Here is a 54,914-nt window from a genome sequence, read left to right as displayed (position 1 = left end):
ATGCATTTGCGACCGCCCGGCGAACGCGGGCCGGCCGGCGCCGGCAGCGTGCGCTTGGCGGTGGTGGTGGGCGGGTTCGGCTCGACGCGGCCCTCTTCCGCGTCGAGCAGGAAGCACAGGCGGCGGCTGATGCCGGCCTTGTGGCTGCGCAGGAGGATCGCCATGTCGCGCTGGCTCACGCCAGAGCGGTGCCAGGCGAGCATTTGCCGGTCTTCTTCCGGCGTCCAGAGGCGCTTGGCGGTCATCGCCAGACGCTCCGGCGGGCCTTGGCCCAGGCGAGCGGCCAGGGATAGTTGAGGTAGCGCCACATGGCCACGGCGTGCCAGAAGCGCCCCCAGAAGGTAACGCCGAGGCGCAGCAGTTGCCGCGTCAGCCGCCAGCCGAGAACGATCGGCGAGACGAAGAAGTAAGCGGCCAGGAAGAGCGCGATCAGCAGGACGTAGAGGGCGTAGAACAGGGCGCGTTTCATGGCCTGCCCTCCTGCCGCTCTTCTTCCCAGACGATCAGCACGCCGGTGACGGGGTCGCGCGCTTCCCATTGTTCGAAGCGCACGCCGGAGAACTGCCGGTGCCCCTTGCTGTGCATTCCGTCGGCCAGCAGTTGCCGCAGGCGGCCGCTGTCGCGGGCGCCGACCTTGGCACCCTGCAGGGTGCTGCACGAGAAGGCGACGACCTCGATGCGGTGCCGGTCGAGCCAGGCCATGGTGCGTTCGAGCTTGCCGAGCAGCGTCTTGAAGTCCATCTGCAGGCCGTTGGGGCGCAGCCGCCAGACGCCCGCTGGCGGCGTTGCGACCGGCGCGGCCGGCTCGGCCGGCGCTGGCGAACTCGCCTGGGCGGCGGCTGTCGCGACGGGCGCCGGAAGGGGGAAACCGATGACGATGCCGGTCATGGCTGTGCTCCCGGCGGCGTCACGGCGGCGGTCTTGGCGGCGGCCGCGGCCTTGCTGCGCTGGGTGTTGACCAGTGCCGCGACGAGCTTGTGCAACTCCTCGTAGCTCATCATTTCGAGCCGCCTGGCGACGCCACCCGACTGTCGTTTGGCGATGCCTTCGGCGTAGCGGCGGCCGGCGCCGAGTGCCCGGCAGACGGCGAACACCTTGCGCAGCAGCGGCCGCTTCTCGGCGCTGGCTTTGTCGATGAAGGCCCAGTCATTGGCCGCCCTGGCCTTGACCTGGCTGGCGACCAGCGGCGCGAGCTGATCGATGACCTTGCCCAGCGCGGCGAAGTCCAGATCGGCGGCGCTGCGCTTGCCGGTGCGGCCCTGCAGGATGTCGCGGTACTCGTCTTCGCTCCAGCCGGCGTCGCGGCGGAGGCAGTGGATGCGCGCGAGCAACGAGCGGCGGGCGTGGCTCTCGGCGGCGCTGGGCGCGTCTTGCGCGCTGTGCCGGGCGCTCACCACTCCCCCTCTTCGTGCGCCGGGCTGCTCAGGCCATCGGCGGCGAGCGGCTCGATGGCATAGACGCCGTAGGAGCCAGCATCGTCGTGCGACAGCGCCACGTCGTGCATCAGCTGCACGGCCTCGCGCAGGGCGGCCTTGTCGATCGGGTCGGAGAATTCGTTCTTCAAGGTGTCGAGTCGGCAGGCGAAGTCGGCCAGCAGGGCGACCACCGGCCTGGGGGCGGCGCTGGCCCTCGTCCTCGCGAAGATGATGACCGGCTTGCGCTGGCCGGGGTGGCCGTAGTGGCCGGGGTTGATTTGTTCGTTGCTCATAGCTTTGCCTCCGTCAGGACTTTTAAATAGGGGAGCAAGGTCAGGGTGCCGATCATGACGGTGGATATCTCTCCTCTCAACGCATCCAGCATCGAACATGCCTCCGGTAACCCTTCTTCCGGACTCATCTCCACGCGCGCCATTAGTCGCAAGATCTTCTGTCCTGCCGACATTCCGCATCTCTGCAAGCGCCAGCAGAGGGCGTAGAGGTGGCCATCCATCGAATGATCCAGGGGGAGTCCTCTTTGACACTTCGCCGCGATGACACCCATTTGATGGATGTAGGCGTGGTTCCATAAGAAGAAAAAATTCTCCCGGCCAGTCGAGCTGAGCAAGCTGGCCATCATGTCTTTGGCGATTCGCACTTGAACCTGTATGGAGAAATCCGTTTTTATGTGCTCAGGATTAAATCGATCGATGTAAACGGCGGCTATCGAATCGAAAAGCGCCAGATATTCGTCGCGATGAGAAAGGAGTTCGACGAACGTTTCCAACCGCCAAGCCGTCAGCGCCGGGGACCGATTCATCATCTTGTGTCGCCTCAGAACATCGATCCCTTCGCTCTCGTACACATCCACTAGCAACTGGCGCAACACCCTCAGAAAATAAGCAAGGCGCTGCCCCCGCGAAGCGTGGTTGTGTCGCTCCATGTCGCCCTTGGCGAGGCCGCCAACGCGTAGTTCGCAGTCGGTCGCGAACGACTTTTGCGCGGCATAGTGGGCGAGGTAGTGCAGCGCCTCGGCGTCAGGCTTACGCGCCACCTTGAACACTGGCTCGCGGCAAACAGGGCAAACCACCTGGAAGCTCTTGCAATCGGAGTAGTCGATGCGCTCGGCCTCGAGGTACTCCCCGAGAAGGTTTGAATAGCCGGTCTTCATGCGGCCACCTCCGCTTCCCGGCCCGGCCGGTGTTCGCAGGTCTGGCAGCGGCGCCGCAGGTCGAGCGCCGCGGGGTCCCAGGTGGGCACCGGCGCGGCGTTGACCTCGATGCAGAAGGACGCCTGCACGTCGGTACCGAGGTAGGGGCAGTGGTAGCGGTCGAAGACTTCGAGGACGCGCCGCGCGATGTTGCCGGTGCCCGCCGGGTACTTGCCGTTGAGCACCAGTGACAGCGAGGCACGGCCGCAGCCCTCGCCGAGGCGGTCGGCAACGCCCTGGCGGCCGCGCGGATCGGCGGCGACGGCGGCGGTCAGGATGGCGAACCAGCGCTCGGCCATGTAGGCCTGGGAAATTGGCGCGTTCATTCGACCACCCCGCCGATCTCGACCAGGTCGGCCGCGGCGTCGGCGCCTTCGCCCCACACCAGTTGGTGGATGTTGGGGTCGTAGACGGCCTTGAGGCGGGTGATCATCGGCGCGCGCGGCTTCTGGCGGTGGGCGTGGGCGAGCCGCCAGAGAGTCGCCACGCCGCCTTTGCCGAGGCCCTTGCCGGGCTTGATCGCCTCCAGGTATCCGGCCTTGCCGAGCGCGCCGCAGTAGGCGGCGGCGGTGGTGGGTTTGACGCCGGCGAGTTCGGCGAGGAAGTGGTGGGTGAAGCTGTCGAGCGTGGCCATCGCCGACCACATCGCCTCGGTGCCGCGGCCCTGGGTGACCTCGGAGCCGTCGCGGCGCACGCGGGGCGCTTCGACGCCGTTATCCTGGGCGAGCGCGTAGACGTGTTTAACGCGGTTGCGATCCATCTTCACGCCGACATGGGCGACGTAGCCGGCGGCTTCGAGTCCCTTGAGGTAGTCGCGCACCGGCGCTTCCTCGACCTTCGACGAGCGCGAGAGCTGCTCGATGGTGAATTGGTTCGGCTCTTCGGCTTCAAAGCGCCGGATCGCCTCCCACACCCGCTGCCGCTGGCTTTTGCCGCCGGCAAGCTCGTTCACTGCGGGTTGCCGGCTCATCAGCGGACCCTCCGCTTGACGCCGGCCTGCTGCAGCGGGCGATCGCCCCAGCGAGCGAGGTCGCAGCCGTCCCAGCCTTCGGACATGCCGGTGCCGTGGATATGGTTGATGTTGTTATTCACCCGACGCACGCTGCCGCCGGCGATCTTGACCAGGTGCTCCAGCAGGTCGTCGGCAAGGGGGAAATCGGGGTACTTGTGGCGGGCGAGGATGCGCGCGTCGTCGAGGCCAACGGCTTCGGCGTAGAGGGTGTCGAGCACGCGGCCGTCGAATTTCTCCCACTTGGCGAGCTTGGCAGGCATGGCTTCTTCGCCGACCAGGATGATGCTGGCGTGGCTTTTCTCGTAGAGGCTGAAGACCGACATCACCATCGCCTTGTCGACGATGAAGTCGAATTCGTCGATGATCAGCGGCCGGCGCGCCTGCTCGAGCTGTGCGGCAATGGTTTCGATCAGCTCCCAGGTGGCGCCCTTGGGTTGGATGCTGAGCACCTTGCACAGATTGACCAGCAGGCTCTTTTTGGTGACGTAGTCGTCTAGCTGCAGGTAGTAGGCGCGGTGCCGGATGCGCGCCCAGGCGGCGGCAACGGTCTTGCCGTAGCCCGAAGGGCCGCTGACGACGATCATGCCGGGGTCGTTGGGGCCGCGGCCGGAGAGCCGGTAGATGGCCTGCTCTATCACCCCGATGTTGGCCAGCGGCGCGATCTGGCCGCCGCTGGGGGTGCTGCTGTTTTGGCTCGGTGCTGCACTTTGTGTCATGATGCGATCTCCAGTTGAGGGTGGCTTGCCACCCGGTTACACGCGGGCGCCCGTCTCTAGCGGGTGCCCGTTTCCTTTCTGGCCTTGGCCATGTTCTGTTCGGCGCGGAATTCCGGGATCGTCTGGAAGCCGACGTAAAAGCGCCGCTGCCAGGCTTCCTCCAGCACCTCCACGTCGCCGCCGTGCGCCTTGACCAGCGCGTCGTACTGCAGCCACAGCTCGTATTTCTCGCGGTTGGTCAGCCCGGCCAGCGGCGTGGCGTGTGCGTGCGCGGCCGGCAATGCGGCGACGTTGGTCGGTGCTTCGGCCATCGCCCTGGCGGCCTGCGCCGACAGTTCGGCGGCGCGGCTGGAGGGCTTGGGACCGGCCAGCGCGTCGCTCGCCTTGCCGGCTTCGGCGAGGCCGTGGCTGCTGTGGGTGCTGCTCTTGCCGCTGGCCTTGCCGAAATCGCCCAGCACCAGCTTGCCGGCCGCCGCGGCCTTGTCGGCGAGGAGGCGGTCGAGTACCTCGGCCGTCGGCGCCAGCCCCTTGGTTTCGGCTTTCAGGCGCTTTTTCTGCTCGGCCAGCCGTTCGCGCTGTATCTTTGAGGCCGCCACCGCGATCTGCTGCCGGTCGGCGCCAGTGCGCTCTGGCGCCTCGGCGATGCAGACGAAGTTCTTGCGGAAATAGACGACGATCCGCCCCAGATCCGGCGTTTCATACACGTCCACCACGCTGCCGACGTCGATCAGCGCCAGATCGGCGGCCTGGAACCACGTGCCGTCGAGCCGAATCCCCTTCTTCTGCACCGTCCGCTGCCCGCCATTGGCCGGCTTGGCCAGCAGTAGGTCGAGGCTGCGTTCACTCGTGATCCGCCGCACTTCGCCGGTCCACGAGGCGGCCTTTTCGAAGGGACTCATCGCGATGCCGGCGTGCTCGCGCTGCTCGTAAATGCCGGCCAGCCAGGTGTTGATCCGCTCCTGCATCACTTCGGCGGTCATGGCCTCGATGCCCAACTCGCCGAAGTCCACCAGTTCTCCCTTCCTGGCCAGCCGGTCTGCGAACGATCGCCGCGCCTCGATGGCTTTTCTGTCGGCGACCGAGTGCCCGGAAAAGTGGGGTAGAAGCTCCAGGATCGAGTGATTCAGCGTGCCGATCGCCCGCTCGACGTGGGGTTTTTCTTCCGGCGAGAAGGGTTGCGTCGTTACATGCGTGATCCCAAGCGCCTGCAGGACGTGCTTGAAGTGCTCCGACTGGTAGTCCTGCCCGTTGTCGGTCAGGATTTCCTTGGGCACGCCCCACAACAGCAGCGCGAGACGCAGCGCGAAGCAGTGCGTCTCCGTCCGTGGCGTGCGCGCCACCACCACCAGCATGCGCCGGCTCCAGATGTCGATGATCACGCTCACCGTGTGCCGCTTCTTCTTGCCGTCGGTATCGAGCAGCAGCCAGTCCGCCGGCGTGGCGTCCATCTCCCAGCGGTCGTTCAGGCCGTGCACATCCTCGCTGCAACTGCCATAGGCCAGCAGGCTCTGGTTCTTCCACGCGTCCGGGTTGGTCGCCTGCAGGTACAGCTCGCGGTTGTTGTCGATCCAGGTTTGCTGGTAGCGGCGCACCTGGTCGTAGCTCGGTGGGTTGAAGAGCTGCTCGCCGCTGTCGCGGTCGGTCGAGGCGGTCTTCAACAGCTCGTGCAGCTGCCCGGTGCGGATGCCGGGGCGGTCGAGCATCAGTTTTTTCGCCGCCGCCGCCAGCAACGGGGTCGCGGAAAACACGGTCTTGCCGGCAAGCGCCGTGCCGTTGCGACGGTCGGCCAGGGCGGCGAGATTGCCCTTCTGGTAGACGCCGACCCAGCGCTGAACCGAGCGCCCGGAGACATCGGGAAACGCCTCGCGAACGGCTTTCGAGACCGGGATTTCGCCGAGGTTGTAGGCGTGCGCGTAGAGTGCCCAGCTCGCCGATTTATTGATCGGCTGTTGGGCTTTGGCGAACCACACCTGCCAGCCTTCGGCGATCGCGCAATGCGCGTTCAGCGAGAGGGCTGCGTGTGGCGAGATGCCGCCGGCGAGGTCGCGCAGGATCGCTTCGCCCTTCTGCCGGCGCTCGGCTTCGACGGCCTCTTGCTTCGTCTGCAAGTCGGCCAGGTTGCTGACGATGGCAGCAAGCACCTGCTGCTCGGGCGACGGGTTGGCTAGTGCCGCCTCGTTCTTCTCTTTGAGCCGGATGAGCTTGAGGATGGGGGCAGGGGGGGCGTATTCGAAGCCGCCACCACGCCCAGCGCGCGGGCGGCTTTCCCATTCCTCACGCGCGGCCAGAGCTAGCCAGTTCTTCTTGGCTATCGGGTATCCCGCGAGATTCATAGCAGCCAACTCTCTGGCCGAGTAATGAGTTTTCATGCGGGATACCTACAAAGGGTGAGGGGCCATCGAGCGCCGTTAAAATGGCCGGGCAGGCTCGCAATCTGCAAATCCATCAAACTCGCCGGAGACCCCTCATGGAAGACGAAACCGAAACGACGCCCGAAGAACTTGCCGAAGAACTCACCGAGCTGGCGGCTTCCTGCTCGCGCTTTCAGAAGCGATACGAGGCCAGCGTGGATGTCCTTGAACTGGTCATCCGGAAGCTGTTTGACGATCCGGAGAAGGCCAAGAACCTGGCCTACGACATCGAGACACTCGCCGTTGAGCGAGAGTGGCTTGACGAGGGGAACCCCGCCATTCCCTGGCTGCGCAAAGTGCGCGACGACCTCTTGAGCTGGTTTCACCTGGCGCCCTTCGTTCAGCAGGCTATTGCACGCGGGGAGCTGCGGCCGATTCCGCTGCGCGAGCGGCTCTCCGTTGTTTCCAGCGAGCGGACAACTCCTCAAACTCATTGCGTTCCTCCGCCCGACCCGCGGCCCGAAGAGGAGCAATAGCCTCCCGCCAGCGCTTCTCCAGCGCCGCGACACGCAGCCGCTCGGCTTCGGCCTGGCGGCGATCCCGCTCGTTGAGAGCTGGGCCGATGATGGACAGCACCAGGGCTGTCCACAGCGTTTTGATCTTCATTCCGTTACCTCCAATCGTCCGTTTCGTGCTCATCCAGCACCCCCATCTGCCCCGGCCAGAAGGCCAGATCACCCGTTCTGCCTTGTTCATTTCTTGCTCCAGGTGCTGGTTAACATCGCCTCCAGCGCCCGCTTGCGGGTCGCCAAAGCTTTCTCTTCCTGATGCAGGCGAGCCCATTCGAGCAGCGCTCCGTCTTCTGTCGTGACTACCTGTCGGCCGCCTCGCTTGCGGGCGTAGAGAGCCAGCAGAACGTCACTGCCGATCGCCGCATCGAAGGCCATGGCGCGCCGCAGGCTGATTTCCCTGCCCTCTTGGGCCTGGCTGGTGTAGCTGTTGAGGGTCGCCTCGCTCAGACGCTCGCCCAGGTGGAAGCTCATCTGCTGCACGATCGACTCGCGGCTCAGGCCACGTTTCAACCGGGCCGATTCGATCTCCTGGGCGATCGTTGCCGCGATTTCGATCGCACAACCCAGCCCGCCAGGCTGGTCTGGCGCATCGCTGAATAGGTCCGGTTCGTGACAGTGGTTCATGTCAGTTTGTCTGGTCCGTTTCGACCAACGCGGGCTTGGCGGCGGTGCTAGACTGCACATTCACTAACCGGCGCCAGAGACGCCAGTTGCTGCGCAGCAGTTCGGGGTCGTAACGGCTCGGCCAGATCTCTACCGGGGTCGCGCCTAGAGCGCTGGCAATCACCCGCTCGACTTTGGGATAGGGGACGTGCAGCGCTCGCTTGATCACGTCAGGATTCAGGCCCTTTTGGATGGCAAAGGCCACCATGGAGCCGTACTCGGACCGGAGGCGGTACTTGATGTACTCGCGGGTCCAGTCCTTCTTGGGGGCTGGTTTTTTGGCCATGTCAAAAGTTCTGTTGGTTATTGACACGGCAAAGTGTAATGCTGTAACAGTCACGGCGTCAAGCGTAACAGTTAAATTTTCTGGTGGTAGCGGATGTAAATCGCTAACTGTTTGAATGTATGTGAACTATTGGACAGTAACGCCATGACAGAAACCGTTACTCAGCGTAACAGTTATTCGGTGTCCGAGTTGGCAGACATGCGCCTGCCTGGATTTCCAACGACGAGACAGAATTGGTATCCACGGGTCAAGGGTTGGGAGTTTGTCGAGAGGCGTGGGAGGGGTCCTGCAGGAGTGGTGCGCGCGTACATTCCGCCGCCCGAAGTTCTGGCGCTGATCAAGGCGCAGGAGGGCGTCGAACGGCCCGACGGGCCGATGCGGGCTACCGCTCGGCAGGCGCCGACGGCCCCCGGCCTCGCTCAGGCTGAAGAGCCTGGCACGTTATCGCGCCAGGAAGGCCCAGCGCCCGACGAAGCTCCATTCGATTCTCAAAAAGAGCTTTTAGAAGCGGTACTTAGAGTGATGGAATACAAGTTTCGCAAGGGGCAGGTGCCGCCTGAGACTGTCGATTTGGCGCTGGAAATGTGCGCCGCCTGGTTGCCGATCTCCGCCGAGTATCCAGAGCTGGAGGCCCGCATCAAGGCGATGGCGAGCGCCTACGCTTTCCTCAAGTCCGGGGGCGGCTCGTGAACGCAAGACGGGCTTGGGATCGCTCCCAAGCCCGTTAAACACTCTTCCCGCACGTAAAAAGCTTCGTCCTGGTTGCGCTCGCGCGGATAAATCGCACCTCGGTTTAACGCGCACCAGGTGCAGCAACCTGCGTCACAACCTCAAACGCCGCACCATCCAAAGCCACATCGTTTTCTGTGGGCAATTATCCATTCGCCGGGCAATCGAGCCGGAAATCCGGATATTTTGTGCCAAACGTAAAATGCCGCCGATTTTTCGCCCCCCACCCCGCAAACCCTTGTCCCGCAAGCCTTCCAGCCCGGCTACCCCAGAAAACACCGCCTTCGGTTCTGTGCCAACTGCCCCCCACCCTCACAAATGTGCTGTCGGGTGAACGCCGCACCCTCGTGCTGCCGCACAACTGCGAGCTACGCGCGGTGACCGACGACATGGCCTTGTGCCATCCGTCGCTCGGCAAGCACGATGGGCGCCTGGCTTTGATCGATGCCGAGCAGGGCTGGTTTGTGCGCGTCAATCACATCACCCACTACGGGACCGACCCCAACCTCGAGAAGATGACCATCCATCCAACCGAGCCGCTGTTGTTTCTCAACATCGATGCCCGCCCTGGCGCCACCGCACTGATTTGGGAGCACATCGAGGACGAGCCCGGCAAGCCGTGCCCGAACCCGCGCGTGGTCGTGCCGCGCAAGGCAGTGCCGGGCGTCTATCAGGGCGCCGTGAATGTGGACATCCGCAGCTTCGGCGTGCGCTGTCCACCCAACACCATCGAGAACCCGACCTATGGCATCATCGGCCTGTTCCATCTGCTGCCGCCGGCGCTGGCCTGGCTGTGGCGGCTGGTGGCGCCGCGCGGCCATGCCAATCCGAGCATCGTGGCTACCGAAGGCATGACTTCGGAGGGCGTTGGTTCCTACTGGCCGTTCGCTACCGGACGCATGGTCGACCAGGCAAATCTGCTGCTCGATCAGATCGTCGCCACGCCGCGGATGAAATACATCTTGTGTCCCAATCAGCATGTGGGCGCGTGGGAGACGGGCTTCATGCCGCAATGGATCGCCCGCGAGTATCTCGCTCGGCGCGGTGGCGCGCGTTTCTCGCGAGTGCAGGTCGCTCCATCGCGCTGCCCCTTGCTCGGCTTCGCGATGAAGAGCGTGGTGGTCGAGGGACAGACGATTCCCGGGATCCTGCTGCAAGTCGAAAAACAGGCAGAGGTCGGAAACTCCGCCTATGACCTGGGCGCCCGGCAACTGACCGATTTTTTCCACAAGGAGTTGACGCAGTTCCTGGAAGCCGACCTCAACCCCCTCGGTCGCACGATCATTGAGTGTTGCCTGGCTGGCGGTTCGGTGGACGACTACGTGGCCCTGCTCCCGATTCCCGTTCTGGAAGAGGATGACTAAAGCAGGAATCGGAATCCTTCATCCGGGAGCCGTCCCGGCCGGGATGGCGGTGCCAGGCTTGCGGCCTATGGCCCCGAGCCTGGGACCAGGCGAGTTGCCGTTCGTCTCCAGCTTCAACCTTTTCAGCAGCCTGCCGGGTTTCATGAACAGCAATGAGTAGCCGCGGCTTCCGCGGCGATCGTCGTGCGGCGAATACCGCACATCGGCAACAACAAGATAGAAAATGATCGATATCCTGAACAACATGACCGGAGAACTGGGCATTCTCATGGTGGCGGTGGCGGCGCTGGTTCTCTATCTGGTGCCCATTCCGCTGTGGATTTCCGCGTGGGCTTCCCGGGCCTACTTGGGACTATTCACGCTGATCGCCATGCGCCTGCGCCGCGTTCCGCCGGCGACGGTGGTGACGGCAAGAATCAGCGCGGTGCAGGCCGGCCTGGAAATTTCCATCAACGATCTGGAAGCCCACTTCCTTGCCGGCGGCAATGTCGTCCGCGTGGTCAAGCCATGATTTCGGCGGACATGGCCAACATTCCCCTGCCCTTCAAGCAAGCGGCAGCCATCGATCTGGCCGGACGCAATGTGCTCGAAGCGGTACAGATGTCGGTGCTGCCCAAGGTGATCCAGACCCCGAAAATAGCCGCCGTGGCCAAGGACGGCATCCAGCTGATTGCCGTTTGCCTGGTCACCGTGCGCACCAACATCAACCAGCTGGTGGGTGGCGCCGGCGAGGAGACGATCATCGCGCGCGTCGGCGAGGGCATGGTCAGCACGATCGGTTCTTCCGCGAGCCACAAGAGCGTGCTGGAGAGCCCGGATCACATTTCCACGCATGTTCTCTCCAAGGGCCTGGACGCGGGTACGGCCTACGAAATTCTGTCAATCGACGTCGCCGACGTGATGGTGGGCGAGAACATCGGCGCCAAGTTGCAGATCGACCAGGCCAATGCCGACAAGCAGATCGCCCAGGCCAAGGCCGAGGAGCGTCGCGCCATGGCCGTCGCGCTGGAGCAGGAGATGCGGGCGCGCGTCGTGGAATCCGAGGCCGAAGTGCCGCGCGCCATGGCCGAGGCTTTCCGCCAGGGCAATCTGGGCATCATGGACTACTACCGCATGAAGAACCTGCAGGCCGCTACCAGCATGCGCGAAGAGATCGCCAGCGCCGATAACGCGCCGCTTGCCACCAAGCGAAACCAGGAAGAATCTCCATGAAAGGCATCCCTGAGGAACTGCTCTATGTCCTGGTGTTTCTGGCCATCATGTTGTTCCAGTACCTGACGAGGCGATTCGGACCGAAGGCGCCGGAAGAGCCCGCCTGGGACGAGCGTCCTTCCCAAGTCCCCGAGGAACTGGAGGACATCGCGGTGGCATCCGCGGTTCCTGGCGTGGCCGACGCCATTTCCGGCCGCAGCGATGTGCCCGTGGTCGTGCCGGTGCGACAGCGTTTTTCCCGGAACTCGCTGATGGGCAGCCGGCGCGCGGTGCAGAACGGGGTGGTGGTCGCGACAATCCTTGGACCCTGCCGTGCTCTTGAACCGCACGATGTCCGGCAATGAGACTGTTTTCATCACTCTATCGCCGGACCATGGTCTGGTCCCGGCATCCGCACGCGCCCTGGTACCTGGGCGGCATGAGCTTTGCCGAATCCTCGTTCTTCCCGATCCCGCCGGACGTGATGCTGGCGCCGATGTGCCTCGCGCAACCGCGGCTGGCGTGGCGCCTCGCGCTCCTGACGACACTGGCCTCGGTGGCGGGCGGGCTCTTCGGTTATGGCATCGGCTACTTCGCCATCGACGCCGTACTGCCGTGGTTGCACGAGAGCCGCTATTGGCTGGCCTATCGGACGGCGGTCGAGTGGTTCGGGCTCTGGGGCTTCTGGGCGGTGTTCATCGCCGGCTTCTCGCCGATTCCCTACAAGGTCTTCACCATCGCCGCCGGCGCCCTGTCGATGGCCCTGTTGCCTTTCGTCGTCGCTTCGCTGATCGGGCGCGGTGCGCGTTTCTTCCTCGTCGCCGGGCTGATGGCCTGGGGCGGCGCGCGCATGGAGGCAGCACTTCACCGGTACATCGACCGCCTGGGTTGGGCAACGGTTGCGCTGCTGGCGCTGGCCTTGCTGGCGTATCGCTGAAACGACCATGCGCACGAAGATGAATGACCATCCGGCAGGCGACACACGCCAGCGGGTTCGCGCCTGGCTCGAGCAGCCGCGCGTGCAGAACTTCATCATCGGTCTGATCCTGCTCAATGCCGCCTTGCTGGGCCTGGAAACATCGGCCAGCGCGCTGGCGGTGACCGGCGGGCTGATCGTCCTGCTTGACCGTGCCATCCTGGCGGTGTTCGTGGTCGAAATCGTCCTGCGCCTTTACGCCCAGCGCGCGGCCTTCTGGCGCGACCCGTGGAGCGTCTTCGATTTCGCCGTGGTCGCCATCGCGCTGGTCCCGGCCACCGGGCCGCTGGCCGTACTGCGGGCCTTGCGGGTGCTGCGCGTGCTGCGCCTCCTGACCATGGTGCCGTCGATGCGACGCGTCGTCGGGGCCTTGCTGGCGGCGATTCCGGGCCTCGGCTCGATCGCTCTGGTGCTGCTGATCGTCTACTACGTGTTCGCGGTGATTGCCACCAAGCTGTTCGCCGCGACCCACCCGGAATGGTTCGGCGACCTCGGCCGCTCGCTCTATACACTGTTCCAGATCATGACCCTGGAGAGCTGGTCGATGGGCATCGCCCGCCCGGTGATGGAGAACTTCCCCTACGCATGGGCTTTCTTCGTCCCCTTCATCCTGGTGGCGACTTTCACCATGCTCAACCTGTTCATCGCGATCATCGTCAACGCCATGCAAAGCTACACCGACGCCGAGCAGCACGACACGAAACTGGCCGTGGTCGCGGCCCGCGAGCACATCGAAGCCGACCTGCACAGCGAAATGCGCAGTCTGCGCGACGAAATCAGCGCCTTGAAAGCCATGCTTGCGGTCAGCGCAACAGCCTCGTCCACCTCTCGCCAAACCCCGTCGCCAGACCCCACCGCCAAGGAGAACCCGTGAAACGCATCTTCCTCTTCGTCGCCACCAACATGGCCATCGTGCTGGTGTTGTCGGTCAGCATGCGCCTCCTGGGCGTCGAGCCCTATCTCAACGCCAGCGGGCTGAACCTCACGTCGCTGCTGATCTTCGCCGCCGTCATGGGTTTCGGCGGTTCCTTCATCTCGCTGGCCATCTCGAAGTGGTCGGCGAAGAAGGCGATGGGCGTGCAGGTGATCGAAACGCCAGCGAACTCGACCGAATCCTGGCTGCTGGAAACGGTGCACACGTACGCGGCCCAAGCCGGCATCAAGATGCCCGAGGTGGGCATTTTCGACACCCCCGAGGTCAACGCCTTCGCCACCGGCATGAGCAGGAACAGTTCCCTGGTCGCGGTTTCCAGCGGCCTCTTGCAGCGGATGTCGAAGCGCGAAGCCGAAGCCGTCATCGGTCACGAAATCGCCCACGTCGCCAACGGCGACATGGTGACGCTGGCGCTGATCCAGGGCGTGGTGAACACCTTCGTCATGTTCCTGTCACGCGTCATCGGCCACCTGGTTGATCGCGTCGTGTTCAAGACCGAGCGCGGCCAGGGGCCGGCCTTCTTCGTCACCATGATCGTCGCCGAACTGGTGCTCGGCGTTCTCGCTTCGATCATCGTCATGTGGTTCTCGCGGCAGCGCGAATTTCGCGCCGACCGGGGCGGCGCCAACCTCGCCGGGCGCCAGCACATGATCGCCGCGCTGGAGCGGCTGAACTCGCTGCATCCCGCACCCCTGCCGGAAAAGCTGGCAGCCTTCGGCATCAGCGGTGGCGGTGGCGACGGCATCAAGCGCCTGTTCATGACCCACCCGCCGCTGGCGGAACGTATCGCGGCGCTGCGCGCCGGGCATGGATGAAGCCATGGCAGAAGCAGCTGCCAGTGACGGTACGTGGAGAAGTTGTCAGGGTTAGCGCCTGATCATCGGCCGAGCGCGCCGCGCTCGACATCCAGCGATCAGGCGAGGAGTGAAGACAGGGTGTCCACCAGTTCAGCCCAGTCGGCGTCGGCACTGATCTCCTCGCTGAGGAACTGCGCCTGGCTCGGCGTCCAGAATGGTGCTTCGGCCAGGGGAAGTCCGTGCGGCAGCGGCCGGTGACGGGCAATAAAATCCTCGATGCTCGCCGAATCATCCGGCAAGCCGAGTTGGCGGAATAGCTCGCTCAGCGTGTGAACAGTGTTTTCCATCGTGATCCTCCTCGTGGTCAGAATTGATCCGGACGGTTTACTGGCCCTTGGCCGTCGGCGATCACCGCCTGCCGGACCGGCGCCACTTGCTCACCGGATCGACCAGCCTGCAACTGCCGAACGAGCCGGCCAGCGATCCCCGCACCGCAGGGAGATCCATGCGTCGGCCCGTGCGGCGACCAGCACGGTGCCCGGCAACGTCATCATGGCCCCGGACGGCAGTTTGCGCAATCGGGCCCCGGTTTTCGACCGCGATTGCCGGCCGGTAGTGCCGGGCGAAGATCACGGTGACGGCGGGGCGATGCAGCCCGGCGTCAATGACGCTGCAGGGATCAGATCGACCGCCCGAAGCCAGCGCGCGGCTGCGCAATTCATCCCGGCACCGCGCCCCAGGCGGCGCGGTTCCCGCTCGGGGCCAGTCTTGCTATAGTGCAGCCTGCACGCCGCCAGTGGGTCAGCCTTCTCTTTCCCGACCGGCGGCTTTCTGTTTTCTTGCCGTCGAAAGCTTTCTGATGAGCACCACCCCCAGCGATTCCCCGAACGACAGCCCGGACGACGGTCAGTTTCCTCCGGGGATCCTGCGCGACGTCGCCAGGCGGCGCACCTTTGCGATCATTTCCCACCCCGATGCCGGCAAGACGACGCTGACCGAGAAGCTGCTTCTGTTCGGCGGCGCGATCCAGCTCGCAGGCACGGTCAAAGGACGCAAGAGTGCTCGCCACGCGACCTCGGACTGGATGGAGGTGGAGAAGCAGCGCGGCATCTCGGTGACCAGCTCGGTGATGCAGTTCGAGTATCAGGGGCACACCGTCAACCTGCTCGACACGCCAGGCCACGAGGATTTCTCGGAAGACACCTACCGCGTCCTGACCGCTGTCGATGCGGCGGTGATGGTGATCGACGCGGCCAAGGGCGTCGAGGCTCAAACCATCAAGCTGCTCAACGTCTGCCGGATGCGCAACACGCCGATCATCACCTTCGTCAACAAGCTCGACCGCGAGGTCCGCGAGCCCTTCGAACTGCTCGAGGAAATCGAGTCGGTGCTGGGCATCGAGTGCGCACCGATCACCTGGCCGATCGGCATGGGCAAGACCTTTCGCGGCGTCTATCACCTGCTCGACGATCGCCTGCTGCACTTCGCCGCCGGCCAGGAGCGGCGCAGCGAGTCCGAGCGCCTGGAAGGTCTCGGCAACCCGCTGCTCGATGCGCAGTTTCCCGGCGAGGTGGGCAAGCTGCGCGAGGACGTCGACCTGATCCAGAGCGCCAGCAGCCCGTTCGACCTGGTCGGTTTTCTCGCCGGCCACCAGTCGCCGGTATTCTTCGGCTCGGCAATCAACAACTTCGGCGTTCAGGAAATCCTGCAGGCGCTGCTCGACTGGGCACCGCAGCCGCAGGAACGCGACGGCGGCACGCGCCTGATTCAGCCCGGCGAAAAGGCATTCACCGGTTTCGTGTTCAAGATCCAGGCCAACATGGACCCCAAGCACCGCGACCGGATCGCGTTCTTTCGCGTCTGCTCGGGCCGCTACAGCCCGGGAATGAAAGTCAGGCACGTGCGTCTCGATCGCGAGATCAAGCTGGCCAATGTGCTGACCTTCATGGCCAACGAGCGCCTGCTGATGGAGGACGCGGTGGCCGGCGACATCATCGGCATCCACAACCACGGCAACCTGCACATCGGCGACTGCCTGAGCGAAGGTGAAACGCTGGCCTTCAAGGGCATTCCCTACTTCTCGCCGGAGCTGTTTCGGGTGGCTCGGCTGCGCGACCCGCTGAAGAGCAAGCAGCTGCAGAAGGGCCTGCAGGAGCTTGGCGAAGAGGGCGCGATCCAGGTCTTCGAGAATCTGGGCAGCGGCGCGCTGCTGCTCGGCGCGGTCGGCACGCTGCAATTCGAGGTTGTCGCGCAGCGCCTGCAAACCGAGTACAAGGTCGATGCGATCTTCGAGTCGGCGGACATCTACACCGCGCGCTGGCTGACGTTTCCAGATGACACCACCCGGCGCGGTTTCGAGCGCGAGCAAATGCACCGCATGGCCAAAGACGTTGACGGCAACCCGGTGTACCTGGCGAGCACGCGCTACAACCTTGAAGTGACCAGCGAGAAGTGGCCGCGGGTCGCCTTCCACGACTCGCGCGAACACGGCCAATTGCTGGCCTGAGCGGGCGACGGAAAGTGGCCGGTCGCGGCGAATGGCCAAACCGGCAATGTCGCTGAAGCCAGACGCCGCCTGGCTAGCACCGCGGCTCCGACGACTGAACCGCAGCCCCCGCACCCCCCCACAGACGGAGCTACTGACTTAATGGCCCAGATTTCCGATACCTTGCAGACCTTGAGCCTTCTCGAAGCGCGCATCCTCGGTGTGCTGATCGAGAAGGAAAAAACCACTCCCGACGCCTATCCGCTGACGCTGCACGGACTGTGCGCCGGCTGCAACCAGAAATCGGCGCGCGAGCCGGTGATCAGCGTTGGCGAAAGCGAGGTGCAGGCCGCACTCGAGGACCTGCGCGGCCGCGTCCTGGTCATCGAAACCTACGGCGCTTCCGGCCGCGTGCTGCGTTACGCGCAGAATTTCGCCCGGGTCTATGGCGTGCCAGCGGCGGCTGTGGCGCTACTCGCCGTCCTGATGTTGCGTGGACCGCAAACCGTCAGTGAGTTGCGCGCCAACAGTGAACGCCTGTACCGCTTTGACGATTCCTCGTCGGTTGAAGCGTTTCTGGAAGAACTGGCCGCGCGCGCCAGCGGCGCTCTGGTGACCCGTCTGCCCAGGCAGGCCGGAGCGCGCGAACATCGCTGGGCGCACATTCTTTGCGGGGCCCCCGCGGCTGCGGCCGAAAAAGACGCGCCGCTGCCGGGAAAAGACGGCGAGCACCGCCAACTCGAAGAGAGAGTCACCCGGCTGGAGTGTGAAGTGGCCGAGTTGCGGGCAGCCGTCAAGGCGCTTGCTGGTGCACCGGGCGACTCCCCACCGCCGGCGGACCGATGAGTCATTCCGGCGCCGCCGCACTTCAGGCCTCGTCGACCATGTTCCGGTCGAAGTGGCGGCCGCGACCGGCGAGATGGAACGACGTACACCGAGCTCTCGCTGGCGCGCTCGGCTGTTGTTTCGATTACTATACTGACAGCAGACATGCGATGCTGGCCGAGAGGAGCAGGATCAAGGCTTCGCGACCGACGGTCCGGAAGGCCACGTCGCCAAGCTCATCGACGGCGAAAGCGGTTCGCAAGCCCTTTTCTTGGAGCGGTTCCCTGCAACACCTGAAAGGAGAGGACCATGTACATGTCGCTGATCGTTGCCGTCACGCTGTCTCTGGCCGCTAATGTTGCCCTGGCTGAAACTGCCAGCAAGAAAAGCACGGCTGCAGAGACGCCGGACCTGCAGTGGAACGTGCAGAACGCCGAGACGATCCAGGCCCTGAGGCTGAAGGGTGATGTCAAGGCCGGCGAGGAGGACTACCGGGCCTACTGCGAGTCCTGCCACCTGCCGACCGGCGGCGGCACGCCGGACGGCAGCATTCCGCAGTTGGCGGGACAGCACGCGACCGTGATCATCAAGCAGTTGGCCGACATTCGATCTGGCTTGCGAGACAACCCGGCGATGTATCCGTTCGCCACCAGGCTCCCTGATGCGCAGTCTCTGGCAGACGTCGCCGCGTATATCGGCACGCTCTGCGTTCCACGCGACTCCGCGAAGTATGAAGCCCCCGATGGCCCCAAGCTGGTCGCCTATGGCAAGGTACTTTACGACAAGGAATGTGCCCAATGCCACCAGCCCAACGGCGACGGCGTCAAGGAGAAGTCTTACCCGGTGATCGCAGGCCAGCACTACCCGTACCTGCTGCGTCAGATGATAGCCATCCGTGATGGCAAGCGTGGCAATACCCACCCGGAGATGAGGCGGGCCATCGCCAGGTACGATAATGCCCAGTTGGCGGCGATCGCCGCCTACCAGGCCATGCTGTCCACCCAGGTCCGGAAATGGACAACCGAGCCGCGCTACTGCAAGCCATCATGAACGGCGGCGCAGTCACCAGCCACCGAGCAACGCTTTCTCGGCCCAGAACAGTCCGGTGATCGTCTTCGCGTCGGTGATCTCGCCGCTTCTCACTGCCGTCAGCGCGTCCGCCAGCGAGAGGCTGAGAACGTCGAGAAATTCGCCACGGTCCAGATTGGGAGCCGCTTCGCGGCGCAACCCGCGGGCAAGAAAGATCTCGATCCGCTCGTCGGAATAGCCGACGCACGGGTGCATCACGCCGAGGTAGCGCCACTCGCTGGCCAGGTGGCCGGTCTCTTCGAGCAGCTCACGGGTGCCGGTATCCAGGATCTTCTCGCCCGGGTCGATCTTGCCGGCAGGCAACTCGAGAATGGTGCGACGCAGCGGATAGCGATGCTGGCGGACGAACAGCAGGTGGCCGTCGTCGAGCTGCGCGATGACCACCACTGCGCCCTGATGCTTGACGTATTCGCGCTGGCAGTCGCCGCCGTCCGGTAGGCGCACCCGGTCAAGGCGCACGTCGAGCAGCTTGCCGCGAAACACCTGCGTGCTCTCGATCTGCTTCTCACGCAGGTGTGGATAATCGTCTTCCATTCGCTAGCTCCCACTGAAAACGCCCCGTCTGGCGGGGCGTTTCGGTCAACGGCCGGTCAGAGCGAGCGCAGCAGCGTGAAAGCACACAGCGACATCAGCGCCTGAGGAAATATCCCGAGCAGGGCGACGGCCAGGCCGTTGGCGGACATCAGCAGCTTCATGTCCATCGGTGCCTCGATCAGCGCGGTGTTGGTCGGCTGATCGAAGTACATCAGCTTGACCACCCGCAAGTAGTAGAAACAACCGATCAGCGAAAACAGCACGGCGGTGACCGCCAGCCACAGGTAGCCAGCGGCGACAACCGCCTGCAGGACCGAGAACTTGGCAAAGAAGCCGACGAAGAACGGCACCCCGGCCATCGAGAACATCATCATCATCATCACCGCGGCGAACCACGGGCTGCGCTTGTTGAGTCCCTTGAAATCGTCGAGTTCGTCCGACTCCAGACCACCGCGCGCCAGCAACAGAATCATGCCGAAGGTGCCGGCACTGGTCAGCACGTAGGTGATGACATAGAACATCGACGAGCTGTAGGCGTTGAGCGCAAAGCGCGCGTCGCCATCGACGATCCCGGTGACCAGGCCGAGCAGCATGAAGCCCATGTGCGAGATCGCCGAATACGCCAGCATCCGCTTGAGGTTGCTCTGGGCGATGGCGGCGATGTTGCCGATCGCCATCGACAGCACCGAAAGCAGGATCAGCATCGTCTGCCAGTCGTGGGCGAGGACGATCAGGCCATTGACCAGCATCCGGATGACGATCGCGAAGGCCGCCAGCTTTGGTGCGGTGGCAATGAGCAGGGTGACTGCCGTCGGAGCACCGTGGTAGACGTCTGGAATCCACATGTGGAAGGGGACCACGCCGAGCTTGAAGGCGATACCCGAGACCAGGAAGACCAGGCCGAAAATCAGAATCGTCTTGTTCGCCTGCCCCATGTACAGGCGTTCGGCAACCGCCGTGATCTCCAGCGTACCGGTCGCCCCGTAGATCATCGACATGCCGTACAGCAGGAGACCGGAAGCCAGCGCCCCGAGCACGAAGTACTTCATTGCCGCTTCGGTCGCCGGCACCGAATCACGGTTCATCGCCACCAGCGCGTAGAGCGACAGCGACAGCAGTTCAAGACCCACGTAGACGGTCAGGAAGTGGTTCGCCGAAATCATCACCATCATGCCGAGGGTGGCAAACAGCACCAGAACGTAATACTCGCCCCTGGCCATCTGCTCGCGCTCGAGAATATAGCCGCGCGAATAGAACAGGACGACGATCACCGTCAGGTAGAGCAGCAGTTTCAGCAGGTCGCCCATCAGGTCGGCGACGTACATGTTGCTGAAGGTGTAGCTGATCTCGCCGGAACTGGTGGCGAAGGTAACCACCGCGGCGCCGACCAGCGTCAGCTGCGTGGCGACGAAGATGACCGTTCGCTGCCTGTCCTTCACGAAGAGATCGAAGATCAGGATCATGCAGGCCATCGCCAACATGAAGATCTCCGCACTGGCGAGGCGGAGGTCAGGGGTCTGAAACTGCATTTCGGCAAGAGTCATAGCGGCTACCAATTATTGGATCTTGCTCAGAGCGACGTGACGCAGGAGCTCGTTGACCGAGCTGTGCATGACTTCAGTAAAGGGCTGCGGATAGAGACCCATGCCCAGCGCGCCAACGGCAAACAGCACGAAAATCAGGAATTCGCGCCGGTTGATGTCGGTGAGCTCGGCCACGTGTTTGTTGGCAACCGCGCCAAAGATCACTCGTTTGTACATCCACAGGGTATAGGCCGCGCCAACGATCATCGTCGAGGCCGCGGCGACGGCGACCCAGAAGTTGTGGTCTACGGCGGCCAGGATGACCATGAATTCGCCGACGAAGCCAGAGGTGGCCGGCAAGCCGGCATTGGCCATGGCGAAGAGCATGAAGAACGCGGCGAACTTGGGCATGGTGTTCACCACCCCACCGTAATCGGCGATCTGCCGCGAGTGGGCGCGGTCGTACATCACGCCGATCGAGAAGAACATTGCCCCGGAAACGAAGCCATGCGAGATCATCTGGACCAGCGCGCCTTCGATACCGAGGGCACTGAACATGAAAAAACCGAGCGTGACGAAGCCCATGTGGGCAATCGACGAGTAAGCCACCAGCTTCTTCATGTCGGCCTGCACCAGCGCGACGAAGCCGATATAGATGATGGCGATCAACGACAGGGCGATCAGCAGGCCCGACAGCTCGTGCGAAGCATCCGGGGCGATTGGCAGCGAAAACCGCAGAAAGCCGTAGGCCCCGAGCTTCAGGGCGATCGCCGCCAGGACGATCGATCCTCCGGTCGGTGCCTCGACGTGCGCGTCCGGCAACCACGTATGCACCGGCCACATCGGCACCTTGACCGCGAAAGCGACCAGGAAGGCCAGGAACAGCCAGGTCTGCGCGGTCATGCCGAGCGGCATCTGGTGCCAGTCGAGAATCGAAAAGCTGCCACCCGACTCGATGAACATGTAGAGCAGCGCGATCAGGAACAGCAGCGACCCCATCAGTGTAAACAGGAAGAACTTGAACGCCGCATAAACGCGGTTGGCGCCGCCCCAGATGCCGATGATCAGGTACAGCGGAATCAGCGAGGACTCGAAGAAGACGTAGAACAGGACCCCGTCCAAGGCCGAGAAAATCCCGTTCAGCAAGCCGGACATGATCAGGAAACCGGCGTTGTACTGCGCCACCCGGCTATCGATGACCTGCCAGCCGGCGAGGACGACGGTGATCGTGATGAAGCTGTTGAGCAGCACGAAAGGCATCGAGATGCCATCGACGCCGAGGTGGTAATTGACGTTGAAACGTGGAATCCAGCTGCGGAGTTCGACGAACTGCATCGCCGGGGTGTGCAGATCGAAGCCCGTATAAAGCGGGATGGTCACCAGCAGGCCCGCGACGGCGCCAATCAGGGCGAGCATCCGGGCGAGTGGTGCGTTGCGATCGGAGCCGGTCGCCAGGACAACAAAGCCGGCGAGGATCGGTACCCAGATGGCAAGAGAGAGAAGCGGCGTGCCTGACATATCGTTCCCAGTCTTTCTCTAGCTCAGGCGCGCGTGACCCACAGGGTCATCAACACAAACACGCCGATAATCATCGTAAAAGCGTAGTGGTAAATGTGGCCGGTCTGGAACAGGCGCGCCAGGGCCGCGAACCAGCTCACCAGGCGGACCGCGCCGCCGACGATGATGCCGTCGATCAGGCCGGTGTCGCCACCCTTCCACAGACCCCTGCCAAGCAAGCGTGCGCCACCGGCGAAGATCACTTCGTTGAACTTGTCGAAGTAGTACTTGTTGTCGAGCAGCGTATACAGCGGTGCGCAGCGGGACTTGATCGCTGCCGCGATGTCCGGGCGTTTCATGTACAGGAACCACGATGACGCGACACCGAGGAAGGCCAGCCAGAACACCGAGGTGGTGACGGCGTGGGTGGCCATCGCCAGCGCGCCGTGGAAGTGGTGGGCAAGCTCTTCCATCACCGGATGCGCCTCGGAATCGACGAAGATTGCGCCTTTGAAAAAGTCGCCAAAGAGCATCGGCTCGATCGTCAGGTAACCGATGAATACCGACGGAATGGCCAGCATGATCAACGGCAGGGTGACCACCCAGGGCGTCTCGTGCGGCTTCTGGCCGGGCGCAAGGCCATGGTGCTCGGCGTGCGCGTCGTCCGCGTGATGGGCATCGTCGCCGTGCGCCGAATGATCGTCGGCGGCGTGCGCCGCGGCCTGGACGTGGGCTGGCTCGTGCACCGCCGCCTTGCCGAAACGCTCTTCGCCGTGGAAGACCAGGAAATACAGGCGGAACGAGTAGAAGGCGGTGACGAAGACGCTGGCGAGGACGGCAAAATAGGCAAAGCCGGAACCCGGAATATGCGAAAGCGCGACCGCCTCGATGATCGAGTCCTTGGAGTAGAAGCCGGAAAACAGAGGTGTGCCGATCAGCGCCAGCGATCCGATCAGCGACGTAAACCAGGTTATCGGCATGTACTTGCGCAGACCGCCCATGTTGCGGATGTCCTGGTCGTGGTGCATGCCGATGATCACCGATCCCGCCGCGAGGAACAGCAGGGCCTTGAAAAAGGCGTGCGTCATCAGGTGGAAGATCGCCACCGAATACGCCGAAGCGCCGAGGGCGACGGTCATGTAGCCCAGCTGCGACAGCGTCGAATAGGCCACGATGCGCTTGATGTCGTTCTGGATGACGCCGAGGAAGCCCATGAACAGCGCCGTGATCGCGCCGATGACGATAACGAACGAGAGCGCGGTATCGGACAACTCGAACAGCGGCGACATGCGCGCGACCATGAAGATGCCGGCGGTGACCATCGTCGCCGCATGGATCAGCGCCGAAATCGGCGTCGGACCTTCCATCGAGTCGGGCAGCCAGACGTGCAGGGGAACCTGCGCCGACTTGCCCATCGCACCGATGAACAGCAGGATGCAGATCGCGGTCATCAGGGCAACCGCGCTGCCTTCACCGAACAGCGGGATGGTGGTCTCGGCGGCGAGCATTGGCGCCTTGGCGAAGACGGCGGCGTAGTCCAGCGTGCCAAAGTGGCTGAGCACCAGGCCAATGCCGAGGATGAAACCGAAATCGCCAACCCGGTTGACCAGAAAAGCCTTCAGGTTGGCGAAGATCGCCGTCGGCCGGGTATACCAAAAGCCGATCAGCAGGTACGAAACCAGGCCGACAGCCTCCCAGCCAAAGAACAGTTGCATGAAGTTGTTGCTCATCACGAGCATCAGCATCGAAAAGGTGAACAGCGAGATGTAGCTGAAGAAACGGTTGTAGCCCGGGTCGTCCTGCATGTAGCCGATGGTGTAGATATGCACCATCAGCGATACGAAGGTGACCACCAGCATCATCGTGACCGTCAGCTGGTCAATCAGGAAACCGACCTCGAAATGGTAATCGCCGGAAGTCAGCCAGCGATAAACCGAGCCGTTGTAGGTGTTTCCCGCCTGCACGTCCTTGAAGATCACGTAGGAAGCGACGAAGGCGATCGCCACCCCGGCAATGGTCACGGTGTGCGCCAGCCAGCGGGGGATCACGCGGCAGAACAGGCCTGCAATGATGGCCCCGAACAGCGGCGCCAGCGGAACCAGCAGGTAGAGCTTTTGCATTTCCATGTTCAACCCTTCAGGCTGTCCAGATCATCCACATGGATGGTCTTCAGGTTGCGGAACAGCACCACCAGAATCGCCAGTCCGATAGCCGCTTCGGCGGCAGCGACAGTCAGGATGAAGAAGACGAAAACCTGCCCGGCAAGATCCTGCATGTAATGGGAAAAGGCGATGAAGTTCATGTTCACCGCCAGCAGCATCAACTCGATCGACATCAGGATGACGATCAGATTCTTGCGGTTGAGAAAGATACCGACGACGCTGATCGCAAACAGGATCGCGCCCAGGATCAAAAAGTGGGACAGTGTAAGCAAGATGCCTCCCTGATTCCTTCTGCATGGGGTGGCAAGCTTTTCGCCGCCCCTCTTATTCTAAGTCTGGTGTTGCGGAGTGCGCTGCCAGCCGATCAGTCACGCCTCTCGGCTGGCATCTGCAGAACGGCGACGCGGTCCCTGGCCTTGACGAAGACCTGCTGCGACGGGCTGACCGACTTGTTCTTGCGCTTCCCGCGCTGGGTGAGCGCCACCGCGGCGACAATGCCGACCAGCAGGACGACCGATGCCAGCTCGAATGGATAGACGTACTCGGTAAAGATCAGACGACCGACGGCCTGCACATTGCTGGCGTCCGCCGTCGCCTGCGGCACGGCGCTCTCTAGCCAGCCCAGGTAATTGCCGGCAAGATAAAGTCCCATTTCGGCGACCATCAGCAAGGCAATGATCGAACCCAGCGGCAGGTAGCTCCAGAAACCTTCCCGCAAGCGATCGAGATTGATGTCGAGGAGCATCACCACGAACAGGAACAGCACCATGACCGCGCCGACGTAGATCAGGATCAGCGCGATCGCCAGAAACTCGGCCTGCAGCAGCATCCACACCCCGCTCGCCGAAAAGAAGGCAAGGACCAGGAACAGCGCCGCGTGCACCGGGTTTCGCGAGGTGATCACGCGCAGCCCGGCGAACACCAGGATCGCCGAAAAGAAGTAGAAAACGAAGGTCTTGAATTCCATCGCGTCGGCCTGTCAGCGGTATTTCGAGTCGAGTTCGCGGTCTGCCGCGATCTGCTCTTCGTAGCGGTCACCATTGGCCAGCAGCATCGGCTTGGTGTAGTAGAGATCGCCACGCTCTTCCCCGTGGTACTCGAAAATCCGCGTCTCGACGATGGCATCGACCGGACACGCCTCTTCACAGAAACCGCAAAAGATGCATTTGGTGAGATCGATGTCGTAGCGCGTGGTGCGGCGCGAACCGTCCTCGCGCGGGTCGGATTCGATGGTAATCGCCATCGCCGGACAAACCGCCTCGCACAACTTGCAGGCGATGCATCGCTCCTCGCCGTTCGGGTAGCGCCGAAGCGCGTGCAGGCCGCGAAATCGAAAACTTTGCGGCGTTTTTTCTTCCGGGTACTGGACGGTGATCTTGCGGGCGAACATGTAGCGCCCGGTTACCGACATCCCCTTGAACAACTCCCTGAGCAGGAGGCTGTTGAAAATTTCCTTCATCGAACCCATGACTAGCCTCTCACTTCCAGATGCTCAACGGCGACATCATCCAGCAGCCGACGACGACCAGCCAGATCAGACACAGCGGGATGAATACCTTCCAGCCGAGGCGCATGATCTGGTCGTAGCGATAGCGCGGGAAGGTGGCGCGAATCCAGAGGAAGAAGAACAGTACCGCGGCAATCTTCATGAACAGCCACAGCAGGCCATCGGGGAGGAAACCCACCGGCGACAACCAGCCGCCCAGGAACAGCAGCGAGGTCAGCGTCGACACCAGGATCATGTTGGCGTATTCGGCCAGGAAAAAGACCGCGAACGCCATCCCCGAGTATTCGCAGTGGAAGCCGACAATCTCGGACTCGCCTTCGGCCATGTCGAACGGCGCGCGGTTGGTCTCGGCGACGATCGACACCAGGTAGACGACGAACATCGGCAGCAGCGGCAGCCAGTTCCACGACAGGAACGCGAGCCCCTTGTCGGCAAAAAACCCACGACTCTGGCCGCCGACGATATCGCCCAGATTGAGGCTGTTGGAAACCATCAGCACCACCACCAGCGCCAGCCCCATCGAGATTTCATAGGAGATCATCTGCGCCGCCGAGCGCATGCCCCCCAGGAAGGCGTATTTCGAGTTCGACGCCCAGCCGGCGAGGATGATCCCGTACACACCGATCGACCCGATCGACATGATGTACAGCAGACTGGCGTTGACGTTCGCCAGCACCAGCGTGTCGTTGAACGGGACCACCGCCCAGGCGGCCAGCGCCGGCGCGAAGGCGAACATCGGCGCGATCAGGAAGACGCTCTTGTCGGCACCGGTCGGGACCACCACTTCCTTCAGGAACAGCTTCAGGCCGTCGGCGATCGGCTGAATCAGCCCCCAGGGACCGACCCGATTGGGCCCGATGCGAACCTGCATCCAGCCGATCACCTTGCGCTCCCAGAACGTCAGGTAAGCGACGGCGAGCAGTAGCGGGGCGATGATCAGCATGATCTTGATCAACGCCCACACCAGCGGAAAGACCGACCCGAAAAGACCTTGCAACATCCCCTGCAGCGCATCGACCATCATGCACGCTCCACGTTGATCGAACCGAACATGTCACCCAGCGCGGCAGTCGATTGATGAGCGGCGGCCACCCGAACGCACCCCGGCGGTACCGTCTCGTCGGCCCTAGCGGTCAGCACCGTCTCGCCGTTCCCCTGCCGAACGCGAACCGGCACGCCATCGCTGACGCCAAGCGTCGCCAGTGTGCTGGCGCGCATCCGCGCCGCAGGCGGAGCAGCGTCGTGCGTCTTCTGGAGCGCCGGCGAACGACGGGCAAGCGGGTCGGCTGAATAGATCGGCACGTCGGCCACTCGTTGCAAGCCTGCAGGCTGCGCTGTGGCCAGCGCACAGGGGACACCGCTGATGCTGTTGACCAGCCCGGGGACAAACTCTTCCCCGGCCGGGACGATCTCATCGCGTACCTGCTCGCTCGATTGATAGTCGAAGCCCGGCAGCGCCAGCAGACTGCCGAGCACGCGCAGCACTTTCCAGCCGGGACGCGCGTCGCCGATCGGGCGAACGACACCGTTGAAGCTCTGCACCCGGCCTTCGCTGTTGACAAAGGAACCCGAGGTCTCGGTAAACGGCGTGATTGGCAGCAGCGCGTCGGCGTAATCAGCTGCCGCGCCATCACTGAACGGCGTCAGCATGACCACCAGCGCAGCCGCCTTGAGGGCCGCCAGAGCCTGTTGCGGGTTGTGGCAATCGAGCTCGGGTTCGACGCCGAGCAGGATGTAGCCCTGGCGCGGCTGGGCGAACATTTCGTAGGCGTTGAGCGCGCTGGGCAGGGCCTTGGCGACGTGGCCGCCAACACTGTTGGCCGCTTCGCCGATGAAGCCGCAGCTTGCCCCGGTCAGTTTCGCAAGTTCTGCGGCCAGCGCGTGCAGTCGTGCGGCTTGAGGATGCTGTTCGGCGGCGTTGCCAAGGAAGATCGCGCTCCTGGTGCCGCCGACCAGGCTCTGGGCGATCGCCTGGCTGCTCGCGCAAGGTTCGACAGCCTCAAGGCCAGCCGGAACCGGCTCGCTCTTCAGTTGCGCAGCGGCCTTGACGATGGCCGCCAGGGCCAGCGGCAGTTCAGCAGGAGCGACCGCCAGCTGTGCGTGCAACTTGATCAGCGGGTCGTCACTGCCAAGCGACAGCAGGCTGACCTTGCCCCAGTTCTTGGCCAGCTGGCGCAGACGTTGCGCGAACAGCGGGTGGTCCTTGCGCAGGAAGCTGCCAACCACCAGTGCCGCGTCCAGATCCTTGATCTCGGCGAGGCGAAGGCCCAGCCACGGCGTGCCGCCCAGCTTGCCGTCAGCCGAAAAATCGCGGCGCCGCGGACGGAAGTCGACGCTGCCCGAACCGAGGCCGCGGGTCAGCTTTTGCAGCAGATAGAGTTCTTCCAGGGTCGCGTGCGGCGACGCCAGCGCGGCCAGCGACTCACCGCCGCCAGCCTTGCCGATGTCCTTGAGCGCATGCGCCACATAATCGAGCGCGACATTCCACTCGACTTCTCGCAGCGCGCCATCAACGCGGATCATGGGCCGGGTCAAACGCGCCGGCGAGTTCAGCGCCTCGTAGGAAAAACGCTCCTTGTCCGAAATCCAGCACTCGTTGACGTCTTCGTTCTCACGCGGCAGGACGCGCATGACGACGTTGTTCTTGATCTGCACGGTCAGGTTGGCGCCGATGCTGTCGTGCGGGCTGACCGACTTGCGCCGCGACAACTCCCAGCTGCGCGCCGAGTAGCGGAACGGCCTGGAGGTCAGCGCGCCGACCGGGCACAGATCGATCATGTTGCCCGACAGTTCGGAATCGATCGACCGGCCGACGAAGGTCATGATTTCGGCGTGCATATTGCGGTTGGCCATGCCGAGTTCCATGACCCCGGCAATTTCCTGGCCGAAGCGGACACAGCGCGTACAGTGGATGCAGCGCGCCATTTCCTGCATCGAGATCAGCGGCCCGACGTCCTTGTGGAAGACGACGCGCTTCCCTTCCTGATAGCGCGAAGCGCTGCCGCCGTAACCGACCGCCAGATCCTGCAGCTGACACTCGCCGCCCTGGTCGCAGATCGGGCAATCGAGCGGGTGGTTGATCAGCAGGAACTCCATGACGCCCTTCTGGGCCTTGACCGCCAGCTCGGAATGGGTGAACACCTTCATCCCGTTGGTCACCGGCGTCGCGCAGGCAGGCAGCGGCTTGGGCGCCTTCTCGACCTGCACCAGGCACATCCGGCAGTTGGCCGCGATCGAGAGTTTCTTGTGGTAGCAGAAATGCGGGATATAGGCACCAAGCTGTTGCGCAGCGTCCATGATGGTGCTGCCGTCGGGCACCTGCACCACCTTGCCGTCGATTTCGATTTCCATCGTCTCGTACCCTAAACCCTTGCCGTAAAGAAGCCACTGCCGGCGCGCTGGACATCAACGGGCACGAGGCACTTCTGGTGTTCGATGTGGTACGCGAACTCGTCGCGAAAATGCTTGATGAAGCTCTGTACCGGCATCGAGGCGGCGTCGCCGAGCGCGCAGATGGTGCGGCCCATGATGTTGGTGGTGACGCTGGCCAGCAAATCGAGGTCGTCGGCGCGGCCTTGCCCGTTCTCGATGCGGTGCACCACCTTGTAGAGCCAGCTCGTTCCCTCACGGCAGGGGGTGCACTGGCCGCACGATTCCTCATAGTAAAAGAAGGAAAGACGCTCGAGCGCCTTCACCATGCAGGTCGTCTCGTCCATCACGATGACCGCGCCGGAACCCAGCATGGAGCCGGCCTTGCCGATCGAATCGTAATCCATCGTGCAGTCCATCATCGCCGCCGCCGGCACCACCGGCGACGATGAGCCACCCGGGATACACGCCTTCAACTGGCGGCCGGCGCGCATCCCGCCAGCCATTTCGAGCAGCGTGGAGAATGGCGTGCCAAGCGGGATTTCGTAGTTTCCGGGGCGGTTGACATGGCCGGAAACCGAAAACAGCTTGGTGCCGCCATTGTTCGCCTTGCCGGCTTCGAGATAGGTTTCGCCACCCAGATTGATGATGTACGGGACCGAGGCGAAGGTCTCGGTGTTGTTGATCGTCGTCGGCTTGCCGTAAAGGCCGAAGGAAGCCGGAAACGGTGGCTTGAAGCGGGGCTGGCCCTTCTTGCCTTCGATCGACTCGAGCAGCGCGGTTTCTTCGCCGCAGATGTAGGCCCCGTAGCCATGATGGGCGAAGAGCTCGAAGTTGAAACCCGAGCCCAGCAGGTCGCTGCCGAGAAAACCGGCCGCCCGCGCTTCGTCCAGCGCCTCTTCGAAACGCTCGTAGATCTCCCACACTTCGCCGTGGATGTAGTTGTAGCCGCGCGCGGCGCCCATCGCGTAGCCGGCGATGACCATCCCCTCGATCACCGAATGCGGGTTGTAGCGCAGGATGTCGCGGTCCTTGAAGGTTCCCGGTTCGCCCTCGTCCGAATTGCACACCACGTACTTGTCGCCGGGAAACGAGCGCGGCATGAAACTCCACTTGAGGCCGGTCGGAAAGCCGGCGCCGCCGCGACCACGCAAGACCGACTTCTTGACCTCGTTGATGACGTATTCCTGTGGCTGTTTCTCTTCGAGAATGCGGCGCAGCGCCGAGTAGCCGCCGCGCTTGACGTAATCGGCCAGGCGCCAGGCATTGTCGCCGTCCAGACCGAGGCTGAGCATCGGGTTGATCGCACCGAGAATCGCCATTACTTCAGCTCCGCCAGCAGTTGGTCGATTTGCCCGGGGTCCATCCAGCTGCACATCCGGCGATTATTGACGATCATCACCGGCGCATCGCCGCAAGCGCCCATGCACTCGCCTTCCTTGAGCGTGATCAGGCCGTCGGGGGTCGTTTCGTTGTAATCGATCCCGAGCTTCTTCTTGAGATACTCGCCGGCGTCGACGCCGCCGCTGAGCATGCACGGCAGGTTGGTACACACCGAAACCTTGTACTTGCCCAGCGGCTTCAGGTCGTACATGTTGTAGAAGCTGGCCACCTCGTAGGCGGCGACCGGCGCCATGCCCAGATAGTTGGCCACCAGTTCGATCGCTTCGCTGGACAGCCAGCCCTGCTCTTCCTGGGCAATGGCGAGAGCGGCCATCACCGCCGACTGCTTCTGGTCGGCCGGGTACTTGGCGATTTCGCGGTCAATTCGCTTGAGGGATTCTGAAGTCAGCATCAACGGTCAATCTCGCCAAAAACAACGTCCTGCGATCCAATGATGGTCACCACGTCGGCCAGCATGTGGCCACGGACCATCTCATCCATCGCCGACAGGTGCACGTAACCCGGCGCACGTATCTTCAAACGGTAAGGCTTGTTGGCGCCGTCGGAAATCACGTAGATGCCGAACTCGCCTTTCGGGTGTTCGACCGCTGAATAAACCTCACCCTCGGGCACATGCATGCCTTCGGTGCACAGCTTGAAGTGGTGAATCAGCTCTTCCATGTTGGACTTCATGGCCTCGCGATCCGGCGGCGCAACCTTGTGGTTGTCCGACATCACCGGACCCGGGTTTTGCCGTAGCCAGTCGACGCATTGCTTGACGATGCGATTCGACTGCCGCATCTCTTCCATGCGGACCAGATAGCGGTCGTACGAGTCGCCGGTCTTGCCAATCGGAATGTCGAAGTCGACCCGGTCATAGACCTCGTAGGGCTGCTTCTTGCGCAGATCCCAGGCGATTCCCGACCCGCGCAGCATCGGCCCGGTGAAGCCGCGCTGCAGCGCGCGTTCGGGGGTAACGATACCGACGTCGACCAGCCGCTGCTTCCAGATCCGGTTGTCGGTGAGCAGTGTTTCGTACTCGTCGAGCAACTTCGGAAAACGGGCGGCGAAATCGTCGAGAAAATCGAGCAGCGAGCCGCTGCGCGCCTCGTTGAACGGCTTGATCTGCGCCGCACTCTTCCACTTCGACTCCTGATACTGCGAAATGCGGTCGGGGAGATCGCGGTACACGCCGCCCGGCCGGTAGTATGCAGCGTGCATACGCGCGCCGGACACGGCTTCGTAGGCATCGACCAGATCCTCGCGCTCTCGAAAGGCGTAGAGCACCATGGTCATCGCGCCGACGTCGAGGCCGTGGCAGCCGACCCACAACAGGTGATTCAGGATGCGCGTGATTTCGTCGAACATCACCCGGATGTACTGGGCGCGGACCGGCACCTCGATCTCCAGCAAGCGCTCGATCGCCATGCAGTAGGCATGTTCGTTGCACATCATCGACATATAGTCGAGGCGGTCCATGTACGGCACCGACTGAATCCAGGTCTTGCTTTCGGCAAGCTTCTCGGTCGCCCGGTGGAGCAGGCCGATATGCGGATCGGCACGCATCACCACTTCGCCGTCAAGTTCCAGCACCATCCGCAGCACACCATGCGCGGCCGGGTGCTGCGGCCCGAAGTTCAGGGTGAAGTTACGAAGTTCAGGCATTGTTGACCTTCCCGTAGGTCGCTTCGCGAACGATCCGCGGCGTAATCTCGCGCGGCTCGATGGTCACCGGTTGATAGATCACCCGCTGCTGCTCCGGGTCGTAGCGCATCTCGACATAACCGGAAACGGGGAAATCCTTGCGGAACGGATGGCCGATAAAGCCATAGTCGGTGAGAATCCTGCGCAGATCATTGTGGCCGGGGAAGACGATACCGATCAGATCGAAAGCCTCGCGCTCGAACCAGTTGACACTGTTCCACACCGAGGTCACCGAGGGCAACGAAGGGAAGTCGTCATCCGGCGCAAAGCACCGGACGCGCAAGCGCCAGTTCCTGGTAATCGACAGCAGATGGCTTACCGCGGCGTAGCGCGGGCCCTCGCGTGGGACGTTGCCATAGGTCGAGTAGTCAACGCCGCAGAGGTCGATCAACTCTTCAAAGGCCAGTTCCGGCGCGTCGCGCAGGGTCTGCATCACCCCCAGGTAATCCGCGGCATCGACTTCGATGGTCACTTCACCCAGCGCCACCTTCAACGACTTCACTCGATCACCGAGACACTCTTGCAGATTCTGGCTAAGCGCTTCCAGCTTGGCGGACATGACTCACTCTCGGGTTGGTTTGGTTCAGCGGGCGATGGTGCTGGTCCGGCGGATCTTGTTCTGCAACTGTATCAGGCCGTAGATCAGCGCCTCGGCAGTCGGCGGACAGCCCGGCACATAGATGTCGACCGGAACGATCCGATCGCAGCCGCGAACCACCGAGTACGAGTAATGGTAATAGCCGCCACCGTTGGCACAGGAGCCCATCGAGACCACCCAGCGCGGTTCGGCCATCTGGTCATAGACCTTGCGCATCGCAGGCGCCATCTTGTTGGTCAGCGTCCCGGCGACGACCATCACATCCGACTGCCGTGGACTCGGACGAAAGACGATCCCGAAACGGTCCAGGTCGTAACGCGAGCAGCCGGCATGGATCATCTCGATGGCGCAGCAGGCGAGGCCGAAACTCATCGGCCACATCGATCCGGTACGAACGTAGTTGATCAGCTTGTCGGCCGTGGTGGTGACGAAGCCTTCCTGGAGGATGCCTTCAATACCCATCGCTCACTCCCAATCCAGAGCGCCCCTGGCCCAGGCGTAAACATAGCCGACGACCAGAATGGCGATGAAAACCAGCATCTCGATGAAACCGAACCACTTCACCGAATCGGTGGCGACGATCTCGCCGAAGATCGTCGCCCACGGCAGCAGGAAGGCGACCTCGAGATCAAACAGGATGAACAGGATGGCGATCAGGTAGTAGCGCACATCGAACTTCATGCGCGCGTCTTCGAAGGCCTCGAAGCCGCACTCGTAGGGCGAGAGCTTCGCGCTGTCGGGACGATGTGGCGCGACGATCATGCCCATCACCACCGGCATGACACCGAAGGCCACGCCAATCAGGATGAAGACCAGTACCGGGAAGTAGCTTTCCAGCATGATGCGCCCCACAAACGCTTCGATTCAGAACACAGCCATCGCTTGCCGATGGCATCACCTGGTGCCGACGATGAGACTCGAACTCATACGACCGAAGTCACTACCCCCTCAAGATAGCGTGTATACCAATTTCACCACGTCGGCAGCACTACAGACAGCAGGCGAGGCAATCGAGGAATCCAGCCTTCCCCGCCGCTGCTTTCAACGCTATTACCTGGGAATATCCTTTGCTTTTGAATCGGGATCCACGGGGTGCTTGCCCTGGTCGACACCACCCGAGGGCGGCGCTGGAACAGGGCCGGATTTTACCGCATCCCGCATCACACTGCCAGTCGTTTTTGGTGCGGTCGAAGCCAGGTAGGCGAGCGACAGACTGGTGACAAAAAAGATCGTCGCCAGGACCGCGGTGGCCCGGCTGAGGAAATTTGCCGCCCCCGTTGCGCCGAAAAGACTGCCCGAAGCGCCGCTGCCAAAGGCCGCGCCCATGTCGGCACCCTTGCCGTGCTGGACCAGGACCAGGCCGATCACGCTGACCGCTGCCAGGATGTGCACCGTCAGAACCACAGAAAAAAGATAATCCATATGACCTCTTAGTCGACCCGAGCAACGGCCAGCACACGTTAGGCACACCGCCAGCCGCGGCGCGTCGGGAGCGTGGCCCGGACACCGATCCAGGCGCGAATTGGCCCAGTGCGCCGATCGCTGGCGCGACAGCGCCCCCGCCAGAAAAACTCTGGTAGTATAGCGAGTCTCAACGGCGCGGGTCAATTGACGATCTGCCGACAACGAGATCGCAAATTCCTGATCACCACTTGAACCGGCGGTTCGGACACCGGCAAGCTCAGTGCGGGCAAGACCGCTGTCAGCCGTGAAGGCCGCGGCCTAGACGGCCCACTGCCCGCTCCGCGACATTCCCTCGTCCCCCATGGCAGCATGCCAACAAACCGCTGGCCGATCCGATGGCCCGTGACTTGATCGAAATCAGCGAGGCAGCCGGCGTCCGCTACCTCCATTTCGCCTCGTCCTGGGTGCAGGGGGCCATGCGGATCCGGAGCCCGAACGCTCTCGAACTGTCCTACACACGCGAGATGATGGCCGGGTTGCTGCTCCGCGAATCGCCATGGCCACGCGAGGCCCTGCTGATCGGCCTCGGCGCCGGGTCGCAGGCCAAGTTCCTCTACCATCAGCTGCCGGCGACGAAGATCACCGTCGTCGAGATCGACCCCCAGGTCGAGATCGTCGCGCGACTGCATTTCAATCTGCCGGATGACCCCCGCCGCCTGCGCGTGCTGATCGATGACGGCGCCGAGCACATGCTCGCCGGCAGCAGCCGCTACGACTGTATCCTGGTGGACGGCTTTGACAAGAACGCCCGCGCCGGCGTCCTCGATACCCTGCCGTTCTACCAGGCCTGCCGTTCGCGGCTGAGCGACAGCGGGCTGCTGGCGGTCAATCTGCTCGGACGCGAACGGGGTTTCCAGGCCAGCGCCGAGCGCATCGATGCCGCTTTCGATGGCCGCGCGCTGGTCTTCCCGTCCTGCGACAGCGGCAATACCGTCGCCCTCGCTGCGGCCGGCGATCGGGTCGACCTCGGCTTCGACGAACTGATCGCCCGGGCCCACCAGTGCCGCAAGGACACCGGCCTCAATCTGCTGCCGACCATCGCCAGGTTGCAGATCGCCCGCCGCAGCGAAGGCGACCGCCTGCACCTCTGACGACCGATTTCCAGTCGCGCCAGCCAACGCCCGACAGCTGAAGACGAGTATACTTGCCGCCTCCTTTGCACTCCTCCGCGGCCTCGTCCGAGAAACGATCAAGCAATGACTCAAGCGATTCCCTCATCGGCCGCGGACGGCGCAGACTACTCCGGATCGTCGCCGATACCGTTGCCGGCCGAGTGGTCCGCGCGCCTGCAGCCGCGACTGGCTGACGGCGAGAAGGTTCTGGCCTGGCTGGAGATCAACCTCGACGAGACCCTGCACTTTGCCAGCGGGGTCGTCGTCGTCAGCAGCGAACGCCTGCTGGCGCTGGCGGCTGTCGAGCAGCAGTGGCAGAGCTGGACGTACCGCCCGGGGCTGGCGCTGCTCCGCCACGATCATGCCGGCGTTGGAACGCTGGAACTGGTGGATGCCGAGTCACGACTCGGCCATTGGCGGTACACGCTGGGCGCCGACGTCGCGGCTGGCCGTCTGATCGACCACTTCAGCCGGCAACTCGACTTCCGCCTCACCGGCACCCTGCCGCCGCCGTCGGTCGTGGCGCTGTGCCCGAAGTGCGAAGGACCACTGCTGGCGGGGCAGGAAGACTGTCCGGTATGCAGCAAGGAAATCCATCAACCGCCTTCCACCTGGACGCTGTTGCGCCTGGGACGCTTCGCGACGCCCTACCGGGGGCGGCTGCTCGCGGGCTTCGTGCTCTCGCTGCTGAGCACCGCGGCGACCCTGGTGCCCCCGTACCTGACGATGCCGCTGATGGACAACGTGCTGATCCCCTACCAGAACGGCCAGGCGATCGACCCCGGTCTGGTCGCGCTCTATCTGTCCGGCCTGCTCGGCGCCGCGCTGCTCGCCTGGGTGCTCGGCTGGGCGCGCACCTACATCCTGGCGCTGGTCTCGGAGCGGATCGGCGCCGACCTGCGCACCGCCACCTACGAGCACTTGCTGAAGCTCTCGCAGGAGTACTTCGGCGGCAAACGAACCGGTGACCTGATGGCCCGCATCGGCTCGGAAACCGACCGCATCAACATCTTCATTTCGCTGCACCTGCTCGACTTCGCCACCGACGTGCTGATGATCGCGATGACCACCGTGATCCTGATGTCGATCGACCTCCGGCTGGCACTGGTCACGCTGGTGCCGCTGCCGATCATCGCCTGGCTGATCCACGTCGTGCGCGAGAAGCTGCGCACCGGTTTCGAGCGCGTCGACCGGGTCTGGGCGGAAGTGACCAACGTCCTCGCCGACACCATTCCCGGCATTCGCGTGGTCAAGGCCTTTGCCCAGGAGGCGCGCGAAGCGGGGCGTTTCCGGACGGCCAACGCCCACAACCTGGAGGTCAATGACCGGGTCAACAAGGTCTGGTCGCTGTTTTCGCCGACCGTCACCCTGCTCACCGAACTGGGGCTGCTGATCGTCTGGGGCTTCGGCATCTGGCAGATCGCCAAGGATCAGATCACCGTCGGCGTGCTCACCGCCTTCCTGGCCTACATCAGCCGATTCTACCTGCGCCTCGACTCGATGAGCCGCTTCGTCTCGGTGACGCAGAAGGCAGCGGCCGGGGCCAAGCGCATTTTCGACATCCTCGACCACGTTTCCAGCGTTCCCGAACCGACCAATCCGGTACATCTGCCAAGGGTCTCGGGGCGCATCGAGCTGCGCAATGTCGGCTTCCGCTACGGCACCCGCAGCGTCACCCGCGACATCAGCATCGCCATCGAACCGGGCGAAATGGTCGGACTGGTCGGCCACAGCGGTTCCGGCAAGAGCACCCTGGTCAACCTGATCTGCCGCTTCTACGACGTCAGCGAAGGCGCCATCCTGATCGACGGGGTGGACATCCGTTCGCTGCCGGTGGCCGAGTATCGCCGGCACATCGGCCTGGTGCTGCAGGAGCCCTTCCTGTTCTTCGGCACCATCGCCGAAAACATCGCCTACGGCAGACCCGAGGCCACGCGCGCCGAGATCATCGCCGCCGCGCGTGCCGCGCACGCCCACGAATTCATCCTCCGCCTCCAGCACGGTTACGACTCGCTGGTCGGCGAACGCGGCCAGGCGCTGTCGGGCGGCGAGCGGCAGCGGATCTCGATCGCGCGGGCGCTGCTGATCGACCCGCGGATCCTGATCCTCGACGAGGCCACCTCGTCGGTCGACACGACCACCGAGAAGGAAATCCAGAAAGCGCTGGACAATCTGGTCCGTGGCCGGACGACGATCGCCATCGCGCACCGCCTGTCCACCCTGCGCGACGCCGACCGGCTGGTCGTTCTCGACCGCGGCAGCGTCGTCGAGGTCGGCAGCCACGACCAGTTGATGGCCTGCGAGGGCCACTACTACCGCCTCTACCAGGCGCAGGCACGCAACGTCGACACCGAAGACGAACTGCGCCGAATGGAGCTGGAACGGGCTCAGGACGACGGAGAACGCCAATGAACGCCGCGCCCGACTATCGCTTGCAACGCAACGCCTTCGGCCGCCTCGAACTGACCGCCGCCGACGGTCAGACGCACCTCGGGGTGGTGCCGGTGCGCGCCTTTCCGATCACCGCTGCCGACGACGGCATCGGCCTGGTCGACCCGCACGGCCATGAACTGGCGTGGATAGAGCGGCTGAGCGACCTGCCCGACGCCATGCGCAGTCTGGTCGAAGACGAGCTCGCCCGGCGCGAGTTCATGCCCGAGATCAGCCGCATCGTCAGCGTCTCGAGTTTTGCCACGCCGAGCACCTGGCAGGTCGAAACCGATCGCGGAGCCAGCACTCTGGTGCTCAAGGGCGAGGAGGATATTCGCCGCCTGCACCCGCCGGCGCTGCTGATCGCCGACAGCCACGGCATCCACTTCCTGATCCGCGACCGCTACGCGCTCGACCAGCACAGCCGGCGGATTCTGGATCGCTTCCTGTGACCCTGGCCAGCGCCAGGCTGGCGCCCGGCGGTCAGCCGATTGGCGCCCGCCGCGTTATACCGGCGATAATCGCGGGCGCAGCTGTTTTTCGAGCGCCTGCCGCCGTTCCCGCGCCAGAGCGCGCCCACCCGTCCGTGCCTGGAATGAGCCCATGAAAAGCAAAGACATCAAGTTTCTCGAAATCCGCTACCTGCGCGGCCCGAATATCTGGACCTACCGTCCGGTGATCGAGGCGCTGGTCGATATCGGCGAACTCGAAGACTTCCCGTCGAACACCATCCCCGGTTTCTACGAACGCCTCACCGCCCTGCTGCCGTCGCTGATCGAGCATCGCTGCAGCTACGGCGAACGCGGTGGCTTCCTGCGCCGCCTGCAGGAAGGCACCTGGCCGGCGCACATCCTCGAACACGTCACCCTGGAGCTGCAAAACCTGGCCGGCATGCCGGGCGGTTTCGGCAAGGCCAGGGAGGTTTCGGCGCGCGGGGTCTACAAGGTGGTGGTCCGCGCCTGGCACGAGGATGTCACGCGGTCGTGCCTCTACGCGGGGCGTGAACTGCTGCTGGCGGCGATCCAGGACACGCCATTCGACGTCGCCACCACGGTCGCCCACCTGACCGACATGGCCGAGCGCAAGCTGCTCGGTCCGAGCACCGGCTGCATCGTCGACGCCGCGACCGCCAAGGACCGCCGCATCCCGGCGATCCGCCTGCTGGCTACCGGCAATCTCGTGCAACTCGGCTACGGCTCGCGCAGCCGGCGCATCTGGACCGCCGAAACCGACCGCACCAGCGCCATCGCCGAGGGCATCTCGCGCGACAAGGACCTGACCAAGAGCCTGCTGACCGCCTGCGGCGTACCGGTTCCCGAGGGGCGCCTGGTCGACAGTGCCGAGGACGCCTGCGAAGCCGCCGACGACATCGGCTATCCGGTGGTCGTCAAACCCTCTGACGGCAACCACGCGCGCGGCGTCTTCACCAACCTGGTCAGCCCTGCGGAAGTCGAGTCGGCGTATGCCGCCGCCGTCGAGGAAGGCAGCGGGGTAATCGTCGAACGTTACATCCGCGGTTCCGAGCACCGCCTGCTGGTGATTGGCGGCAAGCTCGCCGCCGCCGCGCGTGGCGAGGTCGCCAAGGTGATCGGCGACGGCGAGTCGACCATCGACCAGCTGATCGACAGCCAGATCAACTCCGACCCACGCCGCGGCCTCGAAGAGGAATTCCCACTGGACATCATCGCCTTGAGCGACAACCCGGTGGCGCGGCTCGAAGTAACGCGTCAGGGCTTCAGCGGCGAGTCGATCCCGCCGGCCGGTCGCGAGGTGCTGATCGTTCGTAGCGGCAACCATACCGACGATGTCACCGACATCGTCCACCCCGACACCGCGGCCACCGCGTCGCTCGCCGCACGCATCGTCGGACTCGATATCGCCGGCGTCGATCTGGTCTGCGAAGACATCACCCAGCCACTCGACGGCCAGCGAGGCGCGATCGTCGAGGTCAACGCCGGCCCCGGCCTGCTGATGCATCTCAAGCCCGAAACCGGCGAGCCACGTCCGGTCGGCCGCGCCATCGTCGACCAGTTGTTCCCCGATGGCGACGACGGACGGATCCCGGTGATCGGCGTCAGCGGCAGCTTCGGCAAGACCACCGTCGCCAGCCTGATCGCCCGCCTGCTGACGCTCACCGGCCAGCATACCGGCCTGGCGTGCAGCGACGGGCTGTTCCTCGACCGCCGCCGGATCGGCAAGGGCGACAGCGCCAACTGGGGGGCCGCCAACCGGATCCTGATGAACCGGGCGGTCGACGCCGCGGTCCTCGAAAACGGCAGCGACACCATCCTCGGCGAAGGTCTCGCTTACGATCGCTGCCTGATCGGGGTGATCACCAACGTCGACGCGGCGACGCACTTCGGCCGCTTTCACGTCGACACCGCCGAACAGGTGTTCACCGTCCTGCGTACCCAGGTCGACCTGGTTCTGCCGCGCGGCGCGGCGGTGCTCAACGCCGCTCACCCGATGCTGGTCGAGATCGCCGCCCTGTGCGACGGCGAGGTCATCTTCTTCGCCCTGGACCCCGAGCAGCCGACCCTCGTCGCGCACCGGGCAGAGGGCAAACGGGCGGTTTTCGCACGCGGCGGCCAGGTGATCCTCGCCAGCGGCCAGGACGAGAAGGCGATCGTCAGCCTGGAAGCGATCCCGCTGACCGGCGGTGGCGATATCGACTTCGAGGTCGAGAACGTCCTCGCCGCCAGTGCCGCGGCATGGGCGCTCGGTATCGCACCCGAGATCATCCGCACCGGGCTGGAAACCTTCACCATCGCCTGATCGACCACCGGAGCCTGCCAGCGCAGCGGCCGAGCCAGCCGAAGCTGACGCCCGGCGTCCCGACTCAAACAGAAAGGGAAACTGTTCATGGAAGTATCGCGTATCCGCGCCCTGCGTGGCCCCAACCTCTGGAGCCGGCACACGGCGATCGAAGCCATAGTCTGCTGTACGGAGGATGAACTCGACATCGACAACATCCCGGACTTCGAGACGCGTCTGCGCGAACGTTTCCCCGAACTGGCGATGTTGCGGCCGGCCGGTCACGAGGAAGCGGTTTCGATGGCGCAGGCGCTGGAGTTCGCGGCGCTGGGCCTGCAGGCGCAAGCGGGTTGTCCGGTCACTTTCAGCCGCACCGCGAAGACAGTGGAGACGGGCACTTACCAGGTGGTCGCCGAATACAGCGAAGAGGTCGTCGGCCGGCTGGCCTTCGAACTCGCCGAGCAGCTGTGCATCGCCGCCATCGACGACACGCCCTTCGACCTCGGCGAAGCGCTTGACCGCTTGCGCGAACTCGACGAAGACGTACGCCTGGGGCCCAGCACCGGGGCGATCGTTTACGCCGCAATGGCCCGCAACATTCCCTACCGCCGGCTGACCGAGGGGAGCATGGTGCAGTTCGGCTGGGGCAGCCGCCAGCGGCGCATTCAGGCGGCCGAAACCGATCGCACCAGCGCGGTCGCCGAATCGATCGCCCAGGACAAGGAACTGAGCAAGATCCTGCTGCACGCGGCTGGCGTCCCGGTCCCGATCGGGCGGCCGGTGCTGAGCGCCGAAGACGCCTGGGCGGCGGCCTGCGAAATCGATGCGCCGGTCGTCGTCAAGCCGCAGGACGGCAACCAGGGCAAGGGGGTGGCGGTCAACCTGGTCACCCGCGAACAGATCGAAGCGGCTTACGCGGTGGCCTTCCAGGTCAGCGACGAGGTGCTGGTCGAGCGCTACATTCCCGGCCACGACTACCGCCTGCTGGTGGTCGGCGACAAGCTGATCGCCGCCGCCCGGCGCGACCCGCCGCTGGTCGTCGGCGACGGCATGCACGACATTCTCGAACTGGTCGAGCGGGTCAACAGCGACCCGCGACGCGGCGAAGGTCACGCCACTTCATTGACCAGGATTCGCCTCGACGAGGTGGCCATGGCGCGCCTGGCCGCCGCCGGGCTGACCCCGGAGTCGGTCCCGGCGCGAGGGTCGCGGGTGGTCCTGCGCAACAACGCCAACCTGTCGACCGGCGGCACGGCGACCGACGTCACCGATGACGTTCATCCCGACTTCGCTGCGCAGGCGATCGCTGCCGCACAGACCATCGGGCTCGACATTGCCGGCGTCGACATCGTCTGCGACAGCGTCCTGCGCCCGCTCGAAGAACAAGGCGGCGGGATCGTCGAACTCAACGCCGCGCCCGGCCTGCGGATGCACCTGCAACCGTCGTTCGGCAAGGGGCGGCCGGTGGGCGAGGCAATCATCGCCAACATCTTTGCCGATGGCGACGAAGCGCGCATTCCGGTGGTCGCCGTGGCGGGCACCAACGGCAAGACGACCACCGTCCGGCTGATCGCCAACATCCTCGGTCGACAGGGCCTGCGCGTTGGCATGACGACCACCGACGGCGTCTATATCCAGGGCCGGCGGATCGATACCGGTGACTGCAGCGGCCCGAAGAGCGCCAAGAACGTCCTGCTCCACCCCGACGTCGACGCCGCGGTGCTCGAGACGGCGCGCGGCGGCGTGCTCCGAGAGGGCCTCGGCTTCGACCGCTGCAACGTCGCCGTGGTCACCAATATCGGGCTCGGCGACCACCTCGGGCTTTCATACATCAGCACCGTTGAAGACCTGTCGGTGGTCAAGCGCGTCATCGTCCAGAACGTCACCCCCGAGACCGGCGTCGCGGTGCTCAATGCCGCCGACCCGATGGTCGCCCGGATGGCTGGCTCGTGCCCGGGCAAGGTCACCTTTTTTGCCAGCGACCGCAACCATCCGCTGATGGCCCTGCATCGCGCACAGCGCAAGCGCGTCGTCTACCGCGACCGCGACGCGATCGTCGCTTCGGGCGCCGGCGTCGAGCACCGCATCGCGCTGAGCGAGATCCCGGTCACCCAGAACGGCGCGATCGGATTCCAGGTCGAAAACGCGATGGCCGCCATCGGGGCCGCCTGGGCACTCGAGGTGCCGTGGGCGACGATACGCGACGGACTGGCCAGCTTCGTCAACGACGCCCAGACCGCACCCGGGCGCTTCAACGTTTTCAGCTATCGCGGCGCCACCCTGGTCGCCGACTATGGCCACAACCCGGACGCCATCCAGGCTCTGGTCGATGCCATTGAGAACATGCCGTCGGCGCCGGGCAGTCAGCGCTCGGTGGTGATCAGCGGCGCCGGCGACCGGCGCGATGAAGACATCCGCGGCCAGACCGAAATCCTTGGCGGCGCTTTCGACCGGGTGCTGCTCTATCAGGATCAGTGCCAGCGCGGGCGGGCCGATGGCGAAGTACTGGCGCTGCTGCAGCAGGGTCTGCTGAACGCCACGCGGACCACCGAGGTGCAGGAAATCCATGGCGAGTTCCTGGCCATCGACACCGCGCTGGCGACTTTGCAGGCGGGCGACCTGTGCCTGATCCTGATCGACCAGATCGAGGAAGCGCTCGAACACATCGCCAAACGGCTTGCCGAGGGCTGAGCCGCCGCGCGGTCAGGCCGGCCGGCGCGGCGGCGTCTGATAAGTCCAGGAAAAGCTGCCCGCCGAGCCGGCAAAGAGCTTCTTGCTCGCCGCGTCGGGGTTGCGCAATCTGAGCTTCAGCTCCTTGCCCGGGAGGTCGGTCAAGGGCGTATCGGTGCGGCGGACCAGCAGCGCATGAATTCGCGTCTCGCCGTCGACGCGATCGATCGTGCAGGCAATCGCGCGACAGACCTGCTCCCGGGCAGCCAGCGCTTCGTCAAGCTCGACGCCCGAGGCACTGGCCTCGGCCTCCAGTTCCCTGACCTCTTCGCCGAGTTGGGAGAGGGTCCGCAAGATCGGTGCGACCAGCGCCGAGAGGCGCCGCCAGCCGGCCTGCTGCTCGCTGCTCAGGCTCGCTTCGCGGCCTCGCAACTTGCCGGCCAACGCCAGATAACTGACCACGTCCTTCTCGCCGCGCAAGGCGTCGATCCTGGCGCGATGACTGCCAAGAACCTTCTCCTGCGCCGCGCAGTGCTGCTGCAGCGCGGCGATCCGTGCTTCGTCGCCGGACAGGTCGGGCACCTGCACCAGGAACACGTTATCGACTTCCCGGCGAGCGCGGGCCATTCGCACGTGGATGGTCTTGCCAGCCACGGCGCAGCCCTCGGAGAGGTCGGCGTGCAGCTGATCGGCGAGGATGGTGCACTGGGTCGCGCGTTCGACGACCACCTCCCGAGCGACAATGACGCAGTTGTCAGCGCGTTTCAGCTTGACGCAGCCATGCGGCGCGATCAGCGTCGCTCCGGAAGCAAGGCCCTCGACGACGACGTCGCCGTCGTCGTTGCTGGCGCTGCCGCCGACCAGATTGTGTTTCAGCCAGACGACGCCGCCGGTGGACACGATATTGCCGAAGACGTCGGCAAAGGCGGTAATGCTGCGACAGGTGACGACGCGCTTCTCCTGGATTTCGCCGTGCTGTTCGTACGCCTCGCCAGTCAGCAGCAGATCGCCGGTCGTACGCGCGCTGACCCCCTCGTGACTGACGATCTTGTCGGCCACCGAAAACTGGTTGGTGCGCCGATCGATGTTGAGAAAGCCGGAAACCGACGCCAGCAGGTACTCGCCGTCCTTTTCGTGGCTGACACGGGTGCCGGGACCCGCCAGGCGCGCCAGGTCGAAATCCCTGGGCAAGGGGGCAGGCAGCTCGGCGCCGCTGACATCACGCCCGTCGACCCCCAGCGTGCGCGGCATTTTCTTCACCAGCCGAAGGCCGGCGGCGACTTGCGGATAGCGGGTCTCGAACTGGCGCAGATCCACCCGGTCGCCGAGCAGTCGGCGCGGCGCGTTGTTGCGGTGCAGACCGGGCGCCTGCTCGATGATTTCGGCATCCTTGCCGCGGACGAAGGGCCTGCTGCGGGCCACTACCCGCCGCTCGGGCTTGTCGAGCTCGAAGCCTTCCCTGACCATCGCCACGTCGATCCCGAAGCGCACGCCCTTGGCCCACGCATTGGCGATGAATTCGTCGAAATCGAGGACCGTACGCGTTTCAGGTGCCGCCGATCGACCGGCTACCAGCGGCTGATCACTGCCCTGCCCATCAGGCCCGTGCGCGGCCGTTGCCTCCAGATAGACCGGTTCGAACAGATAAACCGCCTCGCCACGGTCGACCCGGAACTCCTTGTAGAGCGACCGGCGCTCCGGCCGGAACTTCGCGATGTCGACCGCCAGGAACACTTCGTCGGCCGCCGTCCGAGTTGGATCGTCGCGACTCGCGGGATCGTCGTAGAGCAGCGACACCAGACGCGCGTAATCCAGTTCCCGGAAGTAGAGTCCCATGGCGATCACGCGGTTGACGAAATCCAGCAGGTCGGCAGTCGCCTCCAGTCGCGAAAGTGCCAGATACAGGCCGCCATCGCGCTGCACGAGATAGCGCGACAGGGCGATCTGTCCCTCCTCGAGGTCGGCGAGATTGCCGATGGCACTTGGCGGATCGTCAGGCATGGTGGCGGTCAGTTCACAGTGGGTAGCCGTTGCGGCCGTTTGCCGGAGCCTCGGGCAGTGATCGGAGGTACGCCGCGAGCCTACCAGAAACCGCCACCGACGACACGCGAGCCGGCTGGCGCCGGTCGAAAACGGTGCTCGCGAGCGCCAGTCGTCGGACCAGACGGTCGTCGCCCGGTAGCGCGATGAGGCGACCATTGGCACGTCTCACCGACCTGCGTCAGCCCAGCGACCGCCACTGCGTTATATTGATCTTCGACCGCGTACCGCCGGGTACGCGGCGAAACATCTTTTGTGAGCCTCGCCATGCCCAGCCTACGCCCCGCGACACCGCTGTTGGTCCTTGTCCTCGCAGCCTGCGCCAGCTATCCGCCCGAAGGGCCGAGCGTAATGGCGCTGCCCGGAACGGGGCAGTCGTTCGCCAGGTTCCGCGCCGACGACACGCTGTGCCGGACCTACGCCAGCCAGGCGCTGGGTGGCACGACACCGGCGCAGGCCGGGGTCGATGCCGGCGTCGCCAGCGCCGCCGTCGGCACGCTGCTTGGTGCGGCAGTCGGTGCCGCGGTCGATGGATCGAGCGGCGCCGCGGTTGGCGCCGGCGTCGGCCTGCTCGTTGGCAGCGCCAGCGGCGTCGCCAGCAGCAACGCCTCGAGCTACACCCTGCAGCAACGCTACGACCAGAGCTACGTTCAGTGCATGTACGCACGGGGCCAGAAGGTACCGGTGATCGGCAACTTCGCACCGCCGGAGGGCTACGCCACCAGAGCCCCCGATGCCGGCCCGCTGCCGCCGCCGCCGCCTCGTGGCGCGCCACCGCCCCCGCCCCCGCGCTAGCGCCCTGCGCCGAATTGCCGGCGATGGCGGGCAAAGACGCTGCCGCGGATGGCGCGCCGATGACTTGCATGGCGTACACCGCGCACACCACGTACACTAGCCGCCCGATCGAACCGAAAGCCTGGCCATGCCACCCCCGACCCTCAAACTCCCGAAAAAGCCTGCCCGCGGCGGGGCGGTCGACGACCCCAGGTCGCCGGCACGCAAGCCGATCCGTGGCCAGTCGCAGCTGTCGAAGCAGGCTGCCAGCTGGCGTGGCGACGGCAAGTCGCCCGCAGCAGCTGCGCCCGGCAGCGCCGCCGGCCGGCCAGCCGGCAAGCCGCAGCGCTTCGCCAGCGAGCCTGGCGATCCGGCCGCCAGTCAGACCAGGCCGACCCGGCGCGACTTCCCGGCCACCAGCCAGACAGCGGCAGCCGAGACGCCGCCGCGACAGCGGCAGCACGGGACAGCCGAGCGGCAGCCACCGCTGACCGTCGCCGACCCGGTGGCCGAAGGCGGCAGGGACCGTTTAGCTGGCGGGCGCACGGCCACCGAGCGCCCCGACAAGCCGGCCAGGAAGAGCTACCCGCCGCGCGGCATCGCTCGCAGCACCGGCGTCCGCGCCGCGCCTCCTGCGGCGCAGCGCCCGGAAAGCGACTCGGCGACGGCGCCAGCCAGCGCGCCAGGCCGCCCCGCCGCGAGCCCCCGGCCAGATCCGTCGCCCGCACGCCGGGATCGGCGAACGGCAACGCCGGCCGCAGCGAGGACTGTTTCGCCGGTGGCGCAGGCGCCGGACGCGACGACCAGCGCACCGCGAGGCTTGCCGAAGGAATCGCCGCGGCTGGCGAAACTGGTCAGCCAAATGGCGCAGTGCTCGCGACGCGAAGCCGACGAATGGATAGAAAACGGCTGGGTCAGCGTGGACGGCGTAGTGGTCAACCGGCTTGGCGCGCGCGTCAACCCGAAGGCGACGATCAGGATCAAGGAGAGCGCCAACAGGCAGCCGGCGGAAACCGTCACGATCATCCTCAACCGGCCGCGCAAAGCGGAAGATGGTGCCGGCGAGGACGGCCGCCAGGCAATCGCCACCTTGATCCGTGCCGACAATCGCTGGAGCGAGGACCACACTTCCTTCACCTTCCAGGCCTCGCACCTGCGCGGGCTGACCACCGCCGGAAAGCTCGACGACGACGAGGGCGGAATGCTCGCCCTGACGCAGGAGGGCAGCGTCGCACGCCGCCTGACCGGCGGCGATTCGCGCCTGGAGAAGGAGTATCACGTACGCGTCGAGGGCGAACTGGCAGCCGACGGTCTGGAACTGCTCCGGCACGGGCTGTCGCTCGACAACGTCAAGCTGCCGCGCGCGCAGGTGTCATGGCTGAGCGAGCAGCAGATGCGCTTTGTCCTGCACGACGGCCGGAAGGGCCAGATCGCGCGGATGTGTGAACTGGTCGGCTTGCAGGTCACCGATATCAAGCGCGTTCGCATCGGCAGCGTCTCGCTCGGCAAGCTGCCGCCGGGACAGTGGCGCTACCTGCGCGAAGACGAGCGCTTCTGAGCCGCGCGCGGGCGCGCTTGCAGGGTCGCCACGCTGCGATTACCATCGGGCTGTAATCCGGGTGCGCCCCGGCAAGGACTCGCTTGCCCGGTGCGCCGGTCTGACAGCCCTGTCCAAGGCGAACTCAATGCTCGATACGCAACCGCCACGCCCGCCAGCGCCAGCAGACCTCGCAGCCTGGCTGAAGCTGTTCGGCAGCGCCGAAATGCCGGTCCTGCGCCAGACGGCCCGTCGCCTCGACGAAGCGCGCCAGAACATCGACCGGGTCACCGGCCGCGACATCACCGACATCGTGCTGCAGGATCCGCTGCTGGCGATCCGCGTCCTGGCCTATATCCAGTCCTTCGGCAGCAAGCGCCTGCGCAGCGACATCACCAACATCGCCAGCGCGGTGATGATGCTTGGCGTCGAGCCATTCTTCCGCAAGTTCGAGAACCCGCAGACCATCGAGGCGACGCTCGGCCGCAAGCCGCAAGCGCTGCTCGGCGTGCTGCAGGTCATCCTGCGCACCCAGCGCGCGTCGCGCTACGCACACGACTGGGCCTTCGCCCGGCACGACATGAACGTCGAGGAAGTGGCGCTGGCGGCGCTGCTCAGCGACCTCGCCGAGATCCTGCTGTGGTGCTTCGCGCCCGAACTGGCGATCGACATCCGTTCCCGGCTGCAGTCAGACCGGGCGCTGCGCAGCGGCGGCGTGCAGCGGGAAGTCCTCGGTTTTCCGCTGGCCGAGCTGCAACTGGCGCTTTGCCGGGAGTGGCACCTGCCCGACTTGCTGACCACGCTGATGGACAGCAGCAGCGCGCATCTGCCGCGCGTCCAGAACGTCAGGCTGGCGGTCAACCTGGCGCGTCACTCGATCGACGGCTGGACCGACGAAGCCATCCCCGACGACTTCGCGGCCATCCAGACCCTGTTGAACATCAGCCGCGAAACGCTGCTCGAACGCCTGCAACTGCCGCCGGAGCTCCTTCCCGGACTGGTGAAGCAGGACACCAGGGCTGCCGAAGGAAGGTTCTGGCGGCCGTAAGCGCGAGAGCCAGCGGTCGTCAGCCTCGCACCGGCGATTGATGGCGGTTGGTACCGATTCGTGGTGGCTGGCACCGATCCGGCCGTCAAATACGGGAAGACAGCGCCGCCAGAGCGATGCTCCCGACCGGACCAGTGTCGGCGCGCATGGCCCCCGCCGCGCCCCGCCCGGCCGCGGGTGACTTTCAGCCAAGCCAGCGCTGCACGGCGCGGCTGCGGGATTTTCTCCGCCAGCAGGCAGGTTTCTGCAAGGCCGCAGCATCCACCCGCGGCGCACCAAAGACCTCCTGGGCCAGCGCCCAGCGATGACGTTCCACCAGGCCAACCCCTGCGATCTGCTCAAACCACTTCTGAATGCGATTCATGGCAAGTAACTCCTCCGTCGAGATCAATTGAACGAAATCCACTGCGACGAGGGCAAGACTACCTGATATCTGTATATTTGTACAGTTTTTTATGTATGGATGTACAGTCTTTCGTGCTGAAATCACAAGTGGCACACGCTCCGTTCAACCCGGCTTGAGCGTCGTCGCCCGAATCCAGCGAATGCGGAACCCTGATTGCCGGGTCGCAAGACCTCTGGGCACGCCAGATTGCTGGCCGCCGCGTGCTTCCGGAACTATGCCCCGCCTCGGTCTGGACAATTTTGCAAATTGGCATAGTGCCGCCGCAAATGACTACCCGCGGTAGATCTTTCGGAACGACGTGGAAGGGCGGCAATAGTGTCAGTCCTCAAACCCACCATTCTTGAACTTCAACTGATTGCAGTTTTCGCGCACTGCTCTCTGGATGCCCTCGTCGAAACCATTTTCACACTCCGCCTGAATCTCGACCGAAATCTTCAAGCGAACATCAGATCGGTTGAGCAGCATGACGATCTCATCGACGACATCACCGAATTGCGGCTTGGGCTGCAGCGGGTTCAGTTCGACCGTGCCAAAAAACAAGCGCCGCTTCGCCGCTTTCGGCGGCTCTGGCGTATAGCCGGGACCAACCGGCGTTTCCATGCCGCGCGACGGAGTGTTTGTGCCGGTCGTCAGTACAGCATGACCGCCGACCTGAATCGCAATCGCCGCGTTCCGCGCCGCTTCCTCGGCCTGCAGCACCTTGGCGAACGCTTCCGCTGCCTTGGGCTCGACCAGCAGGAGTGAGTCGTCGAGGATAGGCGTCGTCGGTGTTCCGTACTGGAAACCTAGATAACGCTCGCCCTCGCGGCCATACGCCAGGCCGAAGAAATCACGCGAAACTGCCCCGGCAGCCAGCGTCAGCCGCAAGACATTCGAATCCAGCAGGCGTGGCAGGTAGAGATAGGCACAGGTCTTGTACCAGATGTCCAGTGCGCCAACGGCCGGCGTGTCGTCTTTCCAGAACCACGTTTTAAGCAGTTTCGAGAGATGAATCGGTGCCCAGTCGCCGATCAAGAGTTCGTTGTCCTTCAAGACCTGTTCGATCTCCTGCATCCGGTTGATCGTGGCCGGATTGATCTGGAAGTGTTCCCACGAGATGTCGGAAATTCCTTTACCCGGCTTGGCCACCTGCATCGGCACGAGCAGCCATTTGTAGCTTTCCCGAACCATCCGATCAAGCGCGCCCTTGGCTTCTTCAAGGCTCTTGCTGGCCTGCTTTCCTTGCAGCATATCGAGGTTGAGCCGGCCTTCCTTCACGTCAGAAACGATGGATTGCCAGGCCAGCACCGAGCGCACCTGGTCTTTGAGGCGGCTGACGGTATCGACATCAGCGGCCATGAAGACCAGCCGGTTCTGTTTCTGGCGCGGCTGATCGCCACGGTTTTTCAGAATCTCGGTGGCTCGCATGAGGGCGGCCGCCGCGGTCTGCCCCGAGCGGCTGAAGGGTGCATCGGGGGCCAATAACACCAGGCGCAAGGACCAGTCGTCGGGAATGTCGCCACTGTTGGTGAACACGTGGACGCCGCCGAAAACGCCGGATGCGAAGCGCAGCTTGTCGCGAACGAACGGAAAAACATCCTCCTTGTCGTTGAACCGGCGTTTTCTGTCCTCCATTTCGCGCCGCAGGTTGGGGCGGGTATCGAACCAGTAGCGGCAGTTCGCGCTGTTGAGGTATTGCAGCTTGTCGACGATGGCGCGCAGCGCATCCTTGTAGTGGCCAAGCACCTGCCCCGGCTGCGCACACGCCAGCAGCAGACGCTCCTGTTCCAGCCCGCGATGATGCTTGGCCCCGCCGACATTGCCGGCATCGGGCGCACTGCCCAGGAAGATCGAGCGCGCCAATCGCCGGCAGGCATGAATGGCACCGAAGATCGGTCGCGTCGTATCGAGGTCGGTGGTCGCCGCCCGCTCGCCGTCGATGTCTTTTTCAACGACCGGGTCCCATCCCTGCGCCAGGTAGTAGATCGACTCATTGCGCACGTCTGCGTCGTACAGCGGCAGACTGGCTGGCTGGATCAGGAGGTCGTTGTTGTTGTCCTTCCACAGCCGGTGGATCACCTTGGCCATCAGCTTCAACACGCCACGCGTGCGCTGGAAGTTGTCGAGCGACGACCAGTCTTCATAGAGCCGGTCGAACACTTCGGGATGCAGCGGATACGCCTGCTGCAAGCGCGTGAAGTAATGGCTGTCCTGCGTCTCGGCCGGGAACTCACCACCATGGGCGATGTAGAGATCGGCGTAGGCCCGGCACACCGCCTCTGCGGCCAGCCGGTCGTTGATGGCGGTGAACAGACGACGGCGAACGATCTCGAAGGCTTCCTCGGCTGCCACCGGCTTCCACAGGGCCTGCACACGGCCGAAATAATGAGAGAGTGCCGCCAGGGCGTTGATCCCTTTCTGGCTGCCGGCTTCCTTGTCGGATTCCGGTAACGAGGCCAGCAACACAGCAGTGGGTACCGCTTTCATCGCCTCGGTCAGTGCCTGGACGAACGAGAGATTCGAGTCGTAGGTGCCGCCGGTAAAAGACTTGCCCTCCTCGAACTGACGGACGTAAGCCACCAGTTCATCGACCAGGATCACGCACGGGGCATGATCGGCGATCAGTTGGGTCAGCACTTCCTTGCCGGGCGAGGTGCCCGACAGATCAGAATCCCTGACGCGAGTGTAAGCGGCTTCTCCGCCGATCTGCCACGCGAGTTCCCCCCACAGGGTATGCACCAGCACGCCGCCGCGTTGCTTTGGCTGGCTGGGCGACAGGCGAATGCCATCGATCACTACGATACGCGCCTGCGGCAATTCGGTGATAGCGGCCATGTCGAGAATCGGTGGAATACCCTGCAACTGGCTTGCCGGCTGTTCACCCTTGGCCAAATGATAGACGGCCAGCAGGGTGTGCGTCTTGCCGCCGCCGAATGCGGTCTGCAACTGGATAACGGGATCGCCGCCGCGTCCCGTCAGCCGCTTGACCACTGAATCGAGCAAGAGCCGCATGCCTTCGGTGATGAAAGTGCGCTCGAAAAAGAGCGCGGGGTTCTGATACTCAGCCGTCGCCGTGCCCTGATGCACACGGGTGATGTCCGCAGCGAACTCGGCTTGTTGGAAAGTGCCGCGCAACACATCCTCGTGAGGAATGGCGACTTCACGCCATGGCTTCAGGCTCATTGTTGTTCTCTCGTGGGCGCGGGTTCGACCCGCCAGGGCAAGCGGGCGATCGCGATACCGCTCCCATAGCAAAGCGCATGGGGATCGACTGCGTGCAGTTCGTGGCGCAACTGCGCCACCGCCGTTCGTGGGTCGATAACCTGCTTGAACAAGCGTGAGGGATGGTCCGGCTGGTCCAAATGCAGTGCGATACGCAGCACATTCGCGCACATCGCGTGTTGGCAGAAATCGCGCTCATCAGGGTCGTTGGCCCGAAGACGTGCCGTCGCCAGGCCAGCCAGCGTCGCCCGAACCTTGCCCGCGACCTCCGAAAACACGGAGCCGGCCTTGCTGCGCCGATTTCTCCGGTAATCCTTTACCTCGATCAACCAGCACTCGCCTGCGGGTGAAAGGGCGACCGCATCGACGGCTTTTGATCCGCCCGCAAAGGACTGGAACTGATTGCGATGAAAGCGGGAATCGTCGTACTTGAGCACGCGCCATCCGCCTGCAAAGGTGAAGCGCTGGCCGTCGACCTCCACGGCAAGGGGCGCAGCACTGGTCATTCCAGCGTCTCGAAATATCGGTCGGACTGCGCCAGGTCTTCATCCAGCAGCAGCAAGGGGCCGACTGCCGCACTGTCGTCGCCCATGCTGACGGTCACGCCGTGCTTGCCGAGTCCAAGGGCAAAATACTTCGTCGGCAGTGGGGGGCTGTCTGGCGTGCGCAGCAGGATTTCGAACTCGCGCAGCAGGAACAGGCTGTGCGTCGCCAGGATGATCTGTACGCCTTGTCGCACCAGTGTGCAGATGGCCTCGGCCAGCAATCGGATGGCTGCCGGGTGGAGGTTGCTGTCGGGCTCGTCCCAGAACAGCGAACTACCCCGTTCGATCAGGCCGTAACGAATCAGGTAGATCAGCAGCGCCAGCTTGCGATGCCCCTCGGCGAGCAATTGCGATTCCAGCCGCGAACCGCTGGCTTGTACAAACACCAGATCGTTGTCTTCCAGCTTCAAGTCGCCACCAAGCAGTTGCTGAATTTGCTGCACCACGCCCGCAAGCAGCGGCGACGGTTCACTGGGTTCGAGTGACGACAAGGCGACGGCCAGGTCGCGATAGGTCTCATCGAGTGGAAAGTCGCGATATTTGTCGAACAGGCCAACCAGCCCGTTGAACATTGACACGATTTCCTTGCTGGGCAGAAAAATTGGTCGTGGAACAAAGGCATTCCTGGCAGCATTCTCGGGAAGTTGAACCAGTTCAAGCGATTTCCCTTGTGGCTGACCCGGTGCCTGCACCACCTCAATACTGGCGGCTTGATCCTTCGGACGCTTCAAGCGGATTTCCCATGGCATTTCCTCTGCCAGTCCAGGCGAGGCAAAGGGCTGCTCGGTCGACATCCGTATTTGAAGCGTTGGGATATGGCCCCCGACATCGGCGATGATCGAAGCACCGTTCCAGTGGCCCTGGCTGACCAGACTGGCGAGGTTGCGGATGCGGAAAATACGCTCCAGCCGTTCCTCCAGGTATGACTCGACCCGCTTCTTGCCAAGACTGGCTTGGCTGCCCATCAAATCCGGCCATGCGCGGCAAAAGAGGTAGCCCAGTTTCAACAGATGGGTCTTGCCGGTGCCGTTATCCCCGATGATGACATTCAGTCCGGGTGAGAACTCGAAACGGGCATCCTGAAAAACGGTGAAATGCTTGATGTGCAGTTGATTGAGCATGGCTTTGCTCCTCAAATATCCAGCTTCGCCTGCGAACCGATGTGACCAGATTCATGCGAAGCAGCTTCGATGCCCAGCCAGGAAGTGATGAGTTCGTTGTAGCCACGCGCTTCATCGGTCCAGCCTTTACGTTCGCATAGGGTATAGAGGCGATAGGCCAGGTTGCGAATGGGCTCCGCCCGCTCCGGCATGTGCGCCAGCAACGCTCCCGCTGCCGACTCGCTCTGTGACTGCAAGGCGCGAATCATCTGGTGCAAGGCTTCCCATACCGGTGTTCGGTTGTCTTCCTTCGGGTCCCAGTCGGCGGGGTATTCGGCGGGCTTCAGCAGTCGCACCTTGCCGCTACCCGCTTCCACCACGCCAGCGTCGCGCACGCTATCGACGCTGGTACCCTTGGCGCGGGCCAACACATCGGCCTGACCGAACTCGCCAGCGGCCCAACCCAACTGATCGAACCAGCTCAGGCAGAACTGTGTATCGCCCTCGAAGTCGTCGCCGCCTTCGATGAGCATTCTGTTGATAGCCATCAGCGCCGAATGGACGGTCATCGGACTGCCGTCGGCTTCGAGTACCGCAGAATGCTTGGAGAAAATCGCCATCCCGGGGCCGATGACGGCCTGAGCCAGATCGACAGGAGCAACGGGCGAGAGGCCTTCGGCGCCGCCGATCATCACCTCGACTGCTTCGGTGAGTTCGTCTTTCAACTCGCGTAGAAACTCGCGGCGCGAAATACTGGGGGCGTCGGTTGATCGTTGGCGGCAGACGAGGACGATGCTGGATGCAAGGGCATTGGCTCCCAATGCTCTCAACGTAACGCGCCATTGACATAAATTGATCGGCGGACCCAGAAACCGGTTGCGCGTCAGGCGAGCACAAGGCAAAGTATGTATCCCCTTGATACGGATGTAAAATTTTATATG

General features: G+C 64.0%; 50 protein-coding genes, 1 tRNA gene and 4 pseudogenes (1 of these 55 running past the window's edge). 19 read left to right on the top strand and 36 right to left on the bottom strand.

The window, feature by feature from the left end; genetic code table 11:
- The 10 genes in view from Q1L50_RS02275 to Q1L50_RS02230 are tightly spaced (at most 56 nt apart) and all read right to left on the bottom strand, a layout consistent with a single transcriptional unit that may run on beyond the window.
- Positions 1-245, bottom strand: partial view of a hypothetical protein gene (locus Q1L50_RS02275; protein ID WP_300335589.1) — the 5' portion only. The gene continues 100 nt to the left of window position 1, outside the view; 245 of the gene's 345 nt are visible here — the first part of the coding sequence; the start codon lies at positions 243-245; the stop codon falls past the left edge of the window.
- The gene (locus Q1L50_RS02270; RefSeq protein WP_300335588.1) at positions 242-469 is read right to left on the bottom strand and encodes a hypothetical protein; all 228 of its coding nucleotides are present in this window, start codon (positions 467-469) and stop codon (positions 242-244) included. Before Q1L50_RS02270 ends, Q1L50_RS02275 begins: the two co-directional genes overlap by 4 nt.
- On the bottom strand, positions 466-888 hold the full coding sequence (locus Q1L50_RS02265) for a hypothetical protein (RefSeq protein WP_300335586.1): 423 nt from the start codon (positions 886-888) through the stop codon (positions 466-468). The genes Q1L50_RS02270 and Q1L50_RS02265 overlap by 4 nt, the downstream gene beginning before the upstream one ends.
- A complete protein-coding gene (locus Q1L50_RS02260) occupies positions 885-1,394 on the bottom strand; it encodes a phage protein GemA/Gp16 family protein (protein ID WP_300335585.1) in 510 nt (169 codons plus the stop codon). The genes Q1L50_RS02265 and Q1L50_RS02260 overlap by 4 nt, the downstream gene beginning before the upstream one ends.
- Positions 1,391-1,708, bottom strand: a complete 318-nt coding sequence (locus tag Q1L50_RS02255; RefSeq protein WP_300335583.1) for a hypothetical protein — start codon at positions 1,706-1,708, stop codon at positions 1,391-1,393. The genes Q1L50_RS02260 and Q1L50_RS02255 overlap by 4 nt, the downstream gene beginning before the upstream one ends.
- Positions 1,705-2,586, bottom strand: a complete 882-nt coding sequence (locus tag Q1L50_RS02250) for a hypothetical protein (RefSeq protein WP_300335581.1) — start codon at positions 2,584-2,586, stop codon at positions 1,705-1,707. The genes Q1L50_RS02255 and Q1L50_RS02250 overlap by 4 nt, the downstream gene beginning before the upstream one ends.
- The gene (locus tag Q1L50_RS02245; protein WP_300335580.1) at positions 2,583-2,951 is read right to left on the bottom strand and encodes a LacI family transcriptional regulator; all 369 of its coding nucleotides are present in this window, start codon (positions 2,949-2,951) and stop codon (positions 2,583-2,585) included. The genes Q1L50_RS02250 and Q1L50_RS02245 overlap by 4 nt, the downstream gene beginning before the upstream one ends.
- Positions 2,948-3,595, bottom strand: a complete 648-nt coding sequence (locus tag Q1L50_RS02240) for a hypothetical protein (RefSeq protein ID WP_300335578.1) — start codon at positions 3,593-3,595, stop codon at positions 2,948-2,950. Before Q1L50_RS02240 ends, Q1L50_RS02245 begins: the two co-directional genes overlap by 4 nt.
- A complete protein-coding gene (locus Q1L50_RS02235; protein WP_300335576.1) occupies positions 3,595-4,353 on the bottom strand; it encodes an ATP-binding protein in 759 nt (252 codons plus the stop codon). The genes Q1L50_RS02240 and Q1L50_RS02235 overlap by 1 nt, the downstream gene beginning before the upstream one ends.
- Positions 4,354-4,409: 56 nt before the next feature.
- Positions 4,410-6,722, bottom strand: coding sequence for a transposase family protein (locus Q1L50_RS02230; RefSeq protein WP_300335575.1), 2,313 nt, complete (start codon positions 6,720-6,722; stop codon positions 4,410-4,412).
- 98 nt (positions 6,723-6,820) lie between these two features.
- Between Q1L50_RS02230 and Q1L50_RS02225 the strand changes: the two genes are divergently transcribed.
- A complete protein-coding gene (locus Q1L50_RS02225) occupies positions 6,821-7,240 on the top strand; it encodes a hypothetical protein (RefSeq protein ID WP_300335573.1) in 420 nt (139 codons plus the stop codon).
- Positions 7,241-7,456: 216 nt separating this feature from the next.
- Here the strand turns inward: Q1L50_RS02225 and Q1L50_RS02220 are convergent, their stop codons facing one another.
- Both Q1L50_RS02220 and Q1L50_RS02215 read right to left on the bottom strand, forming a co-directional pair.
- Positions 7,457-7,900: a hypothetical protein gene (locus Q1L50_RS02220; protein ID WP_300335572.1), complete on the bottom strand. Its 444-nt coding sequence runs from the start codon at positions 7,898-7,900 to the stop codon at positions 7,457-7,459.
- A gap of 1 nt (position 7,901) precedes the next feature.
- Entirely contained in the window at positions 7,902-8,225 is a 324-nt protein-coding gene (locus tag Q1L50_RS02215) for a helix-turn-helix domain-containing protein (RefSeq protein ID WP_300335570.1), read from the bottom strand.
- Positions 8,226-8,369: 144 nt separating this feature from the next.
- Here Q1L50_RS02215 and Q1L50_RS02210 point away from each other — a divergent pair, with 144 nt between their 5' ends.
- From Q1L50_RS02210 to htpX, 7 genes and pseudogenes are all read left to right on the top strand, one after another.
- The gene (locus Q1L50_RS02210; protein ID WP_300335568.1) at positions 8,370-8,915 is read left to right on the top strand and encodes a hypothetical protein; all 546 of its coding nucleotides are present in this window, start codon (positions 8,370-8,372) and stop codon (positions 8,913-8,915) included.
- A 356-nt stretch (positions 8,916-9,271) separates the two neighbouring features.
- Positions 9,272-10,318: pseudogene (locus Q1L50_RS02205) on the top strand (DUF4914 family protein); the annotation flags it as partial.
- Between the two features lie 244 nt (positions 10,319-10,562).
- Positions 10,563-11,530: pseudogene (gene floA / locus Q1L50_RS02200) on the top strand (flotillin-like protein FloA).
- A complete protein-coding gene (locus Q1L50_RS02195; RefSeq protein WP_300335567.1) occupies positions 11,527-11,874 on the top strand; it encodes a hypothetical protein in 348 nt (115 codons plus the stop codon). Before floA ends, Q1L50_RS02195 begins: the two are co-directional and overlap by 4 nt.
- Positions 11,871-12,446, top strand: a complete 576-nt coding sequence (locus tag Q1L50_RS02190; RefSeq protein WP_300335566.1) for a YqaA family protein — start codon at positions 11,871-11,873, stop codon at positions 12,444-12,446. Before Q1L50_RS02195 ends, Q1L50_RS02190 begins: the two co-directional genes overlap by 4 nt.
- 7 nt (positions 12,447-12,453) lie before the next feature.
- On the top strand, positions 12,454-13,359 hold the full coding sequence (locus Q1L50_RS02185) for an ion transporter (protein ID WP_300335564.1): 906 nt from the start codon (positions 12,454-12,456) through the stop codon (positions 13,357-13,359).
- Complete coding sequence (htpX, locus tag Q1L50_RS02180) at positions 13,356-14,234, top strand: protease HtpX (protein WP_300335562.1); 879 nt, start codon at positions 13,356-13,358, stop codon at positions 14,232-14,234. The genes Q1L50_RS02185 and htpX overlap by 4 nt, the downstream gene beginning before the upstream one ends.
- Before the next feature lie 98 nt (positions 14,235-14,332).
- On the opposite strand, the gene Q1L50_RS02175 is transcribed toward htpX, so the two are convergent.
- A complete protein-coding gene (locus Q1L50_RS02175; protein ID WP_300335560.1) occupies positions 14,333-14,563 on the bottom strand; it encodes a DUF2789 domain-containing protein in 231 nt (76 codons plus the stop codon).
- A gap of 512 nt (positions 14,564-15,075) precedes the next feature.
- On the opposite strand from Q1L50_RS02175, the gene Q1L50_RS02170 reads away from it, so the two are divergent.
- The 3 genes from Q1L50_RS02170 (at position 15,076) to Q1L50_RS02160 (ending at position 18,576) form a co-directional block, all read left to right on the top strand.
- On the top strand, positions 15,076-16,722 hold the full coding sequence (locus Q1L50_RS02170; RefSeq protein ID WP_300335559.1) for a peptide chain release factor 3: 1,647 nt from the start codon (positions 15,076-15,078) through the stop codon (positions 16,720-16,722).
- Between the two features lie 141 nt (positions 16,723-16,863).
- The gene (locus Q1L50_RS02165; RefSeq protein ID WP_300335558.1) at positions 16,864-17,547 is read left to right on the top strand and encodes a YceH family protein; all 684 of its coding nucleotides are present in this window, start codon (positions 16,864-16,866) and stop codon (positions 17,545-17,547) included.
- Positions 17,548-17,835: 288 nt separating this feature from the next.
- A complete protein-coding gene (locus tag Q1L50_RS02160) occupies positions 17,836-18,576 on the top strand; it encodes a c-type cytochrome (protein WP_300335556.1) in 741 nt (246 codons plus the stop codon).
- A gap of 12 nt (positions 18,577-18,588) precedes the next feature.
- Here the strand turns inward: Q1L50_RS02160 and Q1L50_RS02155 are convergent, their stop codons facing one another.
- The 17 genes from Q1L50_RS02155 to secG all read right to left on the bottom strand — a co-directional run bounded on the left by Q1L50_RS02155 (position 18,589) and on the right by secG (position 34,314).
- Positions 18,589-19,149 carry an NUDIX hydrolase gene (locus tag Q1L50_RS02155; protein ID WP_300335554.1) on the bottom strand — a complete coding sequence of 187 codons (561 nt, stop codon included), beginning with the start codon at positions 19,147-19,149 and terminating at the stop codon, positions 18,589-18,591.
- A gap of 56 nt (positions 19,150-19,205) precedes the next feature.
- The gene (gene nuoN, locus Q1L50_RS02150) at positions 19,206-20,678 is read right to left on the bottom strand and encodes an NADH-quinone oxidoreductase subunit NuoN (protein WP_300335667.1); all 1,473 of its coding nucleotides are present in this window, start codon (positions 20,676-20,678) and stop codon (positions 19,206-19,208) included.
- 27 nt (positions 20,679-20,705) lie between these two features.
- Positions 20,706-22,190 (bottom strand): NADH-quinone oxidoreductase subunit M, encoded by a 1,485-nt coding sequence (locus Q1L50_RS02145; RefSeq protein WP_300335552.1) that lies wholly within the window; start codon positions 22,188-22,190, stop codon positions 20,706-20,708.
- Between the two features lie 23 nt (positions 22,191-22,213).
- Entirely contained in the window at positions 22,214-24,295 is a 2,082-nt protein-coding gene (gene nuoL / locus Q1L50_RS02140) for an NADH-quinone oxidoreductase subunit L (protein ID WP_300335550.1), read from the bottom strand.
- Between the two features lie 2 nt (positions 24,296-24,297).
- Positions 24,298-24,603: an NADH-quinone oxidoreductase subunit NuoK gene (gene nuoK, locus Q1L50_RS02135; RefSeq protein WP_300335548.1), complete on the bottom strand. Its 306-nt coding sequence runs from the start codon at positions 24,601-24,603 to the stop codon at positions 24,298-24,300.
- A 92-nt stretch (positions 24,604-24,695) separates the two neighbouring features.
- Positions 24,696-25,298: an NADH-quinone oxidoreductase subunit J gene (locus tag Q1L50_RS02130; RefSeq protein WP_300335546.1), complete on the bottom strand. Its 603-nt coding sequence runs from the start codon at positions 25,296-25,298 to the stop codon at positions 24,696-24,698.
- A 12-nt stretch (positions 25,299-25,310) separates the two neighbouring features.
- Positions 25,311-25,799, bottom strand: a complete 489-nt coding sequence (nuoI, locus tag Q1L50_RS02125; protein WP_300335544.1) for an NADH-quinone oxidoreductase subunit NuoI — start codon at positions 25,797-25,799, stop codon at positions 25,311-25,313.
- A 10-nt stretch (positions 25,800-25,809) separates the two neighbouring features.
- Positions 25,810-26,862, bottom strand: a complete 1,053-nt coding sequence (gene nuoH / locus Q1L50_RS02120) for an NADH-quinone oxidoreductase subunit NuoH (RefSeq protein WP_300335543.1) — start codon at positions 26,860-26,862, stop codon at positions 25,810-25,812.
- Positions 26,859-29,189 (bottom strand): NADH-quinone oxidoreductase subunit NuoG, encoded by a 2,331-nt coding sequence (gene nuoG / locus Q1L50_RS02115; RefSeq protein ID WP_300335542.1) that lies wholly within the window; start codon positions 29,187-29,189, stop codon positions 26,859-26,861. Before nuoG ends, nuoH begins: the two co-directional genes overlap by 4 nt.
- Positions 29,190-29,200: 11 nt before the next feature.
- Entirely contained in the window at positions 29,201-30,502 is a 1,302-nt protein-coding gene (nuoF, locus tag Q1L50_RS02110) for an NADH-quinone oxidoreductase subunit NuoF (RefSeq protein WP_300335666.1), read from the bottom strand.
- 26 nt (positions 30,503-30,528) lie between these two features.
- Entirely contained in the window at positions 30,529-31,002 is a 474-nt protein-coding gene (gene nuoE / locus Q1L50_RS02105) for an NADH-quinone oxidoreductase subunit NuoE (protein WP_300335541.1), read from the bottom strand.
- Positions 31,002-32,255 carry an NADH-quinone oxidoreductase subunit D gene (locus Q1L50_RS02100; protein ID WP_300335540.1) on the bottom strand — a complete coding sequence of 418 codons (1,254 nt, stop codon included), beginning with the start codon at positions 32,253-32,255 and terminating at the stop codon, positions 31,002-31,004. Before Q1L50_RS02100 ends, nuoE begins: the two co-directional genes overlap by 1 nt.
- A complete protein-coding gene (locus tag Q1L50_RS02095; protein ID WP_300335538.1) occupies positions 32,248-32,853 on the bottom strand; it encodes an NADH-quinone oxidoreductase subunit C in 606 nt (201 codons plus the stop codon). The genes Q1L50_RS02100 and Q1L50_RS02095 overlap by 8 nt, the downstream gene beginning before the upstream one ends.
- A gap of 24 nt (positions 32,854-32,877) precedes the next feature.
- Complete coding sequence (locus Q1L50_RS02090) at positions 32,878-33,354, bottom strand: NADH-quinone oxidoreductase subunit B (RefSeq protein ID WP_300317097.1); 477 nt, start codon at positions 33,352-33,354, stop codon at positions 32,878-32,880.
- Between the two features lie 3 nt (positions 33,355-33,357).
- Complete coding sequence (ndhC, locus tag Q1L50_RS02085; RefSeq protein ID WP_300335536.1) at positions 33,358-33,732, bottom strand: NADH-quinone oxidoreductase subunit A; 375 nt, start codon at positions 33,730-33,732, stop codon at positions 33,358-33,360.
- A gap of 59 nt (positions 33,733-33,791) precedes the next feature.
- Positions 33,792-33,876 (bottom strand) — tRNA-Leu (locus Q1L50_RS02080).
- 66 nt (positions 33,877-33,942) lie between these two features.
- Positions 33,943-34,314 (bottom strand): preprotein translocase subunit SecG, encoded by a 372-nt coding sequence (gene secG, locus Q1L50_RS02075; protein ID WP_300335665.1) that lies wholly within the window; start codon positions 34,312-34,314, stop codon positions 33,943-33,945.
- A gap of 377 nt (positions 34,315-34,691) precedes the next feature.
- Here secG and Q1L50_RS02070 point away from each other — a divergent pair, with 377 nt between their 5' ends.
- The 5 genes and pseudogenes from Q1L50_RS02070 (at position 34,692) to cphA (Q1L50_RS02050) (ending at position 43,343) form a co-directional block, all read left to right on the top strand.
- Entirely contained in the window at positions 34,692-35,447 is a 756-nt protein-coding gene (locus tag Q1L50_RS02070; protein ID WP_300335534.1) for a fused MFS/spermidine synthase, read from the top strand.
- Positions 35,448-35,552: 105 nt separating this feature from the next.
- Entirely contained in the window at positions 35,553-37,880 is a 2,328-nt protein-coding gene (locus Q1L50_RS02065) for an ABC transporter ATP-binding protein (protein ID WP_300335532.1), read from the top strand.
- Positions 37,877-38,350: a DUF1854 domain-containing protein gene (locus tag Q1L50_RS02060; RefSeq protein ID WP_300335530.1), complete on the top strand. Its 474-nt coding sequence runs from the start codon at positions 37,877-37,879 to the stop codon at positions 38,348-38,350. Before Q1L50_RS02065 ends, Q1L50_RS02060 begins: the two co-directional genes overlap by 4 nt.
- Positions 38,351-38,501: 151 nt before the next feature.
- Positions 38,502-40,667: pseudogene (gene cphA / locus Q1L50_RS02055) on the top strand (cyanophycin synthetase); the annotation flags it as partial.
- A gap of 93 nt (positions 40,668-40,760) precedes the next feature.
- Complete coding sequence (cphA, locus tag Q1L50_RS02050) at positions 40,761-43,343, top strand: cyanophycin synthetase (RefSeq protein ID WP_300335528.1); 2,583 nt, start codon at positions 40,761-40,763, stop codon at positions 43,341-43,343.
- A gap of 12 nt (positions 43,344-43,355) precedes the next feature.
- Here cphA (Q1L50_RS02050) and Q1L50_RS02045 read toward each other — a convergent pair whose 3' ends face one another.
- Positions 43,356-45,323, bottom strand: a complete 1,968-nt coding sequence (locus tag Q1L50_RS02045) for a flagellar assembly protein A (protein ID WP_300335526.1) — start codon at positions 45,321-45,323, stop codon at positions 43,356-43,358.
- Positions 45,324-45,629: 306 nt separating this feature from the next.
- Between Q1L50_RS02045 and Q1L50_RS02040 the strand changes: the two genes are divergently transcribed.
- From Q1L50_RS02040 to Q1L50_RS02030, 3 genes are all read left to right on the top strand, one after another.
- Positions 45,630-46,157 carry a glycine zipper family protein gene (locus tag Q1L50_RS02040; RefSeq protein WP_300335524.1) on the top strand — a complete coding sequence of 176 codons (528 nt, stop codon included), beginning with the start codon at positions 45,630-45,632 and terminating at the stop codon, positions 46,155-46,157.
- Between the two features lie 127 nt (positions 46,158-46,284).
- Entirely contained in the window at positions 46,285-47,694 is a 1,410-nt protein-coding gene (locus Q1L50_RS02035; RefSeq protein ID WP_300335522.1) for a S4 domain-containing protein, read from the top strand.
- 127 nt (positions 47,695-47,821) lie between these two features.
- Positions 47,822-48,721, top strand: a complete 900-nt coding sequence (locus Q1L50_RS02030) for an HDOD domain-containing protein (protein ID WP_300335520.1) — start codon at positions 47,822-47,824, stop codon at positions 48,719-48,721.
- Between the two features lie 184 nt (positions 48,722-48,905).
- Here Q1L50_RS02030 and Q1L50_RS02025 read toward each other — a convergent pair whose 3' ends face one another.
- From Q1L50_RS02025 to Q1L50_RS02005, 5 genes and pseudogenes are all read right to left on the bottom strand, one after another.
- Positions 48,906-49,112: a hypothetical protein gene (locus Q1L50_RS02025; protein ID WP_300335518.1), complete on the bottom strand. Its 207-nt coding sequence runs from the start codon at positions 49,110-49,112 to the stop codon at positions 48,906-48,908.
- A 333-nt stretch (positions 49,113-49,445) separates the two neighbouring features.
- Positions 49,446-52,289, bottom strand: coding sequence for a DUF499 domain-containing protein (locus tag Q1L50_RS02020; protein WP_300335664.1), 2,844 nt, complete (start codon positions 52,287-52,289; stop codon positions 49,446-49,448).
- Positions 52,286-52,834 (bottom strand): hypothetical protein, encoded by a 549-nt coding sequence (locus Q1L50_RS02015; RefSeq protein WP_300335516.1) that lies wholly within the window; start codon positions 52,832-52,834, stop codon positions 52,286-52,288. Before Q1L50_RS02015 ends, Q1L50_RS02020 begins: the two co-directional genes overlap by 4 nt.
- A complete protein-coding gene (locus tag Q1L50_RS02010; RefSeq protein ID WP_300335514.1) occupies positions 52,831-53,994 on the bottom strand; it encodes an AAA family ATPase in 1,164 nt (387 codons plus the stop codon). Before Q1L50_RS02010 ends, Q1L50_RS02015 begins: the two co-directional genes overlap by 4 nt.
- 11 nt (positions 53,995-54,005) lie before the next feature.
- Positions 54,006-54,914 (bottom strand): annotated as a pseudogene (locus Q1L50_RS02005) (hypothetical protein); the annotation flags it as partial.

This window comes from Accumulibacter sp. (genome assembly GCF_029255145.1).
In the GTDB taxonomy this organism is placed as follows: Bacteria; Pseudomonadota; Gammaproteobacteria; order Burkholderiales; family Rhodocyclaceae; genus Accumulibacter.
Note: the sequence above shows the minus strand (reverse complement) of the source record. Positions and strands in the feature narration are given on the sequence as shown.

What these genes read in the sequence shown, in the direction of transcription:
- Q1L50_RS02270 (WP_300335588.1), bottom strand. Translation starts at nt 469, where the DNA reads ATGAAACGCGCCCTGTTCTACGCCCTCTACGTCCTGCTGATCGCGCTC.
- Q1L50_RS02265 (WP_300335586.1), bottom strand. Translation starts at nt 888, where the DNA reads ATGACCGGCATCGTCATCGGTTTCCCCCTTCCGGCGCCCGTCGCGACA.
- Q1L50_RS02255 (WP_300335583.1), bottom strand. Translation starts at nt 1,708, where the DNA reads ATGAGCAACGAACAAATCAACCCCGGCCACTACGGCCACCCCGGCCAG.
- Q1L50_RS02250 (WP_300335581.1), bottom strand. Translation starts at nt 2,586, where the DNA reads ATGAAGACCGGCTATTCAAACCTTCTCGGGGAGTACCTCGAGGCCGAG.
- Q1L50_RS02245 (WP_300335580.1), bottom strand. Translation starts at nt 2,951, where the DNA reads ATGAACGCGCCAATTTCCCAGGCCTACATGGCCGAGCGCTGGTTCGCC.
- Q1L50_RS02240 (WP_300335578.1), bottom strand. Translation starts at nt 3,595, where the DNA reads ATGAGCCGGCAACCCGCAGTGAACGAGCTTGCCGGCGGCAAAAGCCAG.
- Q1L50_RS02235 (WP_300335576.1), bottom strand. Translation starts at nt 4,353, where the DNA reads ATGACACAAAGTGCAGCACCGAGCCAAAACAGCAGCACCCCCAGCGGC.
- Q1L50_RS02230 (WP_300335575.1), bottom strand. Translation starts at nt 6,722, where the DNA reads ATGAAAACTCATTACTCGGCCAGAGAGTTGGCTGCTATGAATCTCGCG.
- Q1L50_RS02225 (WP_300335573.1), top strand. Translation starts at nt 6,821, where the DNA reads ATGGAAGACGAAACCGAAACGACGCCCGAAGAACTTGCCGAAGAACTC.
- Q1L50_RS02220 (WP_300335572.1), bottom strand. Translation starts at nt 7,900, where the DNA reads ATGAACCACTGTCACGAACCGGACCTATTCAGCGATGCGCCAGACCAG.
- Q1L50_RS02215 (WP_300335570.1), bottom strand. Translation starts at nt 8,225, where the DNA reads ATGGCCAAAAAACCAGCCCCCAAGAAGGACTGGACCCGCGAGTACATC.
- Q1L50_RS02210 (WP_300335568.1), top strand. Translation starts at nt 8,370, where the DNA reads ATGACAGAAACCGTTACTCAGCGTAACAGTTATTCGGTGTCCGAGTTG.
- Q1L50_RS02195 (WP_300335567.1), top strand. Translation starts at nt 11,527, where the DNA reads ATGAAAGGCATCCCTGAGGAACTGCTCTATGTCCTGGTGTTTCTGGCC.
- Q1L50_RS02190 (WP_300335566.1), top strand. Translation starts at nt 11,871, where the DNA reads ATGAGACTGTTTTCATCACTCTATCGCCGGACCATGGTCTGGTCCCGG.
- Q1L50_RS02185 (WP_300335564.1), top strand. Translation starts at nt 12,454, where the DNA reads ATGCGCACGAAGATGAATGACCATCCGGCAGGCGACACACGCCAGCGG.
- Q1L50_RS02175 (WP_300335560.1), bottom strand. Translation starts at nt 14,563, where the DNA reads ATGGAAAACACTGTTCACACGCTGAGCGAGCTATTCCGCCAACTCGGC.
- Q1L50_RS02170 (WP_300335559.1), top strand. Translation starts at nt 15,076, where the DNA reads ATGAGCACCACCCCCAGCGATTCCCCGAACGACAGCCCGGACGACGGT.
- Q1L50_RS02165 (WP_300335558.1), top strand. Translation starts at nt 16,864, where the DNA reads ATGGCCCAGATTTCCGATACCTTGCAGACCTTGAGCCTTCTCGAAGCG.
- Q1L50_RS02160 (WP_300335556.1), top strand. Translation starts at nt 17,836, where the DNA reads ATGTACATGTCGCTGATCGTTGCCGTCACGCTGTCTCTGGCCGCTAAT.
- Q1L50_RS02155 (WP_300335554.1), bottom strand. Translation starts at nt 19,149, where the DNA reads ATGGAAGACGATTATCCACACCTGCGTGAGAAGCAGATCGAGAGCACG.
- nuoN (WP_300335667.1), bottom strand. Translation starts at nt 20,678, where the DNA reads ATGCAGTTTCAGACCCCTGACCTCCGCCTCGCCAGTGCGGAGATCTTC.
- Q1L50_RS02145 (WP_300335552.1), bottom strand. Translation starts at nt 22,190, where the DNA reads ATGTCAGGCACGCCGCTTCTCTCTCTTGCCATCTGGGTACCGATCCTC.
- nuoL (WP_300335550.1), bottom strand. Translation starts at nt 24,295, where the DNA reads ATGGAAATGCAAAAGCTCTACCTGCTGGTTCCGCTGGCGCCGCTGTTC.
- Q1L50_RS02130 (WP_300335546.1), bottom strand. Translation starts at nt 25,298, where the DNA reads ATGGAATTCAAGACCTTCGTTTTCTACTTCTTTTCGGCGATCCTGGTG.
- nuoI (WP_300335544.1), bottom strand. Translation starts at nt 25,799, where the DNA reads ATGGGTTCGATGAAGGAAATTTTCAACAGCCTCCTGCTCAGGGAGTTG.
- nuoH (WP_300335543.1), bottom strand. Translation starts at nt 26,862, where the DNA reads ATGATGGTCGATGCGCTGCAGGGGATGTTGCAAGGTCTTTTCGGGTCG.
- nuoG (WP_300335542.1), bottom strand. Translation starts at nt 29,189, where the DNA reads ATGGAAATCGAAATCGACGGCAAGGTGGTGCAGGTGCCCGACGGCAGC.
- nuoF (WP_300335666.1), bottom strand. Translation starts at nt 30,502, where the DNA reads ATGCTCAGCCTCGGTCTGGACGGCGACAATGCCTGGCGCCTGGCCGAT.
- nuoE (WP_300335541.1), bottom strand. Translation starts at nt 31,002, where the DNA reads ATGCTGACTTCAGAATCCCTCAAGCGAATTGACCGCGAAATCGCCAAG.
- Q1L50_RS02100 (WP_300335540.1), bottom strand. Translation starts at nt 32,255, where the DNA reads ATGCCTGAACTTCGTAACTTCACCCTGAACTTCGGGCCGCAGCACCCG.
- Q1L50_RS02095 (WP_300335538.1), bottom strand. Translation starts at nt 32,853, where the DNA reads ATGTCCGCCAAGCTGGAAGCGCTTAGCCAGAATCTGCAAGAGTGTCTC.
- Q1L50_RS02090 (WP_300317097.1), bottom strand. Translation starts at nt 33,354, where the DNA reads ATGGGTATTGAAGGCATCCTCCAGGAAGGCTTCGTCACCACCACGGCC.
- ndhC (WP_300335536.1), bottom strand. Translation starts at nt 33,732, where the DNA reads ATGCTGGAAAGCTACTTCCCGGTACTGGTCTTCATCCTGATTGGCGTG.
- secG (WP_300335665.1), bottom strand. Translation starts at nt 34,314, where the DNA reads ATGGATTATCTTTTTTCTGTGGTTCTGACGGTGCACATCCTGGCAGCG.
- Q1L50_RS02070 (WP_300335534.1), top strand. Translation starts at nt 34,692, where the DNA reads ATGGCCCGTGACTTGATCGAAATCAGCGAGGCAGCCGGCGTCCGCTAC.
- Q1L50_RS02065 (WP_300335532.1), top strand. Translation starts at nt 35,553, where the DNA reads ATGACTCAAGCGATTCCCTCATCGGCCGCGGACGGCGCAGACTACTCC.
- Q1L50_RS02060 (WP_300335530.1), top strand. Translation starts at nt 37,877, where the DNA reads ATGAACGCCGCGCCCGACTATCGCTTGCAACGCAACGCCTTCGGCCGC.
- cphA (WP_300335528.1), top strand. Translation starts at nt 40,761, where the DNA reads ATGGAAGTATCGCGTATCCGCGCCCTGCGTGGCCCCAACCTCTGGAGC.
- Q1L50_RS02045 (WP_300335526.1), bottom strand. Translation starts at nt 45,323, where the DNA reads ATGCCTGACGATCCGCCAAGTGCCATCGGCAATCTCGCCGACCTCGAG.
- Q1L50_RS02040 (WP_300335524.1), top strand. Translation starts at nt 45,630, where the DNA reads ATGCCCAGCCTACGCCCCGCGACACCGCTGTTGGTCCTTGTCCTCGCA.
- Q1L50_RS02035 (WP_300335522.1), top strand. Translation starts at nt 46,285, where the DNA reads ATGCCACCCCCGACCCTCAAACTCCCGAAAAAGCCTGCCCGCGGCGGG.
- Q1L50_RS02030 (WP_300335520.1), top strand. Translation starts at nt 47,822, where the DNA reads ATGCTCGATACGCAACCGCCACGCCCGCCAGCGCCAGCAGACCTCGCA.
- Q1L50_RS02020 (WP_300335664.1), bottom strand. Translation starts at nt 52,289, where the DNA reads ATGAGCCTGAAGCCATGGCGTGAAGTCGCCATTCCTCACGAGGATGTG.
- Q1L50_RS02015 (WP_300335516.1), bottom strand. Translation starts at nt 52,834, where the DNA reads ATGACCAGTGCTGCGCCCCTTGCCGTGGAGGTCGACGGCCAGCGCTTC.
- Q1L50_RS02010 (WP_300335514.1), bottom strand. Translation starts at nt 53,994, where the DNA reads ATGCTCAATCAACTGCACATCAAGCATTTCACCGTTTTTCAGGATGCC.